The sequence below is a fragment of the Sphaerisporangium sp. NPDC004334 genome, assembly GCF_053602655.1.
On the sequence record NZ_JBSGDZ010000022.1, the window covers coordinates 115,344 to 157,505 of the forward strand.

Sequence of the window (42,162 nt, forward strand, 5' to 3'; positions counted from 1 at the left end):
CGCGTCTTCGAGCCGTTCTTCACCACCAAGGACATCGGCGCGGGCACCGGGCTCGGCCTGCACCTGTCGCACCGCATCGTCACCAAACGGCACCGGGGATCCATCACCGTGCGCTCGCGCCCCGGCGACACGCGGTTCCAGGTGCGGCTGCCCGGGCCGCCGGCCTCCCCGGGGGCGGCAGCGACGGCGGAGGAGGACGGCGCGGCGCCTACGTCGTGCCGGGCGCTTCCCGCCGATGCCTGACCTCGGCCCAGGTGAGCAGCACCAGCAGGCCGGCCAGCGCCGCCGTCTCGGCCGGCGGTGAGAACGATGTGGAGGAAAGGCCCAGCAGCAGGGCGCCGAGCGCGGCGGCGACGCGGACCGCGACCAGCCTGCGGGCCAGCGGCCGGCGGATCACCAGGTGCGCCGCGGTCGTGGCCAGCAGGAACGCCGCGGCGCCGCCGGTGAGCGCGAGGCCGGCGCCGGCCGGCATGTGCGCCTCGGCGGCGTGCTCGATGAGGGCCTCCGACCCGACGGCCGTGGCCGCCAGCCCGGCGAAGATCAGCAGGTGGCCGTACCCGTAGGCGAACCCGCGCACCAGCGAAGAGCGCCCGCTGGTCAGCGCGTTGATGATGACGCGGTGGTCGACGTGCTCGAAGTACACCCACCACAGGCACGCGGCGATCACGAACGTGAAGAACGCGACGGGCAGCGCGCTCGGCGTCGAGGGGGCGCCCCGGGCGCCCCAGGCCACGGCGAGCACCGACTCGCCGAGCACGATCAGCGTGAACAGGCCGAGCCGCTCGGGCAGGTGGGAGGCGTGCGCCGGCGGCGAGGCCACCGTCAGGTACGCCACGAACGGCGTGGCGATCTCCACCAGCAGCGCGAGCGCCCACAGCGCCAGGTGCCAGGGCGCCGACACGGCCACCGAGGCCAGCCACAGGGCGCCGCCGCAGCCGAACCCCGCGACGTAGATGCCGCACAGCTGGCGCAGCGCGGCGTTCTGCGGGGGGCTCTGCGGGGCGTCCCGGCCGGCGCCGGGGCGCGGGGCCCCGGGCGCGTCCGGGGCGGTCCCCGGCGCGCGGGCGGCGCGGCGCGCGTACCAGTACAGGCCCACGAGGATGGCCTGGAGGGCGGCGTTGGCCAGCGCGAACCCGTGCGCCCCGTCCAGCGTGCGGCCGTCGGGGGAGATGGCGACGCCGATCGTGCTGGCCAGCACCAGCGAGCCGAACATCCCCGCGAGCAGGGCGATGCGGAAGTGCGTCGCGTCCGTCTCGAACAGGTCGGCGTAGTAAGCGAAGCTCATCCACACCCACCACACCGGGACGAACAGCGCGCAGAACACCAGGAGCCCATGGAAGGTCAGGTCGCCGTGCAGCAGGCGTGCCAGCTCGGAGACGGCGGCGACGAAGACCAGGTCGAAGAACAGCTCCAGCCACGAGGCGTGCGTCGCCTCGGTGGAGCCGGCCAGATAGCGCAGCGTGGGAGAGCGTCCGGTGCTCACGAACCTCCTCGGTGGAGCGCCGCCGGGCGGGGCGCTCCGAGCCTACGACGGTCCTCCCGCCCGGACCCGGCACCACGCCAGACGGGGCGAGCACGGCACCCGGCGGGGACGACCGGGTGCCGTGCTCGGGGAGGGGGCGGAAAGGGGGACAGGGGAGCTCAGGACAGGACGAGCTCGGCGGGGACCTGGCCGGCGGGGATGTCGAGCAGGCGGATGACGGCGCCTGCGATGTCCTCGGGGCGGAGCATCGACGCGCGCGACGCCCACGAGCGCGCCCAGTCGGCCATCGGCGTGTCGACCAGCCCCGGGCAGATCGCGCACGCGCCGACGCCCTCGCCGGCCAGCTCCTGGTGCAGGGCGGCGGTGAAGCCGACCACGCCGAACTTGGCCGCGCAGTACAGCGAGAAGCCGGGGTCGGCGCGCTTGCCGGAGATGGAGGCGATGTTCACGATGAGCGGGCGCCCCTCGCGCGCGACCTTGCGCAGGTAGGGCAGCGCCGCCTGGCAGAACAGGATGGTGGCCCGCAGGTCCACCTCCAGCACCTCGGTGATGGTGGTCGTGCTGTAGGACTCGAAGGGCCCGGCGGCGAGCAGGCCCGCGCTGTTCACCAGCACGTCGAGCCGCCCCCAGCGCTCGATGTGCGCGGCGACCGCGGCGTGCGCGGCGGCCGGCTGGGCGACGTCGGCCACCACGGTGTGCACGGCCCCGTCCCCTCGGCCGGCCTCGGCGCCGAGCCGGTCGGCGGCGTGGCGCAGCCTGCCCTCGTCCCTGCCGAGAATGGTCACCGCGTGCCCGCGGGCGACCAGCGCGCCGGCCACGGCCAGGCCGATGCCGCTCGAACCGCCGGTCACCAGCGCCGCGTGCTTGGGACTGCTCATCGGTGTCTATTCCTCCACGATGTCGGGGATGATGGCGGCGAGCGCCCGTTCGGCGAGCGCTCCGATGGTCAGGGCGGGGTTGGTGCACGCGGCGCTGCCGCCCGGCAGGAGCGCCCCGTCCACGACGTACAGGCCCGGGTAGCCGTTCACCCGGCCGTACTCGTCGGTGGCCAGGCCCAGGGGGACCCCGCCGCAGGGGTGGCCGGTGAGGCCGGCGTCGATGGCCTCGATCTTGCCGGTGCCGAGCCGCTCGAACGCCGCGCGCGCGCCGTCGGCGATGACGGTCGCCTCGGGGTCGTCCTTGGGCCAGGTCAGGCCGACGGTGTCGGTGTGCCCGTCGTAGGAGAAGGTGCCCTTCGCCGGGCCGAGGCCCATGCCGATGAGGCCCATGAAGCCCTCGGGCATCTTGGCCTGGGGGATGGGCATGGCCGCCATGGCGATGGGCGCGACCGGGTTGTCCAGGTCTTCGAGCACCGCGCCCGCCGGGCCGCCCTCGCTCGGCCCGGTGGGCGGCAGGCCGCTCCGGATGATGACCAGGTCGCCGTTGGCGCCCCAGCGCGTCCCGACGGAGTCGGCCAGCTTGGGCAGCGCGCCGGTGTCGCGGGCGCGGACGAGCAGCTTGGTCGTCGCGACCGACCCGGCGGCCAGGAACAGGTGCTTGGTGTGGATGTCCCTGCGGGCGATGACGCGGCCGTTGTCGTCGAGCTCGTCCACCGTGACCAGGTAGCCGGAGCCGTTCTCGCGCACGTCGGTGACCTGGTGCAACGGCAGCACCTCGACCTTGCCGGTGGCCTCGGCCCTGGGCAGGTGGGTGCGGTCCAGGCTGCGCTTGGCGCCGCTGTTGGCGCCGTACCAGACCTGGCCGGCGATCTGCGAGGCGGGGACGACGCCGGCCAGCTCGGCGCGGATGACGTCCCAGTCGAGGCCCAGCTCGAACAGGCGCGCGGTCATCCCGGCGGCGGCGGCCTCCTCCAGCAGCACCCGCTGGCCGCGGTAGCGCTCGTGGGCGAGCACGTCGGCGGGCATGGTGGACACCCCGACGGCCTCGCGGACCTTGGGGTACCACACCTCGTCCATCTCGTCGTAGCTCAGCCAGGAGGGGAACACCCGGCCGAACAGGTCGCGCCGGGGCTGGTAGAGGACGGTGTTGTAGACCAGCGAGCCGCCGCCGACGCCCGCGCCCACCAGGACGTCGATGCCCTCGCCCCTGACCCGTTCGAGCACGCCGGTGTAGACGTCGATGGGCAGGCCCTCCTGGGCCGGGGCGACGGTCACCGGGCTGAGCCAGGCGGCCCGGCCGTCGGGGCTGTCGTAGGTGGCGAAGGTGTCGTGCGCGTCGGTGATGGGCCAGCGGCGCCCGCGTTCGAGCACGAGCGTCTGGACGCCCGCCTCCGCCAGGCGCAGCGCGGCGATGGCGCCGCCGAACCCGCTGCCGACGACCAGGGCCTCAGTGTCGCGCATTGCCGCCTCCCGCTATGAGAACGGTGACCTCGTGATCGTCCCCGAGGACCTCGCGCGCGAGGTCGAGCGGGGTCTTGCCGTCGTGGCCGGTCAGGCCGAGTGGCGCGCCGGCCTGGACCAGGATGCGGGCGCATTCGGCGTAGCCGTGCCACAGCGCGTCGTGCAGGGGGCTGTAGCCGTTGGTCGCGCCCTGGAAGGCCAGGTCGGCCTCCGGGTGGGCGACCAGCAGGCTGGTGATGTCGGCGTGCCCGTTGTAGACGGCCTTGTGCAGTGGGACGGCGCCGAACGTCGGCTCGACGGCGTTGACGTCGGCCCCGGCGGCCAGCAGCTCGGCGACGATCTCAGTGTGCCCGTCGCGGCAGGCCACCAGCAGCGCGGTGTGGTCGTCGTTGAAGCCGTTGACCATCGGCCAGCGGGTGTCGACGGGGAATCCCTCGGCGAGCAGTTCGCGGACCTTGGCCAGGTCGCCGCCGGTGACGGCGTTCATCAGGGCGTGCCCGGCCGCCGCCGCGTCGTCGGACTCCTGCCGGGCGCGCAGCAGCTTGTCGGACTCGATGAGGCGTTCCTTGCCGAAGGTGTTGACGTTCAGCTCGTACGCGAAGTGCTCTTTCATCGAGAAGCCGTAGTGCGTGGACAGGTTGAGTCCGGCGCCGTGGTCCAGAAGCACCTCGACGATGCCCGGCCACTTGAACCACAGGGCGTCCATGAGGGGGGTGTGGCCGGTGGTCGCGGCGACGGCGTCGACGAAGGCGCCGGCGCCGAGCAGGTCGCGCACGACCTGCGCGCTGCCGCCCTGGCAGGCCTTGTGCAGGGCGGTCGCCCCGGCCTTGGCGTCGGTGGTGAAGACGTCGGCCCCCGCGTCGAGCAGCGCCCGCACGGCGGGGGCGTCCGCGCGGCCGGAAGCGATCATGAGCACGTTGAGCCCGGTGTCGGTGTCGCGCTCGTCGGGATCGGCGCCGGCGCTCAGCAGGTCGCGGATCTCTCCGACGGCGCCGCGGCGCACCGCCGCGGTCAGCTCGCCTTTCATGTGCCACCTTTCGGTAAGGCATCCGTTGAGCTGGACAGTAGGCCCGGCCGCCCGCGGTGGCCATAATCGCCGCGCTTTCGCCGGGCACTTTGTCAGTTGGCCGTCCTGCGGCGAAGACCGACCGAGGATAAGCCGATATTTCCCGATTGCCAGGTGACTTGACTTTAACGGCGGATTCAATGCGCTATGTCGAGAAGTAATGGTTTCTGCTTTGACGGTGGCCGAACGGCGCTGCGATCGTCCCAGTGAAGATCCCTGGCGAAAAGGAGATCGCATGATCCACCAGTTCATCCTGGCCGCCCCGAAGCCAGGCATGACCGCACAGGAGTTCCAGGACTACTGGGTCAACGTCCACGCGGTGAAGTTCGCCGCCAAAATCCCGCAGATCCGCCGCTACCTGATCGACTCGCGCGTCCCGTCCACGGCGGACCGCGGGCGCCCGGCGCTGCCCCACCAGGGCATGGCGGAGATCTGGCTGGCCAACGAGCAGGAGCAGCTCGCCTCGCTGCAGACCGAGGAGTTCCTGCACGGGGCGCGGCTCGACGAGCCGAACTGGGCGGCGTTCTGGCTCACCATCGTGCTGGACACCGACGCCCACGAGATCGTCCCCGGCCCGCCGCTCACCGAGGCCGCCCCGTCCTGGGTCAAGGTCACCACGCTGATCAAGCGCCGGCCCGGCCAGGACCTCGCCGACCACCGCGAGCGGACGCTCTCGGAGTACGCCCCGATCGTCAGCGGGCTGCCCGGGGTGCGCCGCCACCTGCACGCCCACACCAGGGACGGCTTCTACACCTTCGGAGAGGCGTCCTTCGACAGCGTCGAGCAGATCTGGTTCGACGACGTCGCGGCGGCCGAGGCCGCGCTGGCCTCCCCGTACTTCACCGAGAAGGTCGCCCCGGCGCTCGACGCCGTCGCCGACCCCGCGCACGTGTTCTCCCTCACCACCCGGGAGAACTGGATCATCGGCCCGCAGGAGGAGCGATGAGCAGGAAGGTCCTGGTGCTGCTGTCCGAGCACGGCTACTGGGGGGAGGAGCTGCTCGGTCCGCTCACCCACTTCGACCAGCGCGGATACGAGGTCGTCTTCGCCACGCCCACCGGCGGGCGCCCGCACGCGCTGCCGCCGAGCATGGACCCCGACTACCTCGACCCGCCGCTCGGCCGCTCGGTCACCACGCCCGAGGTCGCCAAGCTGGTGCGCGAGCTGGACGACTCCGACCGGCTGGACCACCCCCTCGACATCTCCGCCGTGGTGCCCGAGCGCCCCTACGTCAGCGACGACGACTACCTGCACGCCCTTGAGGCCTACAACAGGACGCTGGACAGGCTGGCGGAGCACATCGACGGCTTCGACACCATGCTGATCGTCGGCGGCAGCGGCCCCATCGTCGACCTGGCCAACAACGGCCGCGTCCACGCGCTGATCCTCGGCTTCCTCAAGGCCGGCAAGCCGGTGGCCGCCGAGTGCTACGGCGTCGCGTGCCTGGCGTTCGCCCGCGACTGGGAGGACCGCAAGAGCATCATCTGGGGCAAGCACGTCACCGGCCACTGCAAGGAGTACGACTACAAGGACGGCACCGGCTTCCTCGGCACCGACTTCAACATGGGGCCGCCGCCGTACCCGCTGGAGTACATCCTGCGAGACGCCACCGGCCCCGAAGGCCGCTACCACGGCAACTTCGGCAAGGAGACCTCGGTCATCGTCGACTACCCGTTCATCACCGGCCGCTCGACGCCCGACTCCTTCCTCACCGGGCAGAAGATCGTCGAGACGCTGGAAGACGGTCTGCGCCGGTTCGGCTGGTGAGCCCGATGAGCCCCATGGACGCCAGAACGGGCAACGAGGCGATCATCGAGCAGTTCCTCGCCGACGGCATGCGGTACATGTTCGGCAACCCCGGCACGGTCGAGCAGGGCTTCCTCGACGCGCTGGAGAAGTACGACGACTTCCACTACGTCCTGACGCTGCAGGAGACCGTGGCGGTGGGCATCGCCGACGGCTACGCCCGCGCCACCGGCGGCCCCGCCCTGGTGCAGCTGCACAGCGGCGTCGGCCTCGGCAACGGCATCGGCATGATGTACCAGGCCAAGCGCGGCCACACCCCGCTCGTCGTGGTCGCCGGTGAGTCCGGCGTCCAATACGAGGCGATGGACGCGCAGATGGCCGCCGACCTGGTCGCCATGGCCAGGCCCGTCACCAAGTACGCGACCCGGGTGACCGACTCCTCCTCGGTGCTGCGGACGCTCCGGCGCGCCGTCAAGATCGCCATGACCCCGCCGCGGGGCCCGGTGTTCGTCTCGCTGCCCCTGGACGTGCTCGACCGGCCCAACGACGAGCCGGTCGTGCCCTCGGTGGTCCCCTACACCGCGACGGCCCCCGACGCCGCGACGATCCGCAAGGCGGCGGCGCTGCTGTCGGACGCCACCGCGCCGCTGGTGCTGTTCGGTGACGGCGTGGCCGCCTCCGGCGCGCAGGCGGAGCTGACCCGCGTGGCCGAGGTGCTCGGCGCGGACGCGTGGGGCGTGGAGATGTCGGAGGTCTCCATCGACGGCCGCCACCCGCTGTACCGCGGCCAGACCGGGCACATGTTCGGCGAGGTCAGCCGGGCCGTGGTCGCCGGCGCCGACGCCGTGCTCGTCGTGGGCACCTACCTGTTCCCCGAGGTCTTCCCCGACCTGGCCTCGCCGTTCCGGCCCGACGCGCGCATCGTGCACGTCGACCTGAACTCCTACGAGATCGCCAAGAACCACCCGGTGACGCTCGGCCTGGTCGCCGACCCCAAGGCCACCCTGGCCGCGCTCGCCGCGGAGCTTTCGTCCTCCATGTCGCCGGCCGCGCGCGAGGCCGCCGCGGGACGGCTGCGCCGCGCCGCCGAGCGGCCCTCGGCCCCAGCCGACGAGGAATCGCTGCTCGGCGCGTTCGCCCGGCGGCTGGCCGAGCGCGCGCCCGAGGACCTCATGGTCTTCGACGAGGCCCTGACCGCCTCCGGCGTGCTCGCCGCCCACCTGCCGCCGCGGCTGCCGGGGCACTGGTTCCAGACCCGCGGCGGCTCGCTCGGCGTGGGCATCCCCGGCGCGATCGGGATGAAGCTCGCCAACCCCGGCAAGACCGTCGTCGGCTTCACCGGCGACGGCGGGAGCATGTACACCATCCAGGCGCTGGCCACCGCGGTCCGCGAGGGCGCCGGCGCCAAGTTCGTCGTCTGCAACAACCGCGGGTACCGGCTGCTCGACCTCAACATCGAGCAGTACTGGCGCGAGCGGGACATCGCCGCGCACGCCTTCCCGCGCTCCTTCGACCTGGCCCACCCCGAGCTCGGCTTCACCGACATCGCCCGCGGCATGGGCGTGGAGGCGATGCGGGTGGAGAAGCGGTCCCAGGTGGAGGAGGCCGTCGAGCGCATGCTGCTCGACGACCGGCCGTTCCTCATCGACCTCATCACGGAGTGACCGTGGCCGACACCCGCGTCGCCGTCCTGATGGAAAGCGACTACTACGAACCCGAGATCTTCTACTACCAGCGCAGGTTCGCCGAGGAGGGCATCCCGGTCGACTTCATCACCCGCCTTTGGGGCCAGAAGTCGATGACCTTCACCGGCCACGAGTACCGCGCGCCCTTCACGGTCTCCAAGAGCCTGGAGGAGGTCGACCCCTCGGACTACGCGGCGCTGGTCGTGCCCTCGGGCATGGTGTCCGACCGGCTGCGCTACACCGACGACGTGGACCGGCTCGCGCCGGCCACCGAGCTGCTGCGCCGCGCCTTCGAGGACTCCCGCGTCATCAAGGGGATCATCTGCCACGGCATGTGGCTGGCCGCCTCCATCCCCTACGTCGTGCGCGGACGCAAGATCGTCTGCCACAACAACCTGGTCGGCGACGTGCGCAACATGGGCGCGGAGTACGTCGACAAGGACGTGGTGATCGACGGCGACCTCGTCACCGGACGCTCGGGACAGCAGTGCCACCTGTTCGCGAGGACCCTCGTCGACCTGCTCACCCAGAAGGACGAAATCCTATGAACTTCACCTTCTCCGACACCATCGCCGGCCAGGTCAGCGCCTACGACGCGGCCTCCCGCACCGCCACGGTGGTCACCGCCGACGGCCGCGACTTCGCGGTCTCGATGGACGGCGGCCCGAGCGCCGAACTGCTGCACAACCTCGGCGAGCCCTACACCGACGCCTCCGGCCAGCTCGACGCGATGCTCGTGCCCGGGCGCTACCTGTTCGCCTATGGCGTGTTCTACCCGCACGCCGAGGGTCAGATCTTCGACGCCAAGCGCGTCATCTTCCTCGGCCGCCGCCCCGGCGAGTTCCGCTTCGAGGAGCAGAACTGGTGGGTCCACCAGATCCAGGAGATCGCCGCCTTCTACCGCAAGGCGCAGTTCGGCGACGGGCCGGTGGACTTCTCCGACTACCGCACGATGATCAGACTCGGCGGCGAGAAGACCGACAGCCACGTGCAGGAGACCGACACGATCTCGCGCCTGGTCTACGGCATGGCCTCGGCCTACATGCTCACCGGCGACGACGCCTACCTGGAGGTCGCCGAGCGCGGCACCGAGTACCTGCGGGCCAACCTGCGCTTCGTCGACGCCGACGAGGACATCGTCTACTGGTACCACGGGCTGAAGATCGAGGGCGACGTGCAGCGCAAGCTGTTCACCTCGGAGTTCTCCGACGACTACGACGCCCTCCCGATGTACGAGCAGATCTACGCGCTCGCCGGCCCCGTCCAGACCTACCGGATCACCGGCGACCCGCGCATCAAGAGCGACGCCGAGGCGACGCTGCGGCTGTTCGACCGGTTCTACCTGGACCGGGAGAAGGGCGGCTACTTCTCCCACATCGACCCCATCCTGCTGAGCCCCGACCACGAGTCGCTCGGCGAGAACCGCGCCAGGAAGAACTGGAACTCGGTCGGCGACCACGCCCCCGCCTACCTGATCAACCTGTACCTGGCCACCGGCGACCCCAAGTACGCCGCGTTCCTGGAGTACACCTTCGACACCATCGTCGAGCACTTCCCCGACGACAAGAACAGCCCGTTCGTCCAGGAGCGCTTCCACCGCGACTGGTCGCACGACACCGCGCACGGCTGGCAGCTCAACCGCGCGGTCGTCGGCCACAACCTGAAGATCGCCTGGAACCTCATGCGGATGAACTCGCTGAAGCCCAAGGCGGAGTACGCCGAGCTCGCCACGCACATCGGCGACATCATGCCGCCCATCGGCGCCGACCGGCAGCGCGGCGGCTGGTACGACGTCGTGGAGCGCCTGCGCCGCGAGGGCGAGGACCGCTTCCGGTTCGTCTGGCACGACCGCAAGGCGTGGTGGCAGCAGGAGCAGGCCGTGCTGGCCTACCTCATCCTGTTCGGCGTCACCGGCCAGGACCGCTTCCGCGACGAGGCCCGCGGCGCCGAGTCGTTCTACAACGCCTTCTTCCTCGACCACGACGAGGGCGCGGTCTACTTCAACGTGCTCGCCAGCGGCCTGCCGTACCTGCTCGGCACCGAGCGGCTCAAGGGCAGCCACTCGATGAGCATGTACCACTCCTCCGAGCTGTGCTACCTGGCCGCCGTCTACAACAACCTGCTCATCAGCGGCAAGCCGATGGACCTGTACTTCAAGCCCGACCCCGACGGCTTCGACGACCGCATCCTGCGCGTCTCGCCCGACCTGCTGCCGCCCGGCTCCATCAGGATCGGCGCGGTCGAGATCGACGGCGAGCCCTACGACGACTACGACGCCGGCGCGCTCACCGTGAACCTCCCCGAGGCCACCGGGCGCGTCAAGGTGAAGGTCACCGTGGAGGCCGTCCGATGACGGCCGGCGTCACCCTCAGCACGGCGGGCGGCCTCACCGTCGCCCGCGTCGAGGGCGAGATCACCAGCGCCACGGCCCCGGCCGTCCAGGAGCGCCTGCTGCCCCTGGTTGCCCCCTCCGGCACGCTGCTCGTCGACTTCTCCGCCGTGACCTACGTCTCCAGCGCCGGACTGCGCATGCTGCTGATCCTGTACCGGCGGGCCCAGCAGGCCGAGGCGCGCGTCGTCATCGGCGGGCTGTCGCCGGAGGTGCGGTTCGTCATGTCGGCCACCGGGTTCCTCGGCTTCTTCGAGGTCGCCGACGACGTCGAGGGCGAGATGGGCCGCCTCGCGGCCGAGATGGGACGCGTGGGACCGTGACCGCCGAGCGCATCGACCTCCCGCGGATCGACGACTTCCCGACCCGGCGGATCGGCGCGTACCGCGTGCGGCAGGGCCGGCCCTTCCCGCACGGCGCCACCCTGGTGCCGGGCGGGGTGAACTTCTCGGTCTTCTCCGACGGCGCCACCGCCATGACGCTGGTGCTGTACCGGCGCGGGGACGCCGAGCCGCTGGAGGAGCTGCCGTTCCCGCCCGAGTACCGCATCGGGAGCGTCTTCACCATGACCGTCTTCGGCCTGGACCTGGAGAGCCTCGAATACGGCTACCGCGCGGAGGGCCCGTTCGACCCGGCGCGCGGCGACCGGTTCGACTCGGGCGCCATCCTGGCCGACCCGCACGCGCTGCTGCTGTCCGGGCGGGACGTGTGGGGCGTCCCGCCCGACTGGAGCAAGCCCTACCAGTACCGGTCCATGATCGCCCAGGAGGACTTCGACTGGGAGGACGACGTGCCGCTGCGCACGCCCAGCGAGGACCTGGTCATCTACGAGACCCACGTCCGCGGCTTCACCCGCCACCCCTCCTCGGGGGTGGCGGCCCCGGGCACCTACGCCGGGCTGCGGGAGAAGATCCCCTACCTGCGCGACCTCGGCGTCAACTGCGTCGAGCTGATGCCGATCTTCGAGTTCGACGAGTTCGACAACGGGCGCGTCAACCCCGCGACCGGCGAGCGGCTGCACAACTACTGGGGCTACAACACCATCGGCTTCTTCGCCCCCAAGGCCGGCTACGCCGCGACCGGCGCGTTCGGCATGCAGGCCGACGAGTTCAAGGCGCTGGTGAAGGACCTGCACAGGGCCGGCATCGAGGTGATGCTCGACGTGGTGTTCAACCACACCGCCGAGGGCAACGAGCAGGGCCCGACGATCTCGTTCAAGGGTCTGGACAACGCCACCTACTACATGCTCACCCCCGAGGGGTACTACTACAACTTCAGCGGCACAGGGAACACCGTCAACTGCAACCACCCCGTGGTGCGCGACTTCGTGCTCACCTGCCTTCGCCACTGGGTGTCGGAGTACCACGTCGACGGGTTCCGCTTCGACCTGGCCGCGATCCTGGACCGCGGCCCGGACGGCGCCCCGCTGCCCAACCCGCCGCTGCTGGAGCAGCTCGCCTACGACCCGATCCTGCGTCACACCAAGCTCATCGCCGAGGCGTGGGACGCCGGAGGGCTCTACCAGGTCGGGCACTTCCCCAACTACGGCCGCTGGTCGGAGTGGAACGGCAAGTACCGCGACGTCCTGCGCAGGTTCCTCAAGGGCGACGAGGGCACCACCGGAGAGCTGGCGGCGCGCGTCGCCGGCTCGCCCGACCTGTACGGCGGGCGCGGACCGGCCGCCTCGGTCAACTTCGTCACCGCGCACGACGGCTTCACTCTCAACGACCTGGTCTCCTACAACGACAAGCACAACGAGGCCAACGGCGAGGGCAACGCCGACGGCGCCAACGACAACAACAGCTGGAACCACGGCGCCGAGGGCCCGACCGAGGACCCGGCGATCAATGCGCTGCGCACCCGCCAGATGAAGAACGCGCTGGCGATATTGCTGGTCAGCCAGGGCATCCCCATGCTGCTGGCCGGCGACGAGGTGGGCCGCACCCAGCTCGGCAACAACAACACCTACTGCCAGGACAACGAGCTCTCGTGGTTCGACTGGACGCTGGCCGACGCCAACGCCGAGCTGCTCAGGTTCGCCCGGCGGATGATCGCCTTCCGGCACGCCCACCCCGTCCTGCGCGAGGGCAGGCACCCGCTCGGCGTCGACACCACCGGGGTCGGCCTGCCGGACGTGAGCTGGCACGGGGTGGACGCCTGGCGGCCCGACTGGTCGCCCGGCAGCAGGCTGCTGGCCGTGATGCGCGCCGGGCGCGACGCGGACGGGGCGATGGACCAGCTCTACGTGGTGATGAACTCCCACTGGGAGGGCCACGACGTCGAGCTGCCCGACCCGGCGGGCGGCGTCTGGCGCCTGTTCGCCGACACCGGCGCCTCCGCGCCGCACGACGTCCACGACCCCGGCGCCGAGCCGGCGATCGCCTACCCCGGGCGCCTGTACGTCGCACCCCGCTCAGTGGTGATCCTGACCCGCTCCGATGACTAGGAGAACTGACGTGGCATTCATCGCAACCCTCAGCACCGGCGCGGGCACCGCGACCATCCGCCTGGCCGGCGAGCTCGACGCCGCCACCGCGCCGGAGTTCCACGACGCCATCGACGACGCCGTGGCCACCGGGGCCGCCCGGCTGGTGATCGACGCCTCCGAGCTGACCTACATCGCCAGCGCCGGCCTGCGCGCCCTGGTGTTCGCCCGGCAGAAGGTCGCCGAGGACGTCACGATCTCCCTCGTCGGCGTCACCGAGCCCGTCCTGAAGGTCATCCGGATGGCCGGGCTCGACCACGGCTTCGACATCACCGGCTCGTGAGCCCGTCGTGCCGCGCATCCCGGCGTCCCTGTCGTCCCTCGACCAGGTGGCGGCCTACGTGCTCTCTCTAGCCGAGCGCGCGGGCCTGCCTCCCGGCCTCTCCGACCGGCTGCGCCTGGCGGCCGACGAGCTGGCGACCAACATCGTGGTCCACGGCTACGGGGAGACCGGAGGCGAGTTCGCCGTCGAGGGCGGGATGGACGGAGAGTCGGTCTGGGTCAGGTTCGAGGACGACGCCCGGCCGTTCGACCCCAGGTCCGGATACCGGCGGCCGGACTACGGGCTGCCGTTCGCGCAACGCCGCATCGGCGGTCTCGGGGTGTACCTCGCCCTGACCGCCGTTGACGGCTTCACCTACCGGCGAGTCGCGGGGCGCAACATCAGCACGCTGCGGATCCTCAGGGATGGAGCACAGCAAAATGACCAGCGTTCTCGTGCTGGATGACGATTCGCCGCCCCCCGCCCTGCGGCGGGCCCTCGCCGAGGCGGGGGTCCGCGTGCGGGTGCACACACCGGCCGACGCGCTCGCGGCCGAACGGATGCCCGAAGTGGACGTCTTGCTGGCCTCCGCAGCCGTGCCACCCAACATCGTCCGGGCCGTCGCCCGGAGGATGGACGAGGAGGGATGGCGGCCCACGCTGCTCGCCTACACCGAACACGACTTCGGCGCGCTGGAAGGGCACGTCCATGGCGGGGCCGACTACCTGATGCCGCCGTTCCTGACCTCGCTCGTCCGCGCGCGGCTCGGCACCTGTCACGAGCAGGCCGAGCTGAGCCGCGCGCTGCTGCTGGCGGGAGGCGAGGCCGATCTGCACCGGTACGAGCGCGAGCTGGAGATCGGCAGGGAGATCCAGCTCGGCTTCCTGCCCGACTCGCTGCCCACGCCCGCCGGGTGGGACATCGACGTGCGCTACCGTCCGGCGAGGACCGTCGCCGGTGACTTCTACGACGTGTTCGAGCTGGTCAACCGCCGCAGGCTCGGGCTGGTCGTCGCCGACGTGTGCGACAAGGGGGTGGGGGCCGCGCTGTTCATGGCGCTCATCCGCAGTTTGCTGCGCCACACCGCCGAGCACGGCGGCGTCCATGGCCTCAAGAGCGTCGACCTGCCGGGCGACGCGCGCTCCATGCCCGTGGTCGGCGCCGCCACCCTGCTCAACGCCGTCGAGGCGACCAACGAGTACCTCACCCGCAACCATGTCCACCAGGGCTACTTCGCGACCATGTTCTTCGCGGTGCTCGACCCGGTCACCGGAGGCCTGGTCTACATCAACGGAGGCCACAACCCGCCCGTGCTGATCCGCGGCGACGGCGGGGCCCCGCTCGTGCTGGACCCGACCGGGCCAGCCGTGGGCGTGCTGCGCGACTCGACCTTCACGCTCGGCCACGCCCACCTGGACCCCGGCGACCTGCTGTTCATCTACACCGACGGGGTGACCGAGGCACGCGACCCCCACCGGGCGTTCTTCGGGGAGGACAGGATGCTGGACGTGCTGCGCGAGGGCGCCGGCTCCGGGGACGACCTGCTGCGGCGCGTCGACGGCGCGCTCACCGGGTTCGTCGGCACGGCCGAGCAGTCCGACGACATCACCATGCTGGCCCTGCACAGGACCGGCGCCTGATGGCCCGCGTCGTGACCATGCACTCCTACCGGGGAGGCACCGGCAAGTCGAGCACGGCGGCCAACATGGCGCTGCTGTTCGCCGCGGGCGGCCTGCGGGTGGGCGTCCTGGACACCGACATCCAGTCCCCGGCCGTGGACGCCATCTTCGGCCTCGAACCCGGCCCCTCGATGTGCACCTTCGCCGACTACCTGGTCGGCCGCTGCGAGATCGAGGACGCCGTCCGGCCCGTGGACGGCATGGACCTGTTCGTGGTCCCGAGCCGGGCGGGGCTCACCGCCATCAACGAGATCATGACCAGCGGCTACGACCTCGGGCTGCTGAACGAGGCCGTCCTGCGGCTCACCGCCTCGCTGGCGCTGGACGTGCTGATCATGGACACGCACACGGGCATCAACACCGAGACCGTCACCGCCGTGGCCGGCTCGGACGCGATGGTCATCGTCACCCGCGCCCACCGGCTGGACCTGGCGGGCGCGGCCGAGAGCGTCGCCCTGGCCGACCGGCTCGGCTGCCGGCAGCGCATCGTCGTGGTCAACATGGTCCCCGAGGGGATCGAGGACGGTGACCTGGTGCCGCGGGTCGAGCAGGCCTACGGCCTGCCGGTCGCCGCGGTGCTGCCGTACGTCCCCGCGATGGCCGAGCCGGACGGCGCCCACGTCTTCGTCACCGCCGACCCCGGGCACGCCTCCGCCGCCGGATATCACGACATCAACGCCTTGGTGATGTCCGACACCGTCTGCCGGCTGCCCTCCTGACGGGCACGGCGCGACGGCGCCTCTCGCACGGCGCGGCCGGCGCGGGGGGCGGCCGGTCAGGGGTTTTCCCGGCCTTCGCTTGACAGGCGGACTTGACACAGTAGCCGCGCATGCATGTCGATCCTCGGCGTCGGCGGGTACCGTTACGTGCAGTGAACGCGCAATCGCTCCCTTGGCTGAAGGCGGGAGGCGACACCGTGAGCTTCATTGTCAGGCGTGACGGTTCCCCGCTCGGCGGCATTCACGTTCCATCCCGGCTGCTGGGCGAGTTCGACCTGCGACGCATCCGCCAGGGCCGTCACCAGCGCCTCTGGCAGGTGTTCGGCGCGCACACCACCGGTTCGGGCACGACCTTCTCGGTGTGGGCGCCGAGCGCCCGCGAGGTGCGGGTGGCCGGCGACCTCGACGGCAGGGAGGGCGGGTCCTCGCACCGCATGCTCCCGATCGGCTCCTCGGGCATCTGGGAGCTCTATCTGCCCGGTGTCGGCGACGGCTACCGGTACATGTACGACGTCCTGGGCGCCGACGGGCAGTGGCGGCGCAAGGCCGACCCGTTCGCCTCGGCCGCCGACCGCCCTCCGGGCACCGCGTCGGTCGTTTTCACCTCCGGGCACCGCTGGCGCGACGCCGCGTGGCTGGAGCGCCGGGCGCGGACGGTGGCGCAGGAGGAGCCGATGAGCGTCTACGAGGTGCATCTCGGCTCCTGGCGGCCCGGCCTGACCTACCGCGAGCTGGCCGAGGCGCTGCCACCGTACGCCGCGGGGCTCGGCTTCACGCACGTGGAGTTCATGCCGGTGGCCGAGCACACCTCCGACGAGCGGCTGCCCACCGCCCTGTACGCGCCGACCGCGAGATACGGCGACCCCGACGACTTCCGGCGCCTGGTCGACCGGCTCCACCAGGCGGGCGTCGGCGTCATCCTCGACTGGACGCCGCTGCGCTTCGCCGCCGACGAGGAGGGGCTCGCCCGCTTCGACGGCACGCCCCTGTACGAGGCGGTGGACGCCGGCGACGGCGGGCCGCGCGTCCCCGGCGGCGCCCGTGAGGTTCCCGCCGCGCACGCCTTCGACCACCGGAGCCCGTGGGTGCGCAACTTCCTGACGGCCAACGCGCTGCACTGGTGCTCGCAGTTCCACATCGACGGCCTGCGCACCTCCGGGTACCCGGGCGACCGCGACCCCGAGGCCGTCGCGCCGTTCTTCCGCGAGGTCAACTCCACGCTGCACTGGCTGAGCCCGGGGACGGTGGCGGTCGCCGAGGCGGCGGGCGCGGCCGAGGAGACCGCGCCGCTCACCGGGGTCGCCGGGCCGGGCTTCGACCTGCGGTGGAACACCGGCTGGACGCAGGACTGCCTCGGCTACCTGGCGAGGGACCCCGGTGACCGCAGGTACCACCACGGGGAGATCATCTTCCCCATGGTGTACGCCTACTCCGAGCGCCACATCCTGCCGGTCTCGCACGCGGCCGGGTCGCTGTCGTCCGCGCTGCCCGGCGGCGCACGGCGGCGGCGGGCCGGCCTGCGGGGCTTCCTGGCCTTCATGTGGGCCCATCCGGGCAAGAAGCTGCTGTTCATGGGCCAGGAGTTCGCGCACGAGGGGGAGTGGGACGAGCCTGTCGGCCTGCGGTGGGAGGAGGCCGACGAGGGCGTGCGCACCCTGGTGCGCGACCTGAACGCGGCCTACCGCCGGCTGCCGGCGCTGTGGCGGCGGGACGCCTCTCCCGACGGGTTCGGCTGGATCGTCCCGGACGCGGCGAGCGACAACGTGCTGGCCTTCCTGCGCTATGACGGCGACGGCACGCCGCTGGTGTGCGTGTGCAACTTCTCCGCGGTCGCCCGCGAGGGCTACCGGGTGGGGCTGCCGTTCACGGGCCGGTGGGCCGAGGTGATCAACACCGACGCCGCGCCGTACGGGGGGAGCGGGCTGGGCAACCTCGGGGCCGTGGAGGCGACGGCCTCCCCGTGGCACCGCTGCGAGGCGAGCGCCTCCATGGTCCTCCCGCCGCTGTCCACCCTGTGGCTGCGTCCAGACTCTCGTCCGGTTTCTGACAAAGTCAGCGCCCCCTAGCGCAAAAAAACCGCACGGCCGGTATTGTTTTCTTCGGCACCTCTTACGGGTGTTCGCCTTTAAACTCTGTGGGCGCGGGCCGCGGACATAGGGGGTCGCCCGTGAGCGTCAGTTCCTTCACCTCTGAACAGGAGAACGCGGCGTCGGAGTTCTTCGCACGGTTCTGCGGCATCGTGTTCTCCTCCCTCAAGCGTCGCGACCAGCGCAGATGGGCACGGCTGTACATCCGGGGGCTGCTGTCCATCGAGGGACGCAAGACCATGCGCGGCATCGCCTCCCTGGAGGCCGAGCCCGCCGTCGAGCAGAGCCTGCAGCAGTTCATCAGCCAGTCCCCGTGGGGCTGGATCTCCGTGCGGCGCGCCCTGGCCGGCTACCTCGAACAGGCCATCCGCCCGATCGCGCTGGTCGCCGAGCCGCTGGTGATCCCCAAGTCGGGGGACCACTCGGTCGGCGTCGAGCGCCGGTTCGTCCAGAAGCTCGGCCGCCTGGCCAACTGCCAGCAGGTCGTCGGGGTGTGGCTGGCCTCCGAGCAGGCGGCCTTCCCCATCGACTGGCGTCTCATCCTGCCCGAGAGCTGGACCGACGACCCGGGCCGCCGGCGACGGGCGGGCATCCCCGACGAGGAGGTCAGCCTCACCGTCGAGGAGTGCGCCGCCGAGGTGGTCACGAGCATCGTCCACGGGTGGGGCCTCAAGCCGCGCCCGGTCGTGATGGACGCCAGGGAGATCGACCTCGGACGGCTGATCTACGAGCTGTCCGCGCGGCAGGTCCCGTTCGTGCTGCGGGTGAACGACTCGGTGCCGGTCAGCCCCTCAGACCCGCGCATCCCGATGGGCATGGGCCGCCGCATCGAAGCCGGCCGGCTGGTCGACGCGCTGCGCGACGTCAACCGCATCGTGGAGTCCCGCAGGCCCTCGTCCACGGGCACCACCCCGGCGCCGCAGTCGGTGGTCGTGGCCGCGCGGGTGCACACCCCGTTCCACTCGGCGACGGCCCAGGACGAGCCGCCGGCCCTCACCCTGCTCGGCGCCTGCCTCGGCCCCGAGCGGCGCTCGGTCGCGGTGTGGCTGTCCAACATCACCACGCTGCCGCCCACGACGCTGCTGCGCCTGGCCGAGACGGCCGAGCGGGTGGCCTGGGACCGGGCGGGGGTGACCCACCGCCTCGGCCTGCGCGACTTCGAGGGCAGGTCGTTCCGCGGCTGGCACCACCACGTGACGCTGGTGTCGGCCGCGCACGCCTTCTGGATGCTCCTGTCGGGCGCCCGCGACCACCGCCTGTTCCCCCCTGGCCCAACCCCCGCCGTCTCCGCCGCCTCCACTCCCCGCACCGCCTGACCCGCCGGGAACGCGAGCGTGCGCCCCCGGCGGCGCGGCGGGACAGGACTAGGCGGGCGGCGTGAGCAGGGTGCCGAAGACGACCGTGAAGAACGAGGCGAAGGCGTCGGGGGAGCGGGTGGCCCGGGCGTCGATGAGAGTGCCCTCCCAGGCGTTGACGATGAGCCGGGCCGTCGCCGCGGGGTCCAGGCCGGTGCGGAGCGCGCCGGCGTGCGCGGCCTCGGCGAGCACGCCCGCGACCAGGTCCGTCCACACGCGCAGGCTCTCACCGACGCTCGCGCGGATGGTCTCGCTGTGGTCGGTGATCTCGGTGCCGAAGTTGCCGAACATGCAACCGCGCTTGTAGCCCCAGCCGACGACGTCGTCGCGCAGGAACTCGAAGTGCTTCCTGAGCCGGGTCAGCGGCTCGACGGAGGTGTCGGCGAGGTCGCGCATGCGCCGGCTCTCGCCGTAGCGCTCCAGGGCGATGACGGCCAGCGCCTCCTTGCTGGCGAAGTGATTGTAGAAGGATCCCTTGGGCACGCCGGCGCCGTCGGTGATGTCCTTCACCCCCGCCGCGTTGTACCCGCGGGTGTGGAACCGGTCGAGCGCGGCCTCGACGATCTCTTCGCGCATGCTCTGCCGTGCCACGGCCATCCCCGCCTTCGTCCACCAATATGGTCGGTCGTCTTATAGTAGTCGGACGGGACCGGCCGTTCGCCTCGCATGCGAGCGACCGGTCTAAGACGACCGGTCATATTGTGATCGGCATCCTCGTCGGAAGGAATCACGACATGTCCACCTACCGTGCGGTCCAGGTGTCCGGAGCAGGGACGGGCGACTGGGCCCTGGTCGAGCGCGAGCTGACCGGTCCGCTGCCGGGCCAGGTGCGCCTGCGGGTCGAAGCCTGCGGCATCTGCCACACCGACGTCCTCGCCGTCGGCGGCGTCATGCGGCCCGACCCCTCCGCCCCGATCGTGCCGGGCCACGAGGTCGTCGGCGTCATCGACGCCGTCGGCGCCGGGGTGACCCGGTGGCACGTCGGCGACCGGGTCGGCGTCGGCTTCCTGAACGGCCACTGCGGCGAGTGCGACTTCTGCCGCCGCGGCGACTTCGTCAACTGCGCCGACCAGCCCGTGACCGGGACCTCCGTGGACGGCGGGTACGCCGAGGTCGCCTACGCCAGGGCGAGCGGGCTCGTGCGCATCCCCGGCGGGATGGCCCCCGCCGACGCCGCGCCACTCCTGTGCGCCGGCCTCACCGTCTACCAGGGCCTGCGACAGGCCGGCGCCGGTCCCGGCGCGCTGGTGGCGGTCTTCGGCATCGGGGGCCTCGGGCACCTGGGCCTCCAGTACGCCCACAAGCTGGGTTACCGCACCGTCGCCATCGCCCGTGGCGCCGACAGGGCCGAACTGGCGGCGCGGCTGGGCGCCCGCCACTACATCGACGCCACCGCCGAGGACCCCGCCGAGGCGCTGCGCGGGCTGGGCGGCGCGGCGGCCATCATCGCGACCGTGCCCGACGGCCCCGCGATGTCGCCGCTGGTCACCGGGCTGGCGCCGCACGGGCGGCTGGTCGTCCTGGGCGCCGGGATGGAGGCGATGTCCGTGCTGCCCGGCGACCTGCTCTTCGGCCAGCGGTCGATCGTCGGAAGCCTCGTCGGCACCCCGATCGAGAACGAGGACAACCTCGCCTTCGTGAGGGAGCACGGCATCGGTTCCATGAACGAGGTCATGCCGCTGTCGGAGGCGCCCAAGGCCTTCGAGCGCATGATGTCGGGAAAGGCGCGCTTCCGCGTCGTGCTGGACGCGCGGGCGTAGGCACGCCGGTACGCGCACGCGGGGTCAGGCACGCCGGTACGCGGCGTGCGCGTCGCCGGAGGGAGCGCCCGCGAGCCCCTCCGAATATGCGATGCGACCGGTGTGAGGCGTCAGGTAGCGTCGGCGGGCGTGACTCCTCCCCGCGTTCGGCCTCCGTTCGTCGCCGACGAGCGCACCCAGCTCGTCGGCTGGCTCGACATGCAGCGTGCCATCGTCCACTACAAGTGCGAAGGGCTGTCCGAGGCCGACGCCCACCGCCCGGTCCTGCCGTCCTCGCCGCTGATGACGGTGGCGGGCCTGGTGTCCCACCTGCGGTGGACCGAGCACTGCTGGTTCGAGGTGCTGTTCCTCGGCGGTCCCGCCGAGGGGCCGCAGATGGCCGGCGAGCAGGAGGACGCCGACATGATGGTCGAGGAGGTGCCCCTCGCGCGGCTGCTGGACGACTACGCCCGCCAGTGCGCGCGGTCGAACGAGATCATCGCCGCGCACTCCCTGGACGAGCCCGGCCGGCACCCCGACTTCACCTCGGCCGCCGCGAGCCTGCGCTGGATGGTCATCCACATGGTCGAGGAGACCGCCCGGCACGCCGGCCATCTGGACACCATCCGCGAGATCCTCGACGGCGAGACCGGCTACTACTGACCTTCGTCCGCTCGTCCCGCCAGGCGTCCCGTTGACCCTGACACGGTGTGAGGCCATAGACCGGAGGGGTCATGTACACCATCGGAGACTTCGCCCGTCTCGGCCGGGTGTCGGTACGGATGCTTCGGCACTATGACGTGCTCGGACTCCTCCGGCCGGCGCGGGTCGACCAGGTCAACGGCTACCGCTACTACGAGGCGGGGCAGCTGTCGCGGCTCAACCGGCTGATCGCGCTCAAGGATCTCGGCCTCACCCTGCACGAGGTGGGGCGGATCCTCGCGGAGAAGGTCGGCACCGACGAACTGCACGGCATGCTGCGGCTGCGCCGCGCGCAGTTGGAGGCCCAGGTGGCCGACGACATGGCGCGGCTGGTCCGGGTCGAGGCGAGGCTCCGGATGATCGAAACGGAGGGCGTCATGCCCGCAGACATCGTGATCAAGAGCGTGCCCGCGGTCCGCGTCGCCGAGCTGAGCGCCACGGCCGACGGCTTCGAGTCCGACAAGATCGGCTCGGTGGTCCAGCCGCTGTACCGTGACCTGTGCGACCGGGTGGAGGCGGCCGGGCTGGTCTTCACCGGTCCGGCGATCGCCTACTACGAGCCGGTGCCCGAGGGGGTGCGCGTGCACGCCGGAGTCCAGGTGAACCTCGCGCCGGGCGGGACCTACGACTTCGACGTCGTCGACCTGCCGGCGCTCGAGCGGGCGGCCACCTTGATCCACGAGGGCGGCATGGAGAGCGTCGACGTCTCCTACCAGCAGCTCGCCCGGTGGATCGAGGACAGCGGCCACCGCGGCTCCGGCGTCGCCCGCGAGGTGTACCTCAACTACGGCGAGGGCGACCCGGCCGGCTGGGTGACCGAGCTCCAGGAGGCCGTTACCCGCGCCGAGTAGCCACCGCCCCCCCTCGCGCCGTACCCCCTCGGACGTCCGTGAGGGGGTACGGCGGCGGCGCAGCGGTGGTCTCCGCGTGGCGGCCCGTGGGGCCGGGGCCTGCGCCGGTCCTCACGCGGCGGGCTGCCCGGCCGTGGAGGACCTGCCGTAGCGCTGGTTGAAGCGCTCGACGCGGCCGGCGGTGTCCAGGATGCGGCCGCGGCCGGTGTAGAAGGGGTGGCTGGCGGAGGAGACGTCGACGTCGACCACCGGGTAGGTGGCGCCGTCCTCCCACGTGACGGTCTTGTCGCTCGCCGCGGTGGACCGGGTGAGGAACGAGTGGTTCGCGCTCGCGTCGCGGAACACGACGGGGCGGTAAACGGGGTGGATGCCCTTCTTCACGGGGGTCATCGCTCCTCTCGGCGCAGGTCGTGCTCGTGCACGACCGGCTCGTACTTGGTCGGGGTGAGGGGGTCTTCGCCCTCACGGGTATGAAAACCATTGCCAATACCTCGATATTCCCGCCCATCCGACCGGCCCGCCGAGCGGGACCGCGTCCACGGTGCCCACGGTGCCGCCGTGGACGCGCGCCGGAATGCCCGGAGCCGGCCCATGGTTCGGCCTACTGCTCACGCAGTGGAGGAAGGCAAGGGATGTCCGAACAACTTGAGTTCGCCGTCGACACGTTCGGGGACGTGACCGCCGACGCGGACGGGAACCGGCTGCCGTACGCGCAGGTGATCCGCAACCTCGTCGAGGAGGCCGTGCTCGCCGACGGCGTCGGGATCGACGCGATCGGCATCGGGGAGCACCATCGCGACGACTTCGCCGTCTCGGCGCCCGAGATCGTGCTGGCGACGATCGCCGGCCGGACCGAGCGCATCCGCCTCGGCACCGCGGTGACCGTGCTCAGCTCAGACGATCCGGTGCGGGTGTTCGAGAGGTTCGCCACCCTTGACGCGGTGTCCCGGGGCCGAGCCGAGATCATCCTCGGCCGTGGGTCCTTCACCGAGTCCTTCCCGCTGTTCGGCTACGACCTCGCGCAGTACGAGGAACTGTTCGAGGAGAAGCTCGACCTGCTCTCCCACCTGCTGGAAGAGGGCCCGGTCACCTGGCGGGGCCGGCTGCGGGCGGGGCTTGAGAACCAGCACGTGTACCCGAAGACGGAGTCCGGCCGGCTGCGCACCTGGATCGGCGTCGGCGGCAGCCCCGAGTCGGTGATCCGCGCCGCGCGCTACCGGATGCCGCTCATGCTCGCGATCATCGGTGGCCCGCCCGCCCGCTTCGCGCCGTTCACCGACCTGTACCGGCGCGCCCTCGACCAGTTCAAGGCGCCGAAGTCGCCGATCGGGGTGCACTCGCCCGGCCACATCGCCGAGACCGACCGGCAGGCGCGCGACGAACTGTGGCCGCACTACCAGCGCATGCACGACCGCATCGGGCGTGAGCGCGGCTGGGGACCCACCACCCGCGCACGGTTCGAGTCCGAGGCCGACGAGGGCTCGCTGTACGTCGGATCGCCCGACACGGTGGCGGCGAAGATCGCCGGCACCGTGCGCACGCTGGGCGTCGACCGCTTCGAGCTCAAGTACAGCTCCGGGACGCTCCCGCACGAGAAGCTGATGACCACGATCCGCCTCTACGGCGAGGAGGTCGTGCCCCGGGTGCGCGCGCTCCTGTCCGACACCCCCGCCGCCACGCCCGCCGGGTGAGGCCGGCTCCGCCGCGAACTTTGTCAACCAGAAGGTTGTGAAACCTTCTGGTTGAGAATAAGGTCGGGGCATGACAGTCGTCGAAGACGAGATGAGCCTGGTGTTCGCGGCCCTGGCCGATCCCACCAGGCGTGCCATCCTGGAGCGCCTGGCCCATGGCGAGGCGACCGTGAACCAGCTCGCCCAGCCGTTCGCGATGTCGCAGCAGGCGGTCTCCAAGCATCTGAAGGTGCTCGAACGCGCGCGCCTGATCTCGCGCACCCGCAGCGCGCAGTCGCGGCCGTGCGTCCTTCTGACCGAGCACCTGGACGCGGCGGCCGGCTGGATCGCGCGCCACCGGCGGGTCTGGGCCGACCGCCACGACCGCCTCGGCGACCACCTCGCCGCCCTGCGGGACGCACGCCGCGATGGGGAGGAGACCGCGCGGGCCGTCCCGCTGGACGCGCGGCGCGACGGCGAGGGGAGGGCGAAGTGAGCGAGACCGGCGAGCTGACCTACCGTCGCGTGCACCACGCGACGCCCGAGCTGCTGTTCGACTGCATGACCACGCCCGAGCACCTCACCCACTTCTGGGGTCCGGCCGGGACGACGACCCCCATCGACGACATCGTCGTCGACCCGCGCCCTGGCGGGATCTTCCAGACGACCATGGTCAACGACGCCGACGGCGGCTCCTACACGATGCGCGCCGTCTACGTCGAAGTCCGCCGCCCCGACCTGCTGGAGTGGGTGGAACCCGGAGTCGAGGGCGGCATGCGCACCACCATCACCTTCGTCGACCTGCACGACGGGCGCACCGAGGTGATCACCCACCAGACCAACGTGCCCGCCGCCTACCTCGACGCCGCGGCGCGGGCCGGGTTCGCCACCAGCCTCGACCGGTTCGACGCCTACCTGGCCGGGCTCGGAAGGAGCACGGAATGCCGATAGTCACCTCCGCCGACGGGACCGAGATCGCTTACGAGCGCGCCGGCGAGGGGCCGGCGCTGGTCCTGGTCGACGGCGCCATGTGCCACCGCGCCGCCGGGCCGATGCGGCCGCTCGCCGCGCTGCTGCGCGACCGCTTCACCGTCCACGCCTACGACCGCCGTGGCCGTGGCGAGAGCTCCGACACCCCGCCCTACGCCGTCGCCCGCGAGGTCGAGGACCTCCAGGCCGTCATCGCGCGGGCCGGCGGCCGGGCGTTCGTCTACGGCATCTCCTCCGGCGCGGCCCTCGCCCTGGCCGCCGCCGCGGCCGGCTCCGGCATCGCCGGGCTGGCGCTGTACGAGCCGCCGTTCATGGCCGAGGTCGAGGACGGCCCCCACTCCAAGGAGTACACCGAACGGCTGCGCGAACTGCTCGACGCGGGCCGCCGGGGCGACGCCGTCGCGCTGTTCATGACGCGGGTCGGCGTGCCCGCCGCCGTCGTCGCGGGCATGCGGGAGCAGTCGTCCTGGGCCGCGTTCGAGGCGATCGCCCCGACGCTGGCCTACGACGACGCGGTGCTCACCGGCGGCGTCGTTCCCCGCGACCTGGCCCGGGCGGTCGCCGTTCCGTCCCTGGTGCTCGCCGGGGACGCCGGCCCCGCGCCGCTGCGGCAGGCGGCGCGGGCCACGGCGGAGGCGCTGCCGAACGCGGAGTACCGCACCCTCCCCGGTCAGACCCACGATGTCGCGCCCGAGGCGCTCACGCCGGTGCTGACGGCGTTCTTCGGCGGGTGATCCCGCGCGGTCGGCACCTGGCGGCACCTGGCGGCACCTGCCGCCGCGGCGCCGGTCAGCGCCGGGCGGCGGCCAGGGCCTCGCGCAGGGTGGCCGCGGTGACCCTCACGCCTGGACCGCTGAAGTCGTGGCTCTCCCCGGCGTAGGGCACGCCGTAGGCGGGGGTGCCGGGCTGCAGGCGCCAGCTCTCGGCCAGCGTCCCCGCGTCCAGGGTGTCGTACCCGATGCGGTCGAGGAACGCGGCGACCTCGTCCTTGGCCGCCTGGTCGTCGCCCGCGATCGCCAGGGCGCTGCGGTCGGCGGCGCCGGCGGGCCGGGCGAGCTCGCCCAGGTGCCGGAAGCTGATGTTGTTGAACGTCTTGACGACCCGTGACGCGGGCAGATGCCGCTGCAGCAGCTCGCTGGAGGTGGCCGACGCGTCGTCCAGCTCGGGGATGTTCCCGTCGCGCTGGGGATAGTAGTTGTCGGTGTCCATGACGGTCTTGCCGGCGAGCGGCTCGGCCGGGACGTCCAGATAGGCCCGCAGCGGGATGCTGACGACCACCAGGTCGCCGGCCGCCGCCGCCTCGGCGGGGGTCGCCGCCCTGGCCTTCGGTCCCAGTTCGGCGACCAGGTCCTTCAACGTCTCCGGCCCCCGCGAGTTGCTCAGCACCACGTCGTAGCCGGCCGCCACCGAAAGCCGGGCGACCGTGCCGCCGATGTATCCGCTGCCGATGAATCCGATAGTCGTCATGTGCGACTGCAACCCCCGCTCCCCACCGGGCATTCCTCGTCGCCACGGCCCCGCCTCGCCGCCATGCCGTGGCTCGGAGGAGTCCTGGGGCCGCTCGCGTCAGTGGCGTGAGCCGAGCTCATATCAGGTGCTGCGCGGAGTCCGGCGTATGGGACAGTTGGCCGCAATGATCCTCACGCGGATTCTGGAGCGTAACCATGGCGGCGGAGTTCGAACTCGGCGATCACATTCTGGTGCTGGACGGCCGCGTCCTGGAGATCTTCCGCAGGGACGCGTCCGAGAGCATGCGCTACCACGTGGCCTTCATCGGCGTGGACGCCCAGCCGAAGGGCGAGGGGTTCAAGGTCCGGCTCGGCGCCCGGCGGCATGACGACACGATTCTCGGCGGACTGAGCCTGAAGATGGACCGGGAGCAGTTCCAGCGTTTCAGTGCCTTCATGGCCTTGGCCATCGCTGCCCGCGACCAGGTGGACGCCCCCTGACCGATCCGGTGCGGCCGCGTCGCCGCCGGGTGTCCCCGGACGCGACAGGGAGTGCTGACCGGACCAAGGCGGACGGCGCCCCAGACGTCGGGCGCATGAACAGCACGGGAAAGGCCGGCAGCGGCTGCTGCCGGCCTTTCCGGGCTCGTTCCGCGTTGATTCCGTGTCACCCGGGAGGGTCAGGCGCGGGTCCACTTCTGGTTGGAGGCGCCGGTGCAGTCCCACAGCTGGAGCAGCGCGCCGTTGGCGGTGTTGCGGTCGACGACGTCCACGCATCTGCCGGAGGCCGGGTTGACCAGGTCGCCGGCCGAGTTGAGCGTGAAGCGCTGGGCGGCGGTGCCGTTGCAGGTGTAGAGCTGAATGCGGGTGCCGTTGGCGGTCCCGGCCGCCGCCGCGTCCATGCACTTGCCCATCGCGCGCATCGTGCCGTCGCCGTTGGCCGACCACTGCTGGGCGGCCGTGCCGTTGCAGTCGTAGGTCTGCAGCGCGGCGGCGTCGACCGGGTTGGCGCCGGGGATGTCGATGCATCGGCCGCTCAGGGCGGACTTCAGCGCGGTGCCGGTCCCGGGGTTGTCGTTGGTCCACGCCGAGACGCGGACGTAGTCGACCAGCATCGTCTGCGGGAAGCTGCTGCCGCCGTCCGGGTTGCCCGGCCAGTAGCCGCCCACCGCCACGTTGAGGATCATGAAGAAGGGGTGGTCGTAGACCCACCGGTTGCCGTTGAGGTTGGCCGGGGTGACGCGGAAGTACTCCGAGCCGTCCAGGTACCAGACGATCAGGTTGGGCGACCAGTCGACGCGGTAGTTGTGGAATGCGTCGCCGAGCGGGGCGCCGATCGTGCGACCGCCTCCGATGCCGCCGCTGCCGGAGTAGCCGGGGCCGTGCACGGTGCCGTGGACGGTGTTCGGCTCCTTGCCGATGTTCTCCATGATGTCGATCTCGCCGGTGTTCGGCCAGTCGCCGCCGCCGAGCATCCAGAACGCCGGCCAGATGCCCTGGCCCTTGGGAATCTTGATGCTGGCCTCGAAGCGACCGTACGCCTGACTGAACTTGTCGGCGGTCAGGATGCGGCCCGAGGTGTACTGGCAGGTGCCGTAATGGCACTGCAGGTTGGACGGGTTCTCCTTGCGGGCGGTGATGGCGAGGTGGCCCTGCCCGTCCTGGTACACGTTGCGGGTGGAGTTGGTGTAGTACTCCAGCTCGTTGTTGCCCCAGCCGCCGCCGCCGGTGTCGAACTTCCACTTGGAGCCGTCGATGGACGACCCCGAGGCGCCGTTGAACTCGTCGGACCAGGTGACAGGGCCGATGGCGGCTTCGGCCCTCCCGCTGCCCGTGACGGTGACCAGGCCGCTGGTCAGGGTGACCAGCACGGCTGCGGCCATGAGGAGAAGCCGGGGTTTGCGCATGGAGACCTCCGGTCGTGTGGTCCTTGCCAGGCACGGACTTCCGGTCGCGCGGGGGCACGGCGCGGGGGAGCGCGATGGGACTCCCTGGTCTTGCCGGAAGTTCTTTTAGACCTTGAATCAAGAGGATGTAACACCGCTGTCACAACCCTTGTCAATAGGAAAGTTTATTTCTGGTTTATGATCGCGCCGCCGCCCGGTCCGCCCACCGGACGGCTCCCCGCGCACTGCCTGAACCGCCGCGTACCGCCTCAGCCGTGCGCCACACCGACAAATTAGACTTCCTTGACAAGAATATTTGTCGCGCGTAGCGTGCGGGCCATGTGGGACAGCACCGTGAACGGGAGATCGGCCGCAGCCGAGGTCGGCCGCGATCCCGTCATGGTCCGGCCGGCGGCCGGGGGAGAAGAGCTCGGCGCGGCGGCCATGCCGCCCGCCGCGGCCGGCCCGTCCCGGCACGAGACCGACCACCACCTCGGCACCGTACCCATGAAGGAGCGAGTCCCATGCGCATCGTGATCATCGAGTTCATGAGCCTGGACGGCGTTGTACAGGCGCCGGGCGGCCCCGAGGAGGACACCGACGGCGGTTTCGCCCACGGTGGCTGGTCGCACCCGTTCTTCGACAACGACGTCGCGGGCGGCGCCTTCGACGAATCCCTGGGCAAGGCCGAGGCGCTGCTGTACGGGCGGCGGACGTGGCAGTCGATGGCCGCCGCGTGGCCCGAGCGGGCCGGTGACCCCTTCGCCGACCGGATGAACGCCATCCCCAAGTACGTGGTGTCGGAGACGCTGGGCGACGACAAGCTGACCTGGGACAACACCACGCGCATCCCCGGCGGCGAGGCGGTCGCCCGCATCCGTGAGCTGCGCGGCACCGACGGAGGCGACCTGCTGGTCATGGGGAGTCCCACGCTCGCGCGCACCCTCATGCACGAGGGCCTGGTCGACGAGCTCCGTCTGGTGATCATGCCGGTGCTCCTCGGCGGCGGCAAGACGATCTTCCCGGACGACGGCGGCAAGCGCACGCTGGAGCTGGTCACGACGACCACCAGCCGCGCCGGCGTCCAGGTGTGCACCTACCGCGCGCTCGCCGAGGCCTAGCCCCGCGCCCGCCCTCGGCCGACGACACGAAGGGCCCATCCCGCGGCCGGTGTGCCGCGGGCCGGCGGGGCGGAAAAGCAGTGGCATCGTGACATGGGCGGGGAGTTCACTTGGGGCCACTGTTCCCAGAAGGAGTCCCATGATCGCCGTCTCGGCCGCCTCCGGTGCGCTCGGCCGCCTCGTCATCGACCATCTACGGCCTCGGTCGGAGGTGACGGCGGTGGTGCGCGACCCTGGCAGGGCTCCCGAAGGCGTCCCGGTGCGGCGCGGCGACTACGACGACCCGGCGAGCCTGCGCGAGGCGTTCAAGGGAGTCACGCGCCTGCTCCTGATCTCCTCCCCGGAACTGAACCCCGCCCGCAGGATCAGGCAGCACCTGGCCGCCGTGGCCGCCGCCGAGGAGGCGGGCGTCGAGGCCGTCGCCTTCACCAGCTTCCTCGGGGCGGGCACCGTCGCCACCGGCATGACCGAGGCCTACCATGCCACCGAGCAGGCCATACGCGCGAGCGGGCTGGCGTACACGATCTTGCGACACCCCTTCTACAGCGATGCCTTCGTCCCGCGCGTCACCAACGGGGAGATCACCGGCAGCACCGGTGGGCGCGGCCTGAACACGGCCTTCCGGTCCGACCTCGCGGAGGCGGCGGCGAACGTCCTGACCGGCGAGGGACATCTGGGCCGGGCTTACGACTTCACCGGTCCTGTGTGGAGTCATCCCGAGGTGGCCAAAGCGGCCGGAGTGCCCTACCGCGAGGTGCCCGACGCTGGGCAGGGCCCGATGAGCTGGATCAACGCTCAGGTGCGGGCGGGCGCGCTGGAACTGCAGACCGCCGACCTCGAACGGGTGCTCGGGCGGCCCGCCGAGACGGTGCTGTCCCGCGTCCTGTCCTGACGGTGACCGCGCGGTCCGGCCTGCCGCGGCCCGCCGTCTCCAGGAGACCGGCCCCAGGACCGCGAGCAGGACGATGGCGATATGAGCGCATCGGCAGATGAGCACATGAGCGCATGAGGAGATGCGCAGCACTGCGGGCATGACGGCGGGCATCGTGCCGACGGCATGCTGACGCCTACTCGCGGCCCCGTGCCGCTACGACCGGGGCCGAGGAAGGCAGGACCGGGCCGGGACCGCCGGCGTGGACGCATCCGAATCGTGATGCTTCCCCGCCTGCGGCGGCCTCAGGACTCAGGGCTCAGAGTTTGTACAGCTTGTTGAAGGGTGTGGTGATTCGTTCCTGCCGCGATCCGAAATCGACGATCACGGCGACCTCGTCTTCCACACCGATGACGACGCCAAGACCATAGCGATCATGGGTCACCCGGTCGTTCACGCTGAACCGCTCGACCGGTGGCGTGGGAGGCGGGGGCTTGAAGGGACTGGTGGGCAGGTGGCGACGGGGCACGCCGCTAGCTTGGTTCATCCCCTCCAGTATGTGCCGCCTGGGGGAACGCTCGCGACCGAAGAGCCGCAAGTACCCCAAACGATCAAGATGTGGACGGCGGCCAGGAGCCCGGTTCGCGGGCCGGAAGGGCAGCGTCACGATCGTCGCCGACCGAGGGTGACGTCCGTGATCACGATCTGACATCGGCCGGTCCGCCCCCCGCGGGCGCGGCATCGCACCGCTTCCGACGGGCGTCCCGCGGTCCGCTCGCGTCTCCGCCCGCGGGCCGCGGAAATATTGACTGCCGAGGCCGCGCAGACCTCCGGCCGGGGGAGACGGCATGTCTCCACCCGGCCGGAAATTCTCCTGGTGAGGGCGTCCACCTCGGCGCGTGGCCGGCCTGGTGATCGGCTACCTACCTCCAGGCGGAACGGCGAGGTGTCAGGGGGTCACTTGATCTCGTAGGCCCGCACGACGGTCTCGCTGAAGGCGTTGCCGCCGGTGTCGGTGGCCTTGACCCGCAGGGAGGCGAACCCGCCCCGCGCTCCGGACGGAGTCCAGGTCTCGGCCGACCAGGCGCCCTTGCCCGAGGGGTGCACCAGCGTCGGCAGCCAGGTGCGGCCGTCGTCGTAGGAGACCTCCACGGTCAGGGTGCTCACCTTCAGGTCGGCCGAGCCGGCCTGGCGCTGCAATTGCAGCGGGATGCGCGTGTGGCCCACGGCCGCGCGGTTGCGCTCGTCCAGCTCGGGGTTGACCTTGACGGCCAGCAGCGGCAGCAGATCCCGTTCGCCCGCCTTGGGCGTCTTGGACCTGAACCGCCACTCGGCGCTGACCCGCGTGGACACCTTGGTCATGGCCGGGTCGCGATCGGCGGTCATCGTGAGGCGATAGTCGGCCTTCTTTCCGTCGGCGGGCAGCTCGACGTTCCCGGGCAGGTAGTCGGAGGCGAAGATCTCCTTGCCGTCGCGGTAGAGCTTGGCCCGCGGGGCGATGTAGCTGCCGTAGGAGTGGCGTTCGGGCACGCCGTCCTCGAACAGCGCGGCGGAGACCTGCAGCAGGTCGCCCTCGCGCCAGGAGTAGTCCCCGTCGGGGTTCAGGGAGGCCCCGAAGACGCCGGTGTTCCAGCGGTCGGTGGTCTTCTGGCCGGCGCGGTAGACGGTGGTCCGGCCGAAGAAGAACTGGTCGAGGTTGTCCCAGCCGTCGTCGGCCGGCTTGTACTGGACGAAGGAGGGGTACCAGCCGGTGTCGCCGGGCGTGTAGTACTCGGTCCGGCGGAACGGGAGCGGGAACCGGGAGACCTCGCCGTACGGCATCCAGGCCAGCGTGGTCCCGTACACCGCGGGAAGGGCGAAGTGCTCGCCGAACTTGCCGTCCCGCTGGGCGGCGTAGGTCGAGGTGACCTCCGCGAGCTCGCGGCGGCGCGGGCGGTAGCCGGGATCGGCGGGGATGCGCGGTTCGGCCTTCATCAGGTGGTAATAGTACGGGCTGTCGTCGTAGCTCCCGTCGCCCTTCGGCCTGGCCCACTGGGTCCAGCGGTAGTAGGCGAACTTCTTGCTCGCCGTGCGCGTGGTGGGGATGGCCTTGACGCCTTCGACGTGGTCGGCTCCCCACAGGCCGCCGAGGTCGACGTCCACGCCGAAGGGCTGCAGGCCGTCGACGAGCTGGAGCATGCCGAGCATGCCGATCGCGAGCCGTGCCGTCGGCTCGTCGGTGCGCACGTCCACCGGCTTGGATCTGCGGGCGTCGGAGGCGAACGTGCGGTCGCCGTCGAGGGTGAACTCCGGGTCCGCGGCCATCACCACGGCGCCGTCCTGGTCGGCCATGAGGGTGACGACCGTGTACCGGTGCCCCTTCTCCAGCCGCAGGTCCAGCGCGCCGGTGGAGACGTCGTAGTTGCGCTGCTCCTTGGCGTCGATGTCGATGACGCCGGCCAGGGCGATGCCGGCGGGCTCGCCGTCGGAGCCGGTGAAGGTGAGCTTGAGCCCGCGCTTCTCCGGTTCGACCTGCATGCCGATGCCGGTGCGCACCGAGGCCCCGGCGCCGGTGGCGATGACCGTGCCGCTGAACATGCCGGTCGCGCCCGGTACGGCGGTCACCTGGACCTGCGCGGTGCCGTGCGCGGGGACGTTCACCGTGGTGGCGCCGAGCTCGAACGGCGTGACCGCCTTGCCGTGGCCGTCCTTGGCCGTCACGGCGAGGTCGAGCCGGACGTCGGCGTCGCCGTCGTTGCGGTAGGTGAGCGTGCGCCGGACGGGGCCGGCGTGGGGCAGCTCGATCAGGCCCATGCTCAGGGAGGCGGGCTCGGTGGTGATCCGCTGGTCCACGGCGCGGGCGACGTCCACCCGGCCGGAGCCCTGGACGTAGGCGCCGAGCTCGTCGCCGGGAGCGGTGGAGGCCATCAGCGCGGCCTTGATCTGGTCGGCCTTCCAGTCCGGGTGCATGCCGGCGACGATCGCCGCCGCTCCCGTGACGTGCGGGGTGGCCATGGACGTGCCGCTCATCTCGGCGTACGACTCGTTGTCGACCGGGGCGCCGGTGTAGGTGTCCGCGGCCCGGGCGGCGACGATGCCGACGCCGGGCGCGATCAGGTCGGGCTTGACGGCGGCGTCGCCGGGCCGGGGGCCGGTGCTGCTGAACTGCGCGACGGTGTCGTCGTCGCGGAAGGAGGCGCCGACCGACAGCGCGCGGTCGGCGCTGCTGGGCGAGCCGAGCGTCTGGGGGCCGTCGTTGCCGGCCGCGATGACGAACAGCGTGCCGTACTTCTCCGACAGCGCGTTGACGGCCTGCTCCGCCGGGTCCAGCCCGGGAGCGTCGGGTTCGCCCAGGCTGAGGTTGACGACGCGGGCGCCCTTCTCGGCCGCCCAGGTCATGCCCTCGATGATGCCCGAGTCCGGGCAGTTGCCGGTCTGGTCGCAGACCTTGCCGATCAGCAGCTTCGCGTCGGGGGCGACGCCCTTGTACCTGCCGCCCGACGCGGCGCCGGAACCGGCGATCGTGGAGGCGACGTGGGTGCCGTGGCCGTGCAGGTCGCGGACGTCGGGCTCGGCGGTGAAGTTCTCGGTCCCGGCGACCAGGCCCGAGAGGTCGGCGTGGCCGGGGTCGTAGCCGGTGTCCAGCACCGCGACGGTGACGTCCTTGCCGGTGTGGCCGGCCGCCCATGCCTGGGGCGCGCCGATGTGCGGGACGCTGACGTCCAGGGACACCTTGGCCTTGCCGTCCAGCCAGATCTTCTCCGGCGCCGCCGCCGTCCTGGCCTGGGCGGTCAGGGACTTCCACAACGCGCCGGCGGCGGCGTGCGGCTCGCTCTGCGCCATGCCGTTGATGGCCGGGAGCGGGCGCCCGCCCGCGACGCGCAGCGCGGCGGTGTCGCCGGCGTAGGTCACGATGAGCGGCAGGGCCTGGCTGGCGGCGTCGTCGTAGCCGAACTCGGCGAGCCGGGTGACGTTGAACAGCCGGGGGTCCAGCCGGCCGGCGGCCAGCAGGGGCATGGCGTCCATGGGGACGACGCTGAGCCCGTCCTGGCTCCGGCGCCGGGTGAAGGTGATCTTCTCCCTGCCGGGGCCCGGCTTGACGCTGAGCTGCTCCTGCTTGTCGGGCAGGGTGCGCAGCGTGATCTTGTCGCCGGTGAGGAGGGTGATCGTCTTGGGCGGGCCGGCCTTGGCGGCGGCCTGCGTCTTGGGGGAGGCGGCGGGGGCGGGCGTCGGGGTGAGGGCGGCCTGGGCCGGCGCCGCGGCCGTCACCAGCGCCGTTATCACAACGCCGAGAAAGGCGGTTCTCTGAAGCACGACCCGATTTCTAACTGTTTGAGAATTTTGGTGACAAGGTGATCCGGTGGCCTATTGCGGCAGCCGCCGGAACCGGCCAAGATCGGACGCGTGCTCGATGACGGCCCGGCGCTGGAAGTTGTGGGGATCAGCGCGTTCGATGAGCGGATCTACCACGGCGTGCTCGCCTCGCCCGGCATCACGGTGCAGGAGCTGGTCATGCGCAGCGGCGAGAGCTCCAGCCGCATCCAGTCCTCGCTGCGAAGACTCCGCGCCAAGGGCATGGTCAGCCGCCTGTGGGGGCGCTCGCCCCGCTGGACGGCGACCAATCCCGGAACGGCGATCCGCTCGCTGGTGCGCGGCCTCCAGAGCGAGCTGGACCGGCTCACCGACACGGCCGACACGCTGGAGGCCGCCTTTCGCACCGTCGGCCAGGACCCGGCGGAAGGCGGCCAGTTCGAGGTCCTCGCCGGTCCCGAGGAGACCGCCCGGTGGTACGTCCGGCTGCAGCAGGAGGCCAAGCAGGAGGTGCTGACCTTCGACCGGCCGCCCTACGTGCTGGACTACCGCAACACCCTGGAGGGCGAGCGCCTGCGCGCCGGCGTCCGCTACCGGGCCGTCTACGCGCGGGAGGCGTTCCTGCACGCCGGAGCGCTCGACGAGCTGGACGAGCAGCTCAGGGCGGGCGAGGATGCGCGCATTCTGCCCGAGCTGCCGTTCAAGATGGTGCTCGTCGACCGCCGGGCGGCGATCATGCCGTTGCACCTGGACCCGCCGCTGAGCCGCAGCGTGCTGATCAGGGGATCCACCATGGTCGTGGCCCTGGTCGAGCTGTTCGAGCGCGTGTGGCGCGAGGCGGTCCCGGTGTACCCGCGGCCCGCGGCCCACGACCGCGCCGCCGAGTCGCCTGGCGGCCCCGAATCGACCGGCGCCCGCGAGCCGGCCCGCGCCACCGGCCCGGAAGAGGAGGTGGAGGGGGAGGAGCTCGGCCTCGCGGATCGCCGGCTGCTGGCGCTGCTGTCGGCCGGGCTCAAGGACGACGCCATCGCCCGCCAGCTCGGCACCAGCCCGCGCAGCCTCCGCCGCCGTCTGCGCCACCTGTTCGACGAGCTGGACGCCGAGACCCGCTTCCAGGCCGGCGCCCAGGCCGGCCGGCGCGGCCTGGTCTGACCTCCCCGGCGACGGCGCCCCTCGCGGACGCCGGTCGCAGGGTTCGCGGGGTTCGCGGGGCCGCGGGGCTTACGGAGCCGCGGACGTGGTCAGGTCGCGGGTCCGCGGACGACGGGCCCGGCGGTCGTCAGGCGGGCGGCCAGTTCCTGAGGACGGCGTCGAGGGCGTCGAGCGTCCTTGCCCACGAGGCGTCCGCCGCGCGCAGACTGTGGCGGAACCCGCCCGCGGTCTCCAGGCTCACGTACCCGTGGAAGGTGCTGTGCAGCATGCGCACCGCGTCCGTCTGGTCGGGTTCCGGCAGGTCGTACCCGCGCAGGATCGCCCGGGTCATGTCCGAGTGCCGGCCCGCGGCGCTGGTGACGGCGGTCTCCCAGTCGAGCTCGATCTGGGCGGCGGCGTACCGTCCCGGATGCTCTTTCGCGTAGCTCCGGTAGGCGTTGGCGAAGGCCACCAGCGCCTCCTTGCCCGCGCGGCCGGCCAGCGCGCGTGCGGCCCTTTCCGCGAGCTCGCCGAGGGCCAGCAACGCCACCCTGACCCGCAGGTCCTGGGCGTCCTTGACGTGCGCGTACAGGGCCGCGGGCTTGACGCCGAACCCGCGCGCGAGCGCCGAGACGGTCACGTTCTGGAAGCCGATCTCGTCGGCCAGGTCCGCCGCCGCAAGTGTCAGGCGTTCCGCGGTCACTCCCGCGCGTGCCATGCGCCACCCTTCTCGCTTACTTACAGCCTTTAAGCATTTGCCTACCTCTACAAGGAAAGCTAGCCTCACCTCTCATGAGACCGGTAACCGAAGACGACATCCGCGCGTCGTTCGTCAACTGCTCCAAGGGAGAGGCCAAGCGCGCCAACCTTCCCAAGGATCTCGCGGACCTGCCCTGGGAAGACCTCGACTTCCTGGGATGGCGGGATCCGGGCGCGCCCGAACGCGCCTACGTGGTCGCCGAACGCGACGGCGGACTCGTGGGCATCGCGCTGCGGGTGACCTCCGGCGGGCTCCGCAACTTCACCCAGCGCAGCATGTGCTCGCTGTGCCTCACCACCCAGACCGGCGGCGGCGTCGGGCTGATGACCGCGCGCCGGACCGGCGAGGCGGGGCGCCAGGGCAACTCGGTGGGGCAGTACCTGTGCGGCGACCTGGCCTGCTCCCTCTACACGCGGGGCAAGAAGCAGACCGCGGGGAGCGGGGTCATCGAGGAGTCCCTGACCGTGGAGGAGAAGGTCGCCCGCACGCGGGCCAACCTGCACTCCTTCCTGGACAAGGTGGTCGCGTGACGGCGGTCGCGTGACGGCGGTCGGAGACTCGTCCGCACGGCCCGCCGAAGCTCACACCCGGTAGCCCTTCTTCACGTCCTCGACGAAGCCGAGGTAGTCCCGCAGAGGCCAGACCTGCTCGTACTCGAGGTACTCCCGCATCGGGAGCCGCCCGAGCGCGGTCCGGTCCAGCTCCTCGGCGTCGGGAGAGTCGACGATCGCGATCAGCCGTTTCTGCGCGGCGACCTTCCAAATGCCCACGCAGAACCCGGACTCGATCGACGCAAGGACGTGTTCGGCCTCGTCGACCTCGATGTCCCACAGTTCGTCGAGGTGGATCCTGCCTTCGTGGTTCCACTTCATCTGGACGTAGAAGAGCATGAAGTCTCCTGTCACTCGGGAGCACGACGGCGGCCCCGATGCCGGGCCGGTCGCCCGCGCGGCGGGACGCCCGCGCCGATGACCTGCCGCCGCGAGCGGTTCAGCGAGGTCGTTCATGCTCGAAGGCCGGTGGGGCGCCGGCGCCCGGCCGGGATTCCGGCGACGTGCTCATGGCCATGCCGCAGTGCGTCATACGGTGGGCGATCGTTAGTGAGCCCGCAGGGTGCCGAGCCGTGGAACCTTCCTGCCGTCAGTCTCGCCGCGGCCCCGGCCGGGGCACAAAGCCTGGCCCCACATCAGTCCCGATTACGTTATGTCCGGATATGTCTCACTGTGCGACGCGTCCACCGGTTACCACGCCAGGCGCGTCGACTCGATTCACCTTCTGGTCCTACCTAGACCGCGACGACGATCTTCTTTCCGGCGTGGAGTCCCTTCTCGAGATGGCGGTGTGCCTCGACGACGTCGTCGAGGGCGAACACCTTGTCGATGGCGGGCCGCAGTGCACCGAGGCGTACACCGGCGTTCAGGAAGGCCGCCATGCGCTTCACCACGACGGCGTCGAGGGTGTGCTCGAAGCTCCGGTAGCCGAAGATCGTGAGCGGTGTGCTTCTCGGAAAGGATGTGGGCCGAGGGTCCAGGAAGCCCGCGGCGACCAGCGTTCCGCCGGGGCGGGCCGCCTTCAGGAGATCCTGCTGGCCGGGACCCATGACAACGTCGAGGACGATGTCGGCGCCGGTCCCGCCGGTGTGGTGGCGGACGGCTTCGACGACGTCCTCGCGGTCGGTGGCGATGACCGCGGCGGCGCCGGCGGCGAGCAGGTCGTCCTTCCTCGCGGTGTGCCGAGTGATGGCGATGGGCACGGCGCCGATCTGATTGGCGATCTGCATCGCCGCCCGGCCGACGCCGCCGGACGCGGCAGTGATGAGGACGTGGTCGCCGGGACGCATCCTCGCCTTCTCGACGAGCGCGCCGTAGGCGGTGGAGTACGCGACCCAGATCGCCGCCGCCTCCGTGATTGCGAGCCCGGCGGGCCGGGCGGCGACCTGGCTCGCGGAGACCGTGGTGTATTCGGCGTAGCTGCCCCTGGCGCTCGCGTCCGGAACGGCCGTGAGGATGACCGGATCGCCGATCTTCAGCCCGGTGAGCTCGGGGCCCAGCGCGTCGATGACGCCGGTTCCTTCGACGCCGAGGCGAGCGTGTGGCAGGGGGATGGTCGCGGGCGAGGTACCCGAACGCATCATCTGGTCGAGCGGGTTGACGGCGAACGCTTCGATCCGGACCCGTACCTCGCCGGCGGCGGGCTCGACGACCGGCTCCTCCACGACATGCATGACATCTGGCCCGCCGAACTCGTCGAACACGACGACTCGTGGCATGGTGACTCCTCCGCATGGTGCTGGTTTCGTTGCTCGCGGAAGACGTTACGGAGCCGCGGGTTACCTCCTGGTACCTTCGATTTTCATGCAGAACGTGGTTGGACCAGCCTTCCTGGCCGACTGCCCCACGCGCCTGGCAGTCGACATCATCTCCGACAAATGGGCCGTGCTCGTGATCTTCGGGCTCAGCCATCAGCCTCGCCGGCACGGTGAGCTGGTCGACCTCATCGGCGGCATCTCGCGCAAGGTCCTCACCCAGGCGCTGCGCCGGCTCCAGCAGTACGGTCTGGTCGAACGCCATGCCGAAGCGCCACGGCGGGTCGAGTACAGCCTCACCGACCTCGGCCGGACCCTCGTCGAGCCCATCGAGGTCCTGACGAACTGGGCGAGGGACTACGGCGGGGCCATCGTCGACTTCCAGGAGGCGGCGGAAGCCGCTGCTGCCGTCGAACGACACGACCGCTTCGAACTCGGCGTCATCGAACGCCTCACCGCCCGCAAGCCCTCCGGGTGACGTCGCCGGACGAACCGGTGTGACCCCGGGCCGCCGTTCAGCGCTGATCAGGTCGTTCGAACGTCTCGAACCGCAGATCCGTCCGCTGGGTGAACTCCAGGTACCGCTTGGCCTTGTCCACGCAATCAGGGCAGATCGGTTCCTTGACCGACCTGGCCGTCGCCTCCGGCGTCGGCTCGCGGAAGCTCCCCAGAACCGTCATGCCGGGAGGAAGCCCGGTATCCGGATCGATCATGATCGTCATGACCCTCGCGGGGTGGAAACCGAAGGTGCGCTTGCACGCGTAGCACCTGCCGATCGTTGAGAGCCCCTCGTCCGCCATATGCCCTCCCTCCCCAGCACCGTACATGCCCGAGATTCCGGTCTTCCCGTGGATCAGCGGTTGCGACAGGATGACGATCGTGATCCCGTCCTGAGAGGTGGTCGCCGTGTCCGTCACGTCGCCTGGCGGCTTACAAGAGGTCCCCCCTCGCTCCCCGGGACGGGTACGGCGATGGCCTCATCGTGCGGCGATCGCGCTCGGTCTCCTGCCGGTCGTCATCCTGGCCGGGCTCGTCATGGCACCCGTATGGATTCACGATCAGCACCTGAACGCTCTCGCCGAGGAGTTCCTCCACCATCCCCTTCCTCCGAACACCGAGTTCGCCGATGAGGAGGTGCAGGCTTCGGTGGCGCTGCGAGGCAACAGCAACCACTGCGACTACCGCCTGCGGTTCAACCTGGCGACCACGTTGCCGGTCGATGAGATCGTGCGTCACTACGCCGATATAGGCCCCGTCGTCGTGTGGACTTCCTCGGAGAAGCTCTCTTATCCGCTCCCGCCCGGTGACGACCAGAGACTGATCATCGTCGAAATTCAGCATTACTACCAGGACCCCAGCTGGGATCTGCGCTGCCACTGATCTCGGCGGCCATGTCGCGAAGTGGCGGCCGGACCGGTCGGCATACCGGCTGAAGGCCGCTTGACCCAGGTGAGCAAACGCATGCTTGACGATCAGCGTGATCCGCGATCTCTTAGGTGGAGCGGCCGGGCCTGACGGAGATCTTGACGCCGTCGGCACGGCATGTTGTGATGCGAATGCCCGTCATTTCATGCTGGTTTAATGGGAAATGGGGAGTTGTGAGGGTTCTCCGGCGTGTGGCAGCCATGGCCGCGCTCCTGATCGGCACGGTCGGCATCCAGGTGATCAATGGGGGAACGGCGCAGGCGGCTCTGCCCACCGCCGCCGTCGCGCTCGGCGACAGCTTCATCAGCGGGGAGGGCGCGGGGAACTACCAGCCCGTCGCAGACGCCTCCGGGACGGCACAGGGCTTCCCCGGCTGGTCGGCCGCCAACAGCAACGCCTACTTCTGTCACCGGTCGGCGAACGCCTCGCTGTTCAAGGCGTCACTCTCCGGCATCCAGGACCGCTTCAACCTCGCGTGCTCCGGGGGACAGCCCGCCGACATCGCCAACCCCGGAAGCGCCCGCGCCAAGGGCCGTTCCGTCGCCTCGCAACTCGACCAGCTGCGCGCCGTCGCCCAGACCCACGACATCGACGTCGTCCTCATCGGCCTCGGCTCCAACAACAGCCAGTTCACCTTCGGCGACGTGGCGGAGCTGTGCGCCAACCGCTTCATCGCCGACGCCTGGACGGGCTGGTGGGAGTTCTGGGCCTACCTGAACGGCGACGTGCCGCAGGAGCCCTGCACGGTCTCGGACCTGGCCACCGACGCCGAGGTCGCGGCCGCGACCACCGAGACCACCGCCGCCCTGCGCCAGGTCCTCGACACCCTCGACCAGGTCGACGCCGACGGCGTCCACCGGGTGGTCCTGCAGACCTACACCAACCCGCTGCCGCTCGACGTGGCCTCGCAGTACTGGGACGAGGACGACCGCACTGACACCCGCGACAAGTTCCGCGCCCTCGGCGCCGAGCGGTACGCCGCCGGCTGCCCGATCCACCGCGCGAGCCTCGCCCCCGGGCACGTGTTCTCCCAGAACCTCGCCTCGCTGGTCAAGAACGCCTACACCACGCTGGCCGCCGAGCGTCCGACGGCCGACCTGCGCGTGCTGGACGTCCAGAAGGCCTTCGACGGGGCCCGGCTCTGCGAGAACCCCGGCAGCCCCACCGGCGCGCTCGCCACGCCGCTCCGCGTGCAGGACGGGCCGTCCGGCACGCCCGTCACCAGCCTGTCCGGCTGGGACAAGATCGGCATCCAGCGGCTGGCGAACACCTGCGTCACCTACTTCCAGACCTGCCAGGAGTCGTGGCACCCCAACGCCGCGGGCCACGTGGTCCTCGGCCAGTGCCTGACCGGCGCCCTCACCGCCGCCCCCCGCACGGTCGTCACCTGCGCCCGCAACCCGAACGGCACGCTCACCATCTCCTGACGTCTCCTCGACGGCGCGCGTCCCCTCTCCGGGGGCGCGCCGTCCTGCACGCGGCCTGTCACGGAGGTCGGCGCACGGCCGGCGGACCGCAACATCCAAACCGGCACCTGCGACTGCTGTCAGACACCCTTCGAACGCATCACCGGCTTCATCAACAACGACGACGGCTCCTACGCGATCTACTACGCATCGTGCTACCACCACGACGGTATCCATGAAGCATGGATCGACGTCATCATCGACGACGCCTG

At 71.2% G+C, this 42,162-nt stretch carries 43 protein-coding genes (1 of these 43 cut by a window edge); 29 read left to right on the forward strand and 14 right to left on the reverse strand.

All coding sequences use genetic code 11. The features are described 5' to 3' along the window. Window positions 1-243, forward strand: the final stretch of a protein-coding gene (locus tag ACWEN6_RS27810) for a sensor histidine kinase (RefSeq protein ID WP_452574211.1). 1,263 nt of this gene lie to the left of the window's left edge; only the last 243 of its 1,506 coding nucleotides appear in the window; its start codon lies off the left edge, out of view; the stop codon is at window positions 241-243. On the opposite strand, the gene ACWEN6_RS27815 is transcribed toward ACWEN6_RS27810, so the two are convergent. The 4 genes from ACWEN6_RS27815 to ACWEN6_RS27830 form a co-directional block, all read right to left on the reverse strand. Next, window positions 209-1,483 (reverse strand): low temperature requirement protein A, encoded by a 1,275-nt coding sequence (locus ACWEN6_RS27815; protein ID WP_452574213.1) that lies wholly within the window; start codon window positions 1,481-1,483, stop codon window positions 209-211. The genes ACWEN6_RS27810 and ACWEN6_RS27815 overlap by 35 nt on opposite strands. 158 nt (window positions 1,484-1,641) lie before the next feature. Further along, entirely contained in the window at window positions 1,642-2,361 is a 720-nt protein-coding gene (locus ACWEN6_RS27820) for an SDR family oxidoreductase (protein ID WP_452574215.1), read from the reverse strand. 6 nt (window positions 2,362-2,367) lie between these two features. Beyond that, window positions 2,368-3,822 (reverse strand): GMC family oxidoreductase N-terminal domain-containing protein, encoded by a 1,455-nt coding sequence (locus ACWEN6_RS27825; protein WP_452574217.1) that lies wholly within the window; start codon window positions 3,820-3,822, stop codon window positions 2,368-2,370. Then, a complete protein-coding gene (locus ACWEN6_RS27830; RefSeq protein WP_452574219.1) occupies window positions 3,809-4,849 on the reverse strand; it encodes an ankyrin repeat domain-containing protein in 1,041 nt (346 codons plus the stop codon). The genes ACWEN6_RS27825 and ACWEN6_RS27830 overlap by 14 nt, the downstream gene beginning before the upstream one ends. Before the next feature lie 274 nt (window positions 4,850-5,123). Between ACWEN6_RS27830 and ACWEN6_RS27835 the strand changes: the two genes are divergently transcribed. From ACWEN6_RS27835 to ACWEN6_RS27895, 13 genes are all read left to right on the forward strand, one after another. Further along, on the forward strand, window positions 5,124-5,834 hold the full coding sequence (locus ACWEN6_RS27835) for an EthD domain-containing protein (protein ID WP_452574221.1): 711 nt from the start codon (window positions 5,124-5,126) through the stop codon (window positions 5,832-5,834). Further along, window positions 5,831-6,655, forward strand: coding sequence for a type 1 glutamine amidotransferase domain-containing protein (locus ACWEN6_RS27840; RefSeq protein WP_354838543.1), 825 nt, complete (start codon window positions 5,831-5,833; stop codon window positions 6,653-6,655). The genes ACWEN6_RS27835 and ACWEN6_RS27840 overlap by 4 nt, the downstream gene beginning before the upstream one ends. Window positions 6,656-6,669: 14 nt before the next feature. After that, a complete protein-coding gene (locus ACWEN6_RS27845; RefSeq protein ID WP_452574223.1) occupies window positions 6,670-8,298 on the forward strand; it encodes a thiamine pyrophosphate-binding protein in 1,629 nt (542 codons plus the stop codon). 2 nt (window positions 8,299-8,300) lie between these two features. Beyond that, window positions 8,301-8,867, forward strand: coding sequence for a DJ-1/PfpI family protein (locus tag ACWEN6_RS27850; protein ID WP_452574225.1), 567 nt, complete (start codon window positions 8,301-8,303; stop codon window positions 8,865-8,867). Continuing rightward, complete coding sequence (locus tag ACWEN6_RS27855) at window positions 8,864-10,672, forward strand: AGE family epimerase/isomerase (protein WP_452574227.1); 1,809 nt, start codon at window positions 8,864-8,866, stop codon at window positions 10,670-10,672. Before ACWEN6_RS27850 ends, ACWEN6_RS27855 begins: the two co-directional genes overlap by 4 nt. Beyond that, a complete protein-coding gene (locus ACWEN6_RS27860; protein WP_354838553.1) occupies window positions 10,669-11,031 on the forward strand; it encodes an STAS domain-containing protein in 363 nt (120 codons plus the stop codon). The genes ACWEN6_RS27855 and ACWEN6_RS27860 overlap by 4 nt, the downstream gene beginning before the upstream one ends. Next, entirely contained in the window at window positions 11,028-13,154 is a 2,127-nt protein-coding gene (gene glgX / locus ACWEN6_RS27865) for a glycogen debranching protein GlgX (RefSeq protein WP_452574229.1), read from the forward strand. Before ACWEN6_RS27860 ends, glgX begins: the two co-directional genes overlap by 4 nt. Before the next feature lie 10 nt (window positions 13,155-13,164). Beyond that, window positions 13,165-13,476: an STAS domain-containing protein gene (locus tag ACWEN6_RS27870; RefSeq protein ID WP_452574231.1), complete on the forward strand. Its 312-nt coding sequence runs from the start codon at window positions 13,165-13,167 to the stop codon at window positions 13,474-13,476. 7 nt (window positions 13,477-13,483) lie between these two features. Beyond that, window positions 13,484-13,921, forward strand: a complete 438-nt coding sequence (locus ACWEN6_RS27875) for an ATP-binding protein (protein WP_452574233.1) — start codon at window positions 13,484-13,486, stop codon at window positions 13,919-13,921. Then, window positions 13,896-15,095: a PP2C family protein-serine/threonine phosphatase gene (locus ACWEN6_RS27880; protein ID WP_452574235.1), complete on the forward strand. Its 1,200-nt coding sequence runs from the start codon at window positions 13,896-13,898 to the stop codon at window positions 15,093-15,095. Before ACWEN6_RS27875 ends, ACWEN6_RS27880 begins: the two co-directional genes overlap by 26 nt. Continuing rightward, window positions 15,095-15,853: a MinD/ParA family ATP-binding protein gene (locus ACWEN6_RS27885; protein WP_452574237.1), complete on the forward strand. Its 759-nt coding sequence runs from the start codon at window positions 15,095-15,097 to the stop codon at window positions 15,851-15,853. Before ACWEN6_RS27880 ends, ACWEN6_RS27885 begins: the two co-directional genes overlap by 1 nt. A 197-nt stretch (window positions 15,854-16,050) precedes the next feature. Next, window positions 16,051-17,919, forward strand: coding sequence for a 1,4-alpha-glucan branching enzyme (gene glgB, locus ACWEN6_RS27890; protein WP_452574238.1), 1,869 nt, complete (start codon window positions 16,051-16,053; stop codon window positions 17,917-17,919). 101 nt (window positions 17,920-18,020) lie between these two features. After that, on the forward strand, window positions 18,021-19,256 hold the full coding sequence (locus ACWEN6_RS27895) for an IS701 family transposase (protein WP_452574240.1): 1,236 nt from the start codon (window positions 18,021-18,023) through the stop codon (window positions 19,254-19,256). 48 nt (window positions 19,257-19,304) lie between these two features. Here ACWEN6_RS27895 and ACWEN6_RS27900 read toward each other — a convergent pair whose 3' ends face one another. Beyond that, window positions 19,305-19,886 carry a TetR family transcriptional regulator C-terminal domain-containing protein gene (locus ACWEN6_RS27900; protein ID WP_452574242.1) on the reverse strand — a complete coding sequence of 194 codons (582 nt, stop codon included), beginning with the start codon at window positions 19,884-19,886 and terminating at the stop codon, window positions 19,305-19,307. A 143-nt stretch (window positions 19,887-20,029) separates the two neighbouring features. Between ACWEN6_RS27900 and ACWEN6_RS27905 the strand changes: the two genes are divergently transcribed. The 3 genes from ACWEN6_RS27905 (at window position 20,030) to ACWEN6_RS27915 (ending at window position 22,587) form a co-directional block, all read left to right on the forward strand. After that, window positions 20,030-21,055, forward strand: coding sequence for an alcohol dehydrogenase catalytic domain-containing protein (locus ACWEN6_RS27905; protein ID WP_452574244.1), 1,026 nt, complete (start codon window positions 20,030-20,032; stop codon window positions 21,053-21,055). Between the two features lie 129 nt (window positions 21,056-21,184). Further along, on the forward strand, window positions 21,185-21,697 hold the full coding sequence (locus ACWEN6_RS27910; protein ID WP_452574246.1) for a DinB family protein: 513 nt from the start codon (window positions 21,185-21,187) through the stop codon (window positions 21,695-21,697). 71 nt (window positions 21,698-21,768) lie between these two features. Next, entirely contained in the window at window positions 21,769-22,587 is an 819-nt protein-coding gene (locus ACWEN6_RS27915; protein ID WP_452574248.1) for a MerR family transcriptional regulator, read from the forward strand. Window positions 22,588-22,698: 111 nt separating this feature from the next. Here ACWEN6_RS27915 and ACWEN6_RS27920 read toward each other — a convergent pair whose 3' ends face one another. After that, entirely contained in the window at window positions 22,699-22,968 is a 270-nt protein-coding gene (locus ACWEN6_RS27920; protein WP_452574286.1) for a type B 50S ribosomal protein L31, read from the reverse strand. A gap of 251 nt (window positions 22,969-23,219) precedes the next feature. Here ACWEN6_RS27920 and ACWEN6_RS27925 point away from each other — a divergent pair, with 251 nt between their 5' ends. From ACWEN6_RS27925 to ACWEN6_RS27940, 4 genes are all read left to right on the forward strand, one after another. After that, window positions 23,220-24,278, forward strand: coding sequence for an LLM class flavin-dependent oxidoreductase (locus ACWEN6_RS27925; RefSeq protein WP_452574250.1), 1,059 nt, complete (start codon window positions 23,220-23,222; stop codon window positions 24,276-24,278). A gap of 70 nt (window positions 24,279-24,348) precedes the next feature. Then, on the forward strand, window positions 24,349-24,753 hold the full coding sequence (locus ACWEN6_RS27930; protein WP_452574252.1) for an ArsR/SmtB family transcription factor: 405 nt from the start codon (window positions 24,349-24,351) through the stop codon (window positions 24,751-24,753). Then, window positions 24,750-25,208, forward strand: coding sequence for an SRPBCC family protein (locus ACWEN6_RS27935; protein ID WP_452574254.1), 459 nt, complete (start codon window positions 24,750-24,752; stop codon window positions 25,206-25,208). Before ACWEN6_RS27930 ends, ACWEN6_RS27935 begins: the two co-directional genes overlap by 4 nt. Next, on the forward strand, window positions 25,199-25,981 hold the full coding sequence (locus ACWEN6_RS27940) for an alpha/beta fold hydrolase (RefSeq protein ID WP_452574256.1): 783 nt from the start codon (window positions 25,199-25,201) through the stop codon (window positions 25,979-25,981). Before ACWEN6_RS27935 ends, ACWEN6_RS27940 begins: the two co-directional genes overlap by 10 nt. Before the next feature lie 55 nt (window positions 25,982-26,036). Here ACWEN6_RS27940 and ACWEN6_RS27945 read toward each other — a convergent pair whose 3' ends face one another. After that, window positions 26,037-26,714 carry an NADPH-dependent F420 reductase gene (locus ACWEN6_RS27945; protein ID WP_452574258.1) on the reverse strand — a complete coding sequence of 226 codons (678 nt, stop codon included), beginning with the start codon at window positions 26,712-26,714 and terminating at the stop codon, window positions 26,037-26,039. 197 nt (window positions 26,715-26,911) lie between these two features. Here ACWEN6_RS27945 and ACWEN6_RS27950 point away from each other — a divergent pair, with 197 nt between their 5' ends. Then, window positions 26,912-27,196 (forward strand): hypothetical protein, encoded by a 285-nt coding sequence (locus tag ACWEN6_RS27950; protein ID WP_452574260.1) that lies wholly within the window; start codon window positions 26,912-26,914, stop codon window positions 27,194-27,196. Between the two features lie 179 nt (window positions 27,197-27,375). On the opposite strand, the gene ACWEN6_RS27955 is transcribed toward ACWEN6_RS27950, so the two are convergent. Next, a complete protein-coding gene (locus ACWEN6_RS27955) occupies window positions 27,376-28,602 on the reverse strand; it encodes a family 16 glycosylhydrolase (RefSeq protein ID WP_452574262.1) in 1,227 nt (408 codons plus the stop codon). A 503-nt stretch (window positions 28,603-29,105) separates the two neighbouring features. Here ACWEN6_RS27955 and ACWEN6_RS27960 point away from each other — a divergent pair. Next, window positions 29,106-29,702, forward strand: coding sequence for a dihydrofolate reductase family protein (locus ACWEN6_RS27960; protein ID WP_452574264.1), 597 nt, complete (start codon window positions 29,106-29,108; stop codon window positions 29,700-29,702). A gap of 139 nt (window positions 29,703-29,841) precedes the next feature. Continuing rightward, complete coding sequence (locus ACWEN6_RS27965; protein WP_452574266.1) at window positions 29,842-30,594, forward strand: NAD(P)H-binding protein; 753 nt, start codon at window positions 29,842-29,844, stop codon at window positions 30,592-30,594. Between the two features lie 298 nt (window positions 30,595-30,892). Here the strand turns inward: ACWEN6_RS27965 and ACWEN6_RS27970 are convergent, their stop codons facing one another. Both ACWEN6_RS27970 and ACWEN6_RS27975 read right to left on the reverse strand, forming a co-directional pair. Next, complete coding sequence (locus tag ACWEN6_RS27970) at window positions 30,893-31,120, reverse strand: hypothetical protein (protein ID WP_354838617.1); 228 nt, start codon at window positions 31,118-31,120, stop codon at window positions 30,893-30,895. A 410-nt stretch (window positions 31,121-31,530) separates the two neighbouring features. Further along, on the reverse strand, window positions 31,531-34,866 hold the full coding sequence (locus ACWEN6_RS27975; protein WP_452574268.1) for a S8 family serine peptidase: 3,336 nt from the start codon (window positions 34,864-34,866) through the stop codon (window positions 31,531-31,533). A 90-nt stretch (window positions 34,867-34,956) separates the two neighbouring features. Here ACWEN6_RS27975 and ACWEN6_RS27980 point away from each other — a divergent pair, with 90 nt between their 5' ends. After that, window positions 34,957-36,015, forward strand: a complete 1,059-nt coding sequence (locus ACWEN6_RS27980) for a TrmB family transcriptional regulator (protein ID WP_452574270.1) — start codon at window positions 34,957-34,959, stop codon at window positions 36,013-36,015. Window positions 36,016-36,142: 127 nt separating this feature from the next. On the opposite strand, the gene ACWEN6_RS27985 is transcribed toward ACWEN6_RS27980, so the two are convergent. Beyond that, complete coding sequence (locus ACWEN6_RS27985; RefSeq protein WP_452574272.1) at window positions 36,143-36,712, reverse strand: TetR/AcrR family transcriptional regulator; 570 nt, start codon at window positions 36,710-36,712, stop codon at window positions 36,143-36,145. A gap of 74 nt (window positions 36,713-36,786) precedes the next feature. Here ACWEN6_RS27985 and ACWEN6_RS27990 point away from each other — a divergent pair, with 74 nt between their 5' ends. Continuing rightward, window positions 36,787-37,284, forward strand: coding sequence for an FBP domain-containing protein (locus ACWEN6_RS27990; protein WP_354921969.1), 498 nt, complete (start codon window positions 36,787-36,789; stop codon window positions 37,282-37,284). 51 nt (window positions 37,285-37,335) lie between these two features. Here ACWEN6_RS27990 and ACWEN6_RS27995 read toward each other — a convergent pair whose 3' ends face one another. Both ACWEN6_RS27995 and ACWEN6_RS28000 read right to left on the reverse strand, forming a co-directional pair. Next, window positions 37,336-37,644, reverse strand: a complete 309-nt coding sequence (locus ACWEN6_RS27995; protein ID WP_452574274.1) for a muconolactone Delta-isomerase family protein — start codon at window positions 37,642-37,644, stop codon at window positions 37,336-37,338. Between the two features lie 395 nt (window positions 37,645-38,039). Then, complete coding sequence (locus ACWEN6_RS28000; protein ID WP_452574276.1) at window positions 38,040-39,023, reverse strand: zinc-dependent alcohol dehydrogenase family protein; 984 nt, start codon at window positions 39,021-39,023, stop codon at window positions 38,040-38,042. A gap of 85 nt (window positions 39,024-39,108) precedes the next feature. On the opposite strand from ACWEN6_RS28000, the gene ACWEN6_RS28005 reads away from it, so the two are divergent. After that, window positions 39,109-39,537: a winged helix-turn-helix transcriptional regulator gene (locus ACWEN6_RS28005; RefSeq protein WP_452574278.1), complete on the forward strand. Its 429-nt coding sequence runs from the start codon at window positions 39,109-39,111 to the stop codon at window positions 39,535-39,537. A 37-nt stretch (window positions 39,538-39,574) separates the two neighbouring features. Here the strand turns inward: ACWEN6_RS28005 and ACWEN6_RS28010 are convergent, their stop codons facing one another. After that, a complete protein-coding gene (locus tag ACWEN6_RS28010) occupies window positions 39,575-39,976 on the reverse strand; it encodes a hypothetical protein (RefSeq protein ID WP_452574280.1) in 402 nt (133 codons plus the stop codon). Between ACWEN6_RS28010 and ACWEN6_RS28015 the strand changes: the two genes are divergently transcribed. Then, complete coding sequence (locus ACWEN6_RS28015) at window positions 39,966-40,439, forward strand: hypothetical protein (RefSeq protein WP_452574282.1); 474 nt, start codon at window positions 39,966-39,968, stop codon at window positions 40,437-40,439. The genes ACWEN6_RS28010 and ACWEN6_RS28015 overlap by 11 nt on opposite strands. Window positions 40,440-40,675: 236 nt before the next feature. Then, the gene (locus ACWEN6_RS28020; RefSeq protein ID WP_452574284.1) at window positions 40,676-41,911 is read left to right on the forward strand and encodes a hypothetical protein; all 1,236 of its coding nucleotides are present in this window, start codon (window positions 40,676-40,678) and stop codon (window positions 41,909-41,911) included. The last annotated feature ends 251 nt before the right edge of the window (window positions 41,912-42,162 follow it).

Coding starts and splice junctions, on each gene's coding strand:
- ACWEN6_RS27820 (WP_452574215.1), bottom strand. CDS start 2,361: ATGAGCAGTCCCAAGCACGCGGCGCTGGTGACCGGCGGTTCGAGCGGC.
- ACWEN6_RS27825 (WP_452574217.1), bottom strand. CDS start 3,822: ATGCGCGACACTGAGGCCCTGGTCGTCGGCAGCGGGTTCGGCGGCGCC.
- ACWEN6_RS27830 (WP_452574219.1), bottom strand. CDS start 4,849: ATGAAAGGCGAGCTGACCGCGGCGGTGCGCCGCGGCGCCGTCGGAGAG.
- ACWEN6_RS27835 (WP_452574221.1), top strand. CDS start 5,124: ATGATCCACCAGTTCATCCTGGCCGCCCCGAAGCCAGGCATGACCGCA.
- ACWEN6_RS27840 (WP_354838543.1), top strand. CDS start 5,831: ATGAGCAGGAAGGTCCTGGTGCTGCTGTCCGAGCACGGCTACTGGGGG.
- ACWEN6_RS27845 (WP_452574223.1), top strand. CDS start 6,670: ATGGACGCCAGAACGGGCAACGAGGCGATCATCGAGCAGTTCCTCGCC.
- ACWEN6_RS27855 (WP_452574227.1), top strand. CDS start 8,864: ATGAACTTCACCTTCTCCGACACCATCGCCGGCCAGGTCAGCGCCTAC.
- ACWEN6_RS27860 (WP_354838553.1), top strand. CDS start 10,669: ATGACGGCCGGCGTCACCCTCAGCACGGCGGGCGGCCTCACCGTCGCC.
- ACWEN6_RS27880 (WP_452574235.1), top strand. CDS start 13,896: ATGACCAGCGTTCTCGTGCTGGATGACGATTCGCCGCCCCCCGCCCTG.
- ACWEN6_RS27885 (WP_452574237.1), top strand. CDS start 15,095: ATGGCCCGCGTCGTGACCATGCACTCCTACCGGGGAGGCACCGGCAAG.
- ACWEN6_RS27905 (WP_452574244.1), top strand. CDS start 20,030: ATGTCCACCTACCGTGCGGTCCAGGTGTCCGGAGCAGGGACGGGCGAC.
- ACWEN6_RS27915 (WP_452574248.1), top strand. CDS start 21,769: ATGTACACCATCGGAGACTTCGCCCGTCTCGGCCGGGTGTCGGTACGG.
- ACWEN6_RS27925 (WP_452574250.1), top strand. CDS start 23,220: ATGTCCGAACAACTTGAGTTCGCCGTCGACACGTTCGGGGACGTGACC.
- ACWEN6_RS27930 (WP_452574252.1), top strand. CDS start 24,349: ATGACAGTCGTCGAAGACGAGATGAGCCTGGTGTTCGCGGCCCTGGCC.
- ACWEN6_RS27940 (WP_452574256.1), top strand. CDS start 25,199: ATGCCGATAGTCACCTCCGCCGACGGGACCGAGATCGCTTACGAGCGC.
- ACWEN6_RS27945 (WP_452574258.1), bottom strand. CDS start 26,714: ATGACGACTATCGGATTCATCGGCAGCGGATACATCGGCGGCACGGTC.
- ACWEN6_RS27950 (WP_452574260.1), top strand. CDS start 26,912: ATGGCGGCGGAGTTCGAACTCGGCGATCACATTCTGGTGCTGGACGGC.
- ACWEN6_RS27955 (WP_452574262.1), bottom strand. CDS start 28,602: ATGCGCAAACCCCGGCTTCTCCTCATGGCCGCAGCCGTGCTGGTCACC.
- ACWEN6_RS27960 (WP_452574264.1), top strand. CDS start 29,106: ATGCGCATCGTGATCATCGAGTTCATGAGCCTGGACGGCGTTGTACAG.
- ACWEN6_RS27965 (WP_452574266.1), top strand. CDS start 29,842: ATGATCGCCGTCTCGGCCGCCTCCGGTGCGCTCGGCCGCCTCGTCATC.
- ACWEN6_RS27970 (WP_354838617.1), bottom strand. CDS start 31,120: ATGAACCAAGCTAGCGGCGTGCCCCGTCGCCACCTGCCCACCAGTCCC.
- ACWEN6_RS27985 (WP_452574272.1), bottom strand. CDS start 36,712: ATGGCACGCGCGGGAGTGACCGCGGAACGCCTGACACTTGCGGCGGCG.
- ACWEN6_RS27990 (WP_354921969.1), top strand. CDS start 36,787: ATGAGACCGGTAACCGAAGACGACATCCGCGCGTCGTTCGTCAACTGC.
- ACWEN6_RS27995 (WP_452574274.1), bottom strand. CDS start 37,644: ATGCTCTTCTACGTCCAGATGAAGTGGAACCACGAAGGCAGGATCCAC.
- ACWEN6_RS28000 (WP_452574276.1), bottom strand. CDS start 39,023: ATGCCACGAGTCGTCGTGTTCGACGAGTTCGGCGGGCCAGATGTCATG.
- ACWEN6_RS28005 (WP_452574278.1), top strand. CDS start 39,109: ATGCAGAACGTGGTTGGACCAGCCTTCCTGGCCGACTGCCCCACGCGC.